The sequence below is a fragment of the Treponema sp. Marseille-Q4132 genome, assembly GCF_014334835.1.
Lineage (GTDB): Bacteria > Spirochaetota > Spirochaetia > Treponematales > Treponemataceae > Treponema_D > Treponema_D paredis.
Map to the genome: position 1 here is coordinate 2,419,719 of NZ_CP060591.1, position 57,671 is coordinate 2,477,389.

Consider the following 57,671-nt stretch of genomic DNA (forward strand, 5'->3'; position numbering starts at 1 on the left):
TACGTTATACATATACCGACAGCTCCTTTGCCGATGAGACCAAGCTAGGGCTTAATCCTGCTGCTTCAACCGCAGACCCCATCGCCTTTAATGCACAGTATTTTTCCAATCCCATCGGTTTTATCGGCTACGACGAAGATAATATCTACATTGCGGACGACGGTTTCAGCAGCGGGTATATCAATGAAAACTGGCATATCAAGGGCAATAAAAACCGAATTGCAGCATTTAACCGCGAAACAAACACGATAACTTTCAACAGTACTGCGGCAACTTGGTATGAGCAAAAACCCGAGTACCCATCCAATACAAAGACGCTGTTGTGGGAAAAAGACCCTAATAACCCTCCTTATATGAGGGGCTATTGGACAAGTACGAACGGAGCAGAAGCATCTTCTGCAGCGAATAAGCTTTTTGAATATAGCGCTGCCGAAAAGCCTACCGATATTTTTTGCTACGACCAGGACGGCAATCTGTACATACTGTGGAAAGATAGTTCTAATTACAACGTTAGACGGTTTGCGCTGAAAGAAGACGGTACGTACGAGAAGCAGGGTGTAGACTCGGTTTTAACATCCAGTACTGTTTCTGCGATTGCGGTAGATATTTCCAATGGGCAGAACAGTCTGTATTATGCGTACGCTAGTGGTTCCTACGGGCAGATACAAAAAAAGAGCTGGCTTTTAGGCTCTTTGTTCAGTAGTGCGGGAGCGGTTTCAGGATATAGTGTGTCGTTTAATCCGAATAGTGCTCCCGTTACCGCTCTTGCCGCAAACAAGGACGGACTGTTTGCCGGTATAAAAGAAACTTATCAAGAAGCCGGTATTGATAAATATCGGCTGAAGGTACAAAAATACAAAAAAAGCGATGGGACTGCGGACGGCGAACTTACCCTTGTCGATAATGCTCCTGAGTATACAGATGCTTCAGGTAATCCGATTGACGACGGAACCTTTACCGGCAGTATCCGCATCCAATATGGGGAAGCAATTAATGACCTGCATGTTTTTGACGGTGTGCTGTACGCTCTTTCATCGAAGTCGCGCGAAATACAGAAGCAAGAAGGGATTCCTTATTACACGGATGCTTTTAAAAGCAGCGGCATACTGTATAAAATCGGTAGCACTAACGGTACTTTGTCCGGAAACGCTGTCGTATTAGCGAAAAAAGATGGGGATGATGTGAACAAAATAGGCTACGGTTTTTACCGCTTTATCGCCGTAAAAAACGACGAAGCCGAACGGATCAAGCTTATCATCGCTTCGGACGGCGCATGGGGTAAAGGCGGATTGCCGCTCGGCAGTTCGCCCGATGTATTGAAGAATACCGACAAGGTATTGGAGTACGATTTGAAAGGCAGCTTGCAAGCTGAAAGGAATTCGGGCGGCAGCTTTTCTAAAACGTTAAAGCTCGGATCCGGCTTTGAGTGGCAGTAAAATAGTAAAATGAGTTTTATTTTTTGTGCCGCGCGCTTCGGGCGAGCGGCACGGCAAAAGCCGCTCGTAAGTCTTTGCGTTCCCGTGTACGGGGCGGAGGGGCTTATCGGGCGGTTTTTTGAAAGCGTGCTGCAGCAGACGGATTCTCCGCCTGTTGAAACGATCGTCGTCAACGACGGAAGCCCCGGTACAAAAGATCTCGGGAGAATTGTTAAAACATACACAAAGCGTTTTAAAGAGCGAGCTCTTCCGCTCGTGTTTTTGGAACACGGAAAAAATCTCGGTACGCTCGAAGCACGCCGTACTGCGGTGATCGCCGCATCGGGCGAATATATCGCTTTTGCCGATCCCGACGACGAACTTCCGTCCTCGGCTCTTCGTATTTTGTACGAAACTTCCTCTGCGTCGTCGGCGGACATCGTGCACGGTGCGGGTACGGTATGCGGCATGGAAGGTGAGCCTGATGCACGTGTTGCAGCCTTTGCTCAAAGGGCGCAGAATGTGTACGATGGTGTTTTAACCGGCGATGAAATCCTCCGTACATATATCGTTGAACACTCATACAGCAGTTTCGTATGGGGCAAGCTTTTTAAAACAGACCTTGTTCAAAAAGCATACGGCGAAATTCCGTTTACCTATTGTACAATGGCAGAAGATATGCTGCTTTATTTTTTTATCGCTTTATATGCCGGTACATACGTCGGTATACGTGATGCCGTGTACAACTACCGCATCAATACCGGTATTTCTTCCCGCCGCAAAATCGCCGACCTTGCCGCCTGGCAAAAAGTGTGTTCGGCTTCTTCGGTATTTACGATCATTCTTTCCTACTTGGACGAGCATCCCGATGTCGGAAGCGATATACGCGAAGCCGTAAAAGCTTTAGGCCGCGCATACTATGCCGATAACCTCAAGCAGTTGGAAGTCTGTGTCGACCCTTCGCTCAAGGCGGAAGCGAAAGCTTTGCTCGGCGAATGGTGGGGTATGGAAATCGTGCCGTAATCGCATACGCTTACTCAAAAAACGATATTCCGGATTATTGGATTATCGTTATCTCATTACTGTATTTTTTTTATGAATAAATACTAAATAAATTAAGTATAATTAAATAAAAATCGTCAAATTTTGCCGAAAATAAAAAAAATATTTGACAAATCGATATTTATGGAGTAACGTTATCTGATGAATGTGACGCTTTCGCAAATCGCAGCACAAACCGGCTTTTCCGTCAATACCGTTTCCCGCGTGCTGCGCGGAGATACGCGCATCAGCGAAAGCACGAGCGAAAAGATAAAGCGCGCCGCATCCGATCTCGGTTATACGCCGAATTACGCCGCGTCGAGTATGAGATCGCATAGGACGAAAGTGCTCGGAGTGGTGTCGGCGGATTCATCGAATCCGTTTTTTGCCGAAGTTATCCTCGGCATTGAAGATACGGCGAAGCGGCACGGCTATCATATTTTGCTGATGAACACGGAAGAAAAGGTCGAAAACGAATGCGCTGCGCTCAGGACGCTGCAGGGCAGGAATGTCGACGGGATCATCAGCGTGCCGCTGTATGACAACGATGCGCTGCGTAAACTCTATACGGAGCTTTCGGTGCCTTTCGTGTTTGCGGGAAGAAAAGTGCGGGGCCTCGAAAATCATTCGATTTTGCACCGCGACAGAGAGAGTACGGAAGAAGTCGTTACGCATTTGCTTGCAAACGGGCACGAGCGCATTCTGTATATCGCAGGCCCGGATACGATCAGCAATTCGCTCGACCGTCTCCGCGGTTATGTGAGCGCTTTCGAGCGCGCAGGCAAAAAAGCGGACAGAGCGCTCATATTGAAGACGGCGGGGCACATCGACGACGGTTATGCGTCCATAAATCACGCGCTGCACTTGCAGACTGATTTTACCGCGGTAGTCTGTTTTAACGATTTGGTTGCGATGGGCGTACTCAAATCGCTGTATGAAAACAACCGGATCGTGCCCGACGACGTCGAAGTGTTCGGCTGCGATAATTTAAACATATCGCAGTATATGCAGCCCCGCTTGAGTACGATCGACGTGCCGAAGTACAAGCTCGGACGGGAAGCGGTGCTCGAATTGCTGCGCCATATTAAAGATCGGGAGCTGCCGTATGAAACGCGGCACCTCGATGCGCGCATCATATTCCGGGAGTCGACGAAAAAAAAGCTTCCGGAGCGGAACGAAAGCGGAACTTGATGCACAGTCCCAAAAAGGGGACAGGCGTGCGCCGTTTTCGTATGACTGATTTTTTTTCGGATGCGTAAGCATTCTGCAAAAGTTTTTATGGAGGTTTTATGAAAAAATTATTTGCCGTTTTTTGTATCGCTGCCGCTGCGGCGTTCAGCGTACCGTCCGTGCACGCCGCGGAAAAACCCGTCGTGCTGACGTTTTGGTCGCTGTTTACCGGAGGTGACGGAGAATTCTTCAACGCGATGATCGCCGAATTCAACCGCACGCACAAGGATATCCAGCTTAAAAGCGATCCCGCTAAGTACACCGATTATTACACGAAGCTGACGACGGCGCTTGCAAGCAAAAAGGCACCCGATATCGTCGTCGTGCACCGCGACAGCATGCTGCCCTTCGTCAAAAGCGGCACGCTCTACGCGCTCGACGATGTGATGAAAAAGATCAACGCTCCGATGAACGATTTCGTTCCCGCTCCGTTGAATGCGTGCCGCTTCAACGGCAAGCTTTATTCGATTCCGCTCGACGTGCATCCGATCATCATGTATTACAACAAAGACCTGCTCGCAAAGGCTGGCATCGAAAAGGTTCCCCAGTCGTATGACGAACTTGTGAGGGCTGCAAAAACGGTGCAGGAAAAAACCGGTGCCGTGGGATTGGGTGTGGACAACACGACCGCCACGTATAAGGCTTATACGCTTGCACGCATATTCGTGTCGGGTATGGGACAAAAAGGCGGAAGCGTTCTTACCGCCGACTGCAAAAAAGCTGCGTTCAACAACAAAGACGGTGCGGAAGTCGTTCAGGGTCTTATCGATTCCGTCAACAGATACGGCATCACGCCGAAAGGATACGATTACGATTCGGCGATGACGGATTTCCGTCTCGGAAAAACGGCGTTCTATATTAACGGCGTGTGGGCGACCGGCGCGCTCGAAAAGCAGGCGGGATTGAACTTCGCCGCAGTGCCGTTTCCCGCATTGATGGGAAAACCCGGCGCATGGGCCGGCTCTCATACGCTTGCGATTCCGGTACAAAGAAAAATGGATCCCAAAAAGGTAGAAGCCGCCGCGAAATTTATCATCTGGATGACGCAGCACGGCGAAATGTGGGCAAAGGCGGGACACATTCCGACGATGCTTTCCGTCCGCGAAAAGCACGAGTTCAAAGCGCTGCCGTACCGCGCGGGATACGTCGCCGCGGCCGAATCGGTTATCGCCGCTCCGAACACGGGCGCATGGCAGGAAATCTACGACAATCTTTCCGATATGCTTGAAGCTGCCGTCGCGCAAAATCAAAACGGCGTGCAGGCCGTCGCCGGCATGGAAAAGAAAGTAAACGAAATACTCGCAAGTTATTGAGTTTGCGGAAAGGGGCTGCCGAAAAAGCGGGAACTTTTGACGCAGCCCCTTGAACCGATTGATAGGCTTGACCGTTTCGCACAGCAGCCCGGCGGGGACTAAAAAAAACATCGCTGCGTCCGTCCTTTGCGTGCGATAATTATTAATTAATAATATTTTTTTGGAAAATTATGATTCCCGGAAATTCTGATTTGAAAGACGGCATTTTGTTTTGCCTTCCGTTTATGATCGTGTTTGCACTTTTTCTCCTCTTCCCGATGCTGTTCGGTCTTTTTATCGGCTTTTTCGATTGGGATATCCTTTCGACTCGCACGTGGACGGGGTTCGGAAATTATGTAAAACTTTTTAAAGACGTAACCTTTTATTCGAGCCTCGGCCACACGCTCGTGTTCGTACTCGTTTCGACGCCGCTCCTGCTGGTAACGGGCTTTCTTATGGCGCTCCTCGTCACTTCCCGCTCTCCGTTAAAAGATGCTGCGGAAAATCTTTTTTTTCTGCCGTACATCCTTTCGATCACCGTCATCGGCACACTGTGGGCGTGGCTGCTGCAAAAAAATTACGGCATTGTCAATCAATTCATCAAGCTGTTCGGCGGAGAACCCATAGGCTGGCTTACCGATACGAAATACGCGATGACTTCAATAATCGCGACGACGGTGTGGTGGACTGCGGGCTTCAATATGATACTTTTTTCCGCAGGCATCAAACAGATTTCATCGGAGATATACGATGCCGTGAAAATCGACGGGGCGAACTATGTGCAGACGGTGTGGCGCATAACGCTGCCGCTTGTCCGTCCGACGACCGCTCTGTGTCTCATTCTTCAGATCATCGCGTCGTTCAATATTTTCGGACAAGTGTACGTGATGACCGGAGGCGGGCCTCACGGTTCGACGCGTGTACTCGTGCAGTATATTTACGAAACGGGATTCAAATATTTTAAAATGGGATATTCGTCCGCGATGGCTTACGTATTGTTTTTCATCATCTTAATAATTTCGCTGTTTCAATATAAAGCGATTTCGGCAGGCGAAGAATGAAAAAATATATTTTAATTTTTTTGACGGTGCTGCTTTTGACGCTGTGGCTTTTTCCGCTTTTTTGGCTCGTCGTTACGTCTCTCAAAACCGAACAGGACGTTATGTCGGACATCATTACCTTGATTCCGCTGCGCCCGACGCTTGTCAATTATCAAAAAGCTTTTTTATCGACCGATATATTCCGCTGGCTTTTGAATTCGTTTATCGTTTCGTTTTCCGTTACTGCGGGTACTCTGGTTTTGGACGTACCGATCGCATACGCGCTCGCCCGCATACGCTTTAAGGGGCGCCGTATCGTCTTTTGGACGGTTATGGCTGCGATGATGATTCCGTTTCAAGTGCTCATCATACCGCTGTATATGCAGTTCAACGCATACGGCATCCTCGACACGCTCGCCGCCGTTTTGCTGCCGCGCCTTGCGCTTCCGATCGGCGTCTTTATCATCAAACAATTTTATGAAGGCATACCCTATGCGCTCGAAGAAGCCGCCTTTATCGACGGGGCGAGCCGCTTTACGACGTTTATGCACGTGATGCTGCCGGTCGGCAAAGCCGCGATGATAACGACGGTCATCATTTCGTTTATCAACGCGTGGAACGATTTTTTATGGCCGCTTATCGCCGTAAGCGAATCGGCGAAGTATACGATCACCGTCGGCATTGCCAATTTTCAAGGAACGCACGGAACCGAATACGCGATGATCATGGCGGGCGCCCTCATCGCTTCGATTCCGCAGTTTGTGTTTTACGCGCTTTTTCGAAGACAGATCGTTGCGGGTCTCGTGATGACGGGCATAAAGGGTTAACGCCGTATGGAAAAAACGGAAATCCTTTCGGCGCTCGGTGCGGCGATGAGCGTTTCCTGCAGCGTCGGCTGCAGCGGAAAGATCCGCGTCGTTTTTCAGGATTCGCGCTTTACAGCCGTCGAAACCGAATGGACGATCACTGAAAGCGGAACCTATGAGCTTGCTTCCCGTATTTCTTTTTCGAAAAAATCCGGAAAGCTCGAGCTTTTTATTCCATCCGTGCTGTACCGAAAAAACAACTGCGGGCAGGGCGCTTTTCCCAAAGGCGGCATAGAGCAGGCGTTTGCATTTCGAGAAGAGCGGACGCCGCTTCCCGGTTGTCTTTTGCTTCGCTCCGGATGCGATTTTACCGCCTTTTGCATTTCTCCTGCGTGCGATCCTTCCGAAGCGGCTCACGTGTGCGCGTATGAGGCGGAAAACGATGTCGTAATCGAAATGCGCCTTCCGCCTTCCGAATATCCGTTTTCCTATTGCGGCAAAACGCGTACGGTGCCTCACACTTCGAAAAACACGCACTTCCGCGCGGACGGCTGTTCGGCCGAAAAACCTCTTGTCATACGGAGAGTACAGTTTATTTTTACGACATCGGTGAGCGAGCTTTGCGAGAATACGCTTTTTTCGGTTTATCGGGAATTTTCATCGCTCGTTTCGAAGCAAAATAAAATTAATAATTTTTGTTGCAGCGAAAACTCTTTTTCGAAAACACAAAAGACGCCGGTGCATACGGATTCTGCGTATGCGGCGGTCGAACGATGCTCCGCGGATTTTGAATCTGCCGTCGGTGCGGTGCCGTCTGCAGTTTCCGCGCACACTTCGCCGCGCGCGGTGTGGAACGAGTGGTTTTCCCGTAAGCTCGCCCATCTCGAATTTCTTACGGATGAGGCGGACGACGGCAGCGCTTTTATCCGCATGGGAAAGGGTAACGGCGATCTGCAGTCTATATACGAATTTACTGCGGCATCCTTTCTCGTAAAAAGCGTCGAAGGCGCCGTCGTGTTTGCAAAGAGCGGCAAAGCGCGGCTTGCCGAAGCGATCGGGCGGTATTTTTTACGCGCGGAACATCCAGAAAAAAGCGGCATCTACCGCGACAATTACAGCATCGCGCGGGACGAGTGGGGCGGCTACCTCGGTGTGTCCGAGCATTCCGATTATGCGAAATTGGTAAATGCCCGCTGTAACGGAGAAGCGATGAGCGCGTACATCGCGCTCTATGAAGCCTTGCTCGAACTGGGAACGCGCGTCGACGAATTTATAGAGCTTCCGAAGAGAGTCGCTCGGTTTTATCTTTCACACTATGTGCGCGATAAACAAAAAGCGGACTCGGGCAATTTCGGCAGGTGGAGGCGCGAAGACGGGGAAGCCGTCAACGGCAGCGGAACGAACGGCGCGTACATTGTCATTTTTTTGATAGCGCTCTATCCGCACGCGGATGAAGAGCTGCAAAAAGAAATCAAAACCGCGCTCGCGCTTTCGGGGGAATACTATCACCGCATGATACAAAATGCCGACTATTACGGGGACACGCTCGACGCCGACGCATTTGACAAAGAGTCCGCCGCCGTCCTTCTCCGCGAAAGTCTCGACCTCTACGCGTTTACCGGCGATACGACTTTTTTGGAAGACGCGAAAGCTGCGGCAGATTTCGCGTATACGTGGATGTGGCAGTACGACGTCCGCTTTCCGAGGGGAACGCCGCTTGACCGTCTGCATTTTAAAACACGCGGCATGACGTCCGTTTCGGTCGCGCATCATCATCTCGATTTTTACGGCATGTATATTGCCCGCGATTTTTTGCGCTTGCATGCATTATGCGGAGATCCGTTCTATCGCGATGCGGCGCTTTGTATGATGCGTGCCTGCCTTGCGCTCGTCGCTTCGGAAAAAGAGGGGCTCGGAAAAGGAGCGGAGTTTGCGGGCTGGCAGCCCGAACAGATCAACCATACCGATTGGGATTATTTCGACAGAAAAGATCACGCACAGGGATATTTCGATATCTGCATCGCGTGGGAAGCGGTTTTGACGCTTCACTCGTATGTACAGATTGCCCGTGAAAATCCGTCGGCGCTCGACGAAGCGACCTGAACTTAATTGCATTCCTATAAATGCGGCATTGCAGAAAATGTCGATTTTCGAAAATGCCCCATTAGTGCGCGAGCTTCGCAATGAGCGCGTAAGGCCTTTTCTTCGAGCGATCTTTGCCGCGCATTTGTTTCTTTTTTGCAAATACGCTATACTCGGTTTCCATGAAGCTTTTTATATTTGACATGGGCAATGTCGTCGCCCATAACGTTGCGGTTGAAGGCGCCGCCGCAAAGGCCGCCGGTATGAGCGAACGGGAATTCTTTGAAGCCTGTAAATACGACAGGGCCGCTCGCGGAAAAATTATTAACAAAAAAATCGATATTCGCGACGCGGATATTATGACGATGCTTTCGAACGGAGAAGTGACGACCGATGAGTTTTGGAGCGAGTTTGAGAAGCGGACGGGAGTGCGCGTTTCGACGGATTATCTCGGTCTCTTTTTTAATCCTGTCCTCGACGGCGCCGTGGTCGATATCGTCAAAGCACTCCGCAAAAAATACCGCGTCGTGTGCGGAACGAACACGATTCAAAGTCATTACGATATCCACCTTGCCCGCGGCGATTATGCGCTCTTCGATAAAACTTATGCGTCGAATATGATCGGTGCGTCGAAGCCCGACGTCGAATTTTGGAAGCGCATCATGCTCGGAGAAGGAGTCGCACCTGAAGACATCTTTTTTACCGACGACAACGAAGCGAACTGCGCGGCATCTTCTTCACTCGGTATCCGTACGTTTCATTTTACGAACGCGGACGATCTGCGAAACGAAGTGCGCCCTTGGCTCTGATACATCCTCACGGGAGCGGAAATTTTTCGAATTGACGGCAGGCGCATCAGGGATTATGCATGAAAAATATATACACAGAAAAATATAAAATAAAAAAGGCGGAACGCGAGGCAGCGGCAATGCCGCCGAGCCGCTCTGACCGATGGCAAGCAAAATTTCGAAGAAATTTTGCGCAGTCCGATTCCAATCACGGTCTGCCGCGGCACTTGCAACGAGCGCGAAGCGCGAAGTTCCCCGCGCAAACGGCAGGGCTGCTGCCGGGAGTGCAGCCGATTTTTTACGGTAACTGTTATTTTCTTGGAATATAGATTCTTATGCGTAAGTCCTGGCAGGCGTATATCGGGTCATTTACAAAAATCGGCATTCGCACTAGTATGCTTTTGTTATGAATGACGCGCCTCGCATATTTTTAAAACCGAAAGAAGAAAGGGAAGTCGTACAGGGCTTTCCGTGGGTATTCGACAACGAAATCTCTCATGTAAAATATATTGCATCCGACGGTAGCGGCCGGAAAGATGTGCCGCTTTCCGAATGCGAATGTGCCGACGGAAGCGCGTGCGAAGTGTTTACGGCTGCAGGCGGATTTATCGGTACGGGCATTATCAACCGGAAATCGAAAATATGCGTGCGTATGCTCTCTTCGGCTCATGCGGATAAAGTTTTTGAAAATACGAAATCGTTTATCGATGCGCGCATCCGCGATGCGGCGAATATGCGGCGCATCCGTTACGGCGAGCTCGATTCCTATCGTCTCGTTTTTGCCGAAGCCGATTTGCTCCCCGGTCTCATCGTCGAACGCTTTGCATCCGTCGACGGTTCCGTGTATCTCGTTGTGCAGTTCCTTGCGCTCGCGTGCGAAGTTTTCCGTGAAGAAATTACGGCAGCTCTTATTAAAACGTGCAATCCTCAGGGTATATACGAGAGGAGCGATGCCGCCGTCCGCGAAAAGGAAGGGCTCGAAGAAAGGACGGGCTGGATATACGGAAGCGGCGGCGATGTGATTACGATAAATGAAAACGGCATCCTCTTTTATGTCGATATCGCAAAAGGACAAAAGACCGGTTTTTTTCTCGATCAAAAGGATAACCGTAAAGCGATTATGCCGTTTTGTCACGGAAAGCGTGTACTCGACGCGTTTTCGCATACGGGCGCTTTTGCACTTGCGGCAGCTTTTGCCGGTGCGCGTGAAGCAGTCGCTGCGGAAATCTCGGAAGACGCCGTTTCGATGATCGAAAAAAATATCGCGCTCAATAAAAAAAATGATAAGGTTAAAACCGTCCTCGCCGACGTTTTCGATTTATTAAAAAAATATGAAGAATCGGGAGAAACTTTCGATGTGATCATCCTCGATCCTCCGGCCTTTACGAAGAGCGCGAAAACCATTCAAAAGGCGTACGGCGGTTATAAAGAAATCAACTTGCGCGCGATGCGCCTGCTCCGCGAAGGCGGCATTTTAATAAGCTGTTCCTGCTCCGCATTTTTCGATGCGAACACCTTTTACGATATGCTCATGCACGCAGCTGCCTCAAGCGGGCGCCGAGTGCAGATATTGGAAAAGCGGGGAGCGGGACAGGATCATCCGATTCTCCTCGGCTATGAGCGATCGGAATATTTGAAATGCGCGATTGCGCGGGTGCTTTGAGTGGAAGAAAGCGGAAAGAACTGCAACTGCGTCATCCTTTTGGGACCGACTGCCTGCGGCAAAACGGCGATAGGAGTTGCGATTGCGCGCGAGCGCAACGGTGAAATCGTTTCGGCGGATTCGCGGCAAGTGTACAAGGGTCTCGACATCGGTTCGGGAAAAGACTTGGACGAATACGCTTCGGGCGGAAGTCCCGTTCCGTATCACCTCATCGACATAACCGACCTCAAAAGCGAATACAGCGTATTTCAATATCAAAAGGATTTTTACCGCGTCTTTCCGGATATCGTCGCTCGAAAAAAATTACCCGTCGTCGTCGGCGGCACCGGCATGTACCTCGACTCGATTATCAGAAATTACGATTTGATTGAAGTGCCTGAAAATGAAAAGAGGCGTGCCGAACTCGAAGCGAAACCCCTCGAAGAGCTTTCCCGTCTTTTGCTTTCTCTGAAACCGGATCTTCACACGCGCGAATATCTCCGCGACAAAGTGCGCTGCATACGCGCGATAGAGATAGAGGAGTATCGGATGCACCCTGAAGCGGACATCATGCGAAAGACGATGACGAGCCGTCCCGACATCCGTCCTCTTGTCATCGGTACGACGCTTTCGAGGGAAGAGCTGCGGGAGCGCATTGCAAAACGTCTCAAATCCCGCCTCGACTCGGGCATGATAGAAGAAGTGGAAAATTTGCATAAAAGCGGCGCATCGTGGGAGCGGCTTGAAACGCTCGGTCTCGAATACGGATTCGTCGCCGAATATTTACAGGGGAAAATCGCATCTCGCGACGAACTGTACGAAAAACTCGTTACGGCCATAAGGCGATTTGCAAAGCGGCAGGAAACATGGTTTCGCGGAATGGAGCGTAAAATGAAAACGCAGGGAAGCTCGATTCATTGGCTTCCCTGCATTTCCGACACGGATGTGCGCGTGAATGCCGCGCTTTCGTTGGTCGATGAGTACCTTGTTGTGCGTTAAGTTTACATTGCCGGATGCGTTCTGTTACGCGTTGACGGCGATTTTTACCGGTTCCGCGATTTCGACGAGGTATCCCGTGCGGATACAGGTTTCAAAGAGTTCTTTGCCGATGTAATCGGTTTTCACTTCGTCATATCCGTCTTTGTCGCGTACGATGCGCACGACGTATCCGTCTTCCATTTCTCGTACAATCGTCATATAGTCCGATGAGTTTCCGATGCTTTTTAAAGTATAGCTTTTCAATTCCAACCTCCCGATGTTTGCATTGCTTTTTTATTTTCGGTACAATGCAATGCGGATGTTAGCATTTTCTGTGTTGACCGATGCTCATTTTCACCTCGCCTGCTGCGCCGAAAATTCGCTTGAAGATTCGTTTCGCGGACTTGAATCCTTATCCTATTACGGCGTTTCCTGCGCACACGACCGGGACGAGTTTATAAAGCAGGAAGCGCTTTCGGCAAAGCTGAACGAAAACGAAAACACACACGTATTTTGCGCCTTCGGTATGCATCCGCAGCTTCCGCTCGTTGAAAACGCAGGCTTTATGGAGACGCTTCTCAAAGAGCGGCGCATCGGCGCGATCGGAGAGGCGGGATTCGATTTATTTACAAAGGAATTCAAAGCCGATATCGCGCGGCAGGAAGAGGCGTGGCGCATTTCGTGCGAACTCGCATCTGTGTATGGCGTTCCGCTCGTCGTCCACTGCCGCAAAGCGCTCGATAAAATGTTCCGCGACTCGAAAGCGCTTTCGAAAATTCCTGCCGTCGTGTTTCATTCGTTTACGGGAAGCGTACAGGATGCCTCTTCTCTTTTAAAACGCGGTGTAAACGCATATTTCAGTTTTGGAAATCCGCTCACCTTCGGCGATAAAAGTGCGATCGGCTGCGTGCAAAAACTCGACGTCGGGCACATCCTCATGGAAACCGATGCACCCTATCAAACGATGCGGGGAGAGGCCGAAACGAAAATGAGCGCGATCGCTCGCGTCTATGAAACGGCATTTGCGATCCGATACGAAGAGCAAACGGATGACGGATTTGCGTCAGAAAAAAAGCGTGCGTTTTCCGATACGATTTTTAATAATTTTAAATCCGCTTACGGTATTGCTTAAGGGCGGAAAGCGTTTCGTCGTATATTTTAAAAAATACCCGTGTCAGTGCCGCCTCGTTTCCCGCTTCTTTTCCGCGCAGTACGTTTTCGAGTGAGAGGGCGGCGTCATAAAGCGCTTCGCATCCGATTTGTCCGGCCGATCCCTTCGTCTTGTGTACGAATGAAACGAAGCCTTTGTCTTGAGCTGCGTTTTCCGCAAGAGAGGCAAAATGTGCTTTGTCGTTTACATTTTCTTCTAAAAAAGAATCGACGAGCGTTTCGTACAGTTCCGTATCGCCCGAAACCATATCGAGACCGGAAACCGTATTTAAAATCGAACGCGGCATGACGTTACCTACCTACTTTCCTTTTTTTTGTTGGACAAGACAAGGGTGCCGGAAATGTGTACTTAGTGAAAATAACACATGGATAATGAAAAGGGCTGAACGCGAGGTGACGGTACTGCCGCCGAGCCGCTCAGACCGATAGCAAGCAATCTTTTTGAAAAAAAAGATTGCGCAGTCCGATTCCGATCACGGTTTGCCGCGGCGAACGGCAGGCCGGTGCCGGGAGTTCAGCCGGTTTTTATGATACAAAATATTTCCATAAAGAATATATTTCCGGCACCCTTATACTGCGAGTATACACGAAGGAATGTATTTTTGCTATACTGGCGTTATGACAGAATCAAAAACCGAAACATTATTTATTTTGCTGTTCACCTCTATTGCATCTTCTTTTCTCTTTGCGTTTTTTTGCATACCCCTTTCCGCCGACATATCGATTTTGGCTTTTCCGATTTCGTTCGCGTTTACGGCGATCGTCTTTTATAAATCGATACTGCTCAAGAGAGGGGATGCTTCCGCTATTCCCGTCGTGCGGAAAATGATGCAGTATCTCCCGTATGCGCTTCTCGCATCCTTTGTGCTTCGAAGGGCGGGCAAAAACGGAACGCCGTTTTGGTACGATATCGCGACGGTCTCTCTGTGGTGCATCATCTTCGTTTCGTCTCTCGCGGCGCTGTACTATCTGAACGAAAAGCGCGTCTATGATTTGTCTCCCGAATGGAAAAAATACCGCGAAAAAAAACCTTCCGTAAAACCGCACGGCTTTGCACGTGCCGCTTTCGAAGCCCTCGATTGGGCGGATGCGCTCGTGCAGGCTATCTTTATGGTTTTGCTTATTCAAATTTTTATCGTACAGTTGTATATGATCCCGTCGGAATCGATGGTGCCCGAATTTCTCGTCGGTGACCGTGTCGTCGTTTTAAAAACGGCGAGCGGTCCGAAGTTCCCTCTTTCCGATGTCGGCATTCCTTCGCTTAAAACCTACGAACGTGGAGATATCGTCGTGTTCCGAAATCCGCATTACAGCATGGACAGAAAATCGGAAGTGAAAACCGTTACGAGTCAGCTCGTCTACCTTCTCACCTTTATGGCGGTAAATCTCAATAAAGATGCCAACGGTATGCCGAAACCTGATCCGCTTGTAAAGCGCGTTGCGGGCGTGCCGGGAGAGCAGCTGGTGATGCAGGACGGAGTCCTCTATGCGCGTACAAAAGATGGGGACGATTTCAAACCGGTCGAAAAAGATGCGAGCTTTGCCGCATGGAATTTAAACGACGTCGCCCCAAAAGCGAAGCGCGGCATACGGGACTTTCCGCTTTCGCAAAGCGAATACGATCTCATGATCGAGTGTGAAAAAAGGCGGCGCGAATACGATATCGATGCGGCCTCCCTTTCGTGCCGCGCTCTCGCCGAACGCTTCAGACGTGCAGTCCCCGACCGCAGCGGAACCTTTACGATGGATGCCTCTTCGATGCACGAATACAATCTCTTTGTCAATTTCGATGCCCTCACGCAGCGTCTCATGAGTGCGGACGGAGGGACTGCATGGTTTTCGTCCTTTATGACCGATTGGATCGCGTCGAAGCCGGAAGCGGGAAGCTATGCAGGAGGCGACATCTACAGCGATGCGAATTACCGGCTCAATATCATGATAAAGGAATGCGTCGGAAGCCTCGTCGTACGGAACGCCGAATTGATAAAGGCGGCCTCTTCCTCCGATGCGCGCAGAAGCGACGGTGAAATCCGCTCGCTTATGGAAAGGGCTGAAATGCTCAACCTGTACGTGATGCTCCTCGATCAGCGCAATATGCCGCTCTTTCCCGAAAACAAAAACGGACGGCCACAGTATATCCCCGACGGCTGCTATTTTATGATGGGAGACAACCGCTTCAATTCCGCCGATATGCGCCATTCGTATAAAAAGACGCTCGTGAAACTTTCAAAGCTCGACGCATACTCTGTAACTTATGAATCGAATATGAGCCCGCAGTATGTCGGAAAAAAATACATACTCGGCACGACGCTCTTCCGCTTTTGGCCGCTTACTCGAATCGGCGCGATCGGAAAACGCGGATAGAACGGCGCTGCCTCAAAAGTCGGTTACTTTCTCGACACTCAGTCGAGTTTAAAAGTAAGTTGTTGCATTGTAATGACTTATCGGCGCGTTATTGATTTATGCGATCGGTTTTTACGTCAGAGTCCCGCGTACAATGCGGCGCGGCGGATGCCTGAGAGCGTAAGCTCTTTATCCGCTTCGTCGAAAACGTCGGTGATCGGCTTTATCATGCTGTTGAGACCGCCCGTTGCGATCGTTTTTATATCGGCCTGTCCGACACCCGTCGATTTTTCCAAATCGCGCTTCATCCTTTCGATGAGTCCTTCGGTAAGGCTTTTGTAGCCGAGCATGATGCCCGACTGAATCGCGACCGTCGTATTCGTGCCGAGGCTCGTCGCAGGAATTTCGAGGGGTACCGACGGGAGCTGCGCGGTATTCGTAAAGAGCGATTTGAACGCGGTACCGATGCCCGGCGCTATCGCCACTCCCGCGATATTCGCGTCGGAGTCCACGACGACGAAAGAAAGAGCGGTGCCGAAATCCGCAACGATGCACGCGCACTTGTTGCGCTCCCACGCTTCGAGCGCATCGCACAAGAGATCCGTGCCGATTTCGTGGACGGCGCTTTCGGGAATTTTTACGGGGAGAGATGCGTACATGTCGGGCCCGATGATGAGAGGCTTTTTACCGATGATGTGCTGCGTGACGTTTACGAAGGGGCCGGTTAAATTCGGTACGACGGAACTTATGACTGCCGAACTGATGTCGGAAAGGGAAACGGAAGCGTCTCGGATGAGCGTCCGTATCGTCGAAAAATATTCGTCGCCGGTACGTTTTACGTCGGAACTGATCCGCCACACGTGGACGAGTTTTTCTCCGTCGAAGAGCGCGGTTTTGCAGTTCGTGTTGCCGATATCGAAACAGAGCATCATTGTAATTTTCCCCCGTTTCAGTTAGTATAGCGCTATGGAATCGATCATTCAACCGCGCGTGCTCAAAGGTTTCCGCGATTTTTTGCCCGCTTCGGAAATCGCCCGAGCGGATTTAATTGAAAAAATAACTGCAGTGTATCGATCGTTCGGATTCGTTCCGATCGACACGCCGGTGCTCGAATATACCGAAATCCTGCTTCGTAAAAGCAACGGCGAAACGGAAAAACAAGTGTTCCGCTTTGAAGACAAGGGCGGGCGCGATGTCGCGATGCGTTTCGATTTAACCGTTCCGTTTGCGCGCTTTACGGCGGAACACAAAAGCGAACTGTATTTTCCGTTTAAGCGTTACCACATAGCAAAAGTGTGGCGCGGCGAAAAACCGCAGGCGGGCCGCTACCGCGAATTCGTTCAGTGCGATGTCGATAGTGTCGGAAGCGACAGCGCGGCATCCGATTTTGAAATATTGCTTGTCATACAAAAAGCTTTTGCCTCGATCGGTGTGCCGGGAATCACCGTACGTGTCAATCACCGCGGCATCTTCAACCGCTTTTTGACAAAGCTCGGCGTAAATGAAAAAAGCGACGATATTTTGCGCACGGTAGACAAGCTTGCAAAAATCGGCAGAGACGAAACGGAAAAAGAGCTTTCGGAAATTACCGGAAGTAAAGATCGTGCGGCGGAAATCCTTTCTTACACCGAGGGGACGGGGGACTTCGACGCGACATTAAAAAAAATCGAAGCGATGGCGGGCGGAAAAGAGGCCGACAGCGAGCGTATGCGCGACATATACGAAATGCTCGAAGCGGCCGGTATCGAAAAAAATTATACTCTCGATCCGAGCATTACGCGCGGACTGGATTATTATACGGGCGTCGTCTACGAAACGTTTTTAAACGATTTGCCCGAGATAGGCTCCGTGTGTTCCGGCGGCCGCTACGATAACCTTGCGGGCTTATATATGAAAGAAAAGCTTCCCGGAGTAGGGACTTCGATAGGACTCGACCGCCTCATTGCGGCCATGTCCGAACTCGGCATCGTTTCAAGCCGCGCAAGCTACGTCGACGCGGAAATTTTCTGCCTCGATGCAAAGGATGCGCTCCTCTATCAAAAAGCCGCCGCATCTTTGCGCGCGCAAGGTCTTGCCGTCGAAGTATTTCCCGATGCGAAAAAAATCGGTCAGCAGTACGCGCTCGCCGATGCGAAAAAAATACAGTGGGGAATCTTTGTCGGAAAAAATTACGAAAAAGACGGTACGTTCGATCTGAAAAATCTTTCGACGAGGGAGACGAGCGCGGGCATTACGGTGAGCGAAGCGGTAAAATTCATTTTAAATAAAAAATAAAAAATTTGATAAAAAAGCTATTGACAAATCCATATCCTTGAGTTAGCATTGGATAATTAATATTAGCTTATGCTAACCAATAAAAACGGTTTTTCGGGGCTTCAGTATCGGATTTTCCGATACGCTCGCAAATCAGAAAGCCGAATGCTTTATGTCCTGGAAAAAGACGGAGGTTTTATGAAAAAGTTATATACTTTGTGTGTGTGCGCGCTGTTGGCGGGCGCTGTATTTTTAAGCTGCAATAATTCGGTAAGCCCCGAGACGCCGCAGCAGGCCGATAATAAAGAAAAGCTCTACGGTTCGTACTGGGGTCATCTCTTTGTCGGTTCTATAAAGGCCGATATGTGCCTTGTCGTTCAAGCCGACAAAATCGATTTGAACAGTACGTTTATGAGCTTTTCTTATCCCCTTATTTCGTACAAAGATGTCGGCGACGGAAAATGGCTCGTGAACTGTTACAGCGAAGGCGAAGAAAAAGAGATGCAAAATAACGAGCTTTCGAAGCACGTACGGCTTTTATTCGATACGACACGCACTCCCTTTACCTGCGAACCGAATATCATCCCGATGGCAGGCATTGCGGATTTTTTGCCTGTAGTGAAAGGGAGACCTTATGAAGGCGAATATTCAAAAGACGACGACATTACCGATCTTCCGAGCAAAACCTATACGGTCGGAAGCGTAGAGTTTGACATGAGGCAGATCCCCGCCGTAAAAGGCGCACAGTTGGGATACAAAGATGTAACCGGCTTTATGGATTTTTCGGACAATATGCCCTATACCGCAAATCTTTCGGCTTATTCCATAGGAGAAACCGAAGTGACGCAGGAGCTGTGGAAGGAAGTTATGGGAAGCAATCCGAGCTTTTTCGACAATAGCGGAAACAAACAGCTTCCGGGCCTGGATGGTGAGTATCTGGTTAATACGAAGGTCGCATTAGGGGAAGTGCAGGAAAAGCGCCCCGTCGAAAATGTAAGTTTTTTCCAGATGATCGCTTTTTGCAATAAGCTGAGTCATAAACTCGGTCTTCAGCCCTGTTATACGGTAAAGGACAAAGACAACGGCGACCAACCTATCGATTTTGCAACTTTCGACGTGAGCAAAATTCCTACTGATAAGGATGAACGCTGGCTGGGAGTCGAAGTGGATATGAGTAAAAACGGCTTCCGCCTCCCGACGGAAGCGGAATGGGAATGGGCCGCCAAGGGAGGAAAAGGCAATATCGCATGGGCGGGTACGAATAAACAGTCGGCGCTCAAATATTACGCATGGTATAACGACAAAACCGGAGGAGATTCGGGAGAAAGAACACATGAAGTGAAAAAGAAAAAACCGAACGGCTACGGCTTGTACGATATGAGCGGAAACGTCGACGAAGTATGCTGGGACGTTTATGAAAATACAACTCCGCCGGACGGTCTTACCGATCCTACGGGAGCGGAAAAGCCTGTCGATGACAGGGATAATCGTTCCATGCGCGGCGGCGACTGGTTTTTTAATACGAAATCCTGCCGTATCGCCATGCGTTCGCCCAGTCCGAATGTCGAGGAACCGCTTGTATACACAGGGCTTCGCTTAGTAAAGCGCGGCGACTGAAATACGTTTAATACGATTCGGCTTTACTTTTCGGGGCAAAGCCGAATGATTCTTTAATCGGAAAAATACGGACAAAGGGGCTGTCCAAAAACTTCAGTTTTTGGACAGCTTCCTTGATTTTATGTGCGACGTTTAAAATTAAGTCATGATAATATAAAGACTTAATTTGAAACTCGACAGGCTGTCGAGAAAGTAACCGACTTTTGAGACAGCCCCTTTTTGTATATTCTGCGCGGTCTTTCCCTTTTTTGCGATCGGGCGGTTTATTCGCTCAGCTCTTTTAAGCCTCTCATTTCACGCTCGAGGAAAACCGATAAAATCGTCCGTAAGAGTACAATACCGCCGAGCGTCAAAAGTTCGATGAGCGCGGGATTTAAAATCGTCTTTATGATGTCGGCGGCGATGAGGAGTTCGAGACCGAGCAAAAGATAAACGCCCAAATCCGAGCGGATGATCATAATCGTACGCATCTTTTCTTTGCCGCTGAAATGCAGCATTTCTCCTTTAATAAATTGCACGACGGCGATGAGCGCGCCGTAGATGACGACGGCGATGCTTATAATGCTTATGACAAATTCGATATGTTCGAGAATCGGATACAAAATTTCTTTCATTGCTTTTTACCTTCCTTCATTATAAAAATTTATTAATTTTTTTACCACCGCCGCTTCGACCTCAGGTCAGCTGTTCGAGCGAATAGCGCGTCAAATTGATAAACTGCATCCGTAAAATCGGATTGTACGAAACGTCTTTTGCCGCTTCGTCGAACTGTAAAGCGGCCGTGTCGGTAAAGAGCGCGATGTCTTTAGCTGCAAGCGGCAAGCGCGTTCCGATAAGCCGGTTTTCAAGTTCGATACAGCGGAACGTAACGATACCTGAAAACGCGAGTTTGATATTCGTTATCATGTTTTTTTCGTTGTCCGCAAGAAACGTAAACGAAGCGCTCGACTCGGTGATTTTACTGTCGGCTCCGAGGCGGCGAAACACCGTTATGTCCCAGTCTCCGAGCGGTATGCGGATATTCGATAAAATAGAACCGCGGGGTATGCCGGTAAAATTGAGCAGGGGCACGTATGCGGTGTCGAGCGCGCTTTTCAATTCGAGCCTTGTGTCGAGCGCAAGGAGCGGGGCGTAAAGGGTCCGCCGTATTCCGCCTGCGCATATATTGCCGCCTATCGTTGCGATATTCCGCACAAAAGGATTTGCTATGCTTTTAACCGATTCGGTAAGCGCTTCGGGGATGCGCGCGCTCGCAAGCGATAGAATATCGGAAAGTACGACAGCCGGTCCGCAATCGAGATAGCGTTCGTGCATCGTTATGGAAGCGAGCTCCGGGATGCCGTGAACGGAAATCGCTTTTTGGGGCATGCGCTCAAGGGATGTACAGCCGCCGACGACTTCGAGACCCGATACCGATGTGAGCTGATAGAACAATTCGGCTATCGTCTTCGCAAAGAAAAACGTGTGATCGCTATTTTGCATTTTTTTGCGCTCCCATGCGCTGCACTTTAAAATCGAAGGCGTAGAGAATGCCGTCGACGAGCATGTCGGTATTCGTGCAGCACGGCGAAAGATGCGAAACCTGTTCCGCGATCATCTTTCTCGCAGGCTTTACGGCGGTATTCAAAACGGCCCGCGCTGCAAATATTTTTCCCGCATTGCAATAGCCGCAGAGTCTTATGCCGGCTTTATTGAATCCTTTCGCGATATCGCCGTAATCTTCGGTTTTTGTAAAAGCGTCGAGCGTTACGATATCGGCATCCCGTGCAAGAGCTGCGGGGACGAGGCAGCTCGGAACGGCTTTTCCGTTGAGACAGACGGTACATGCGCCGCATACGCCTTCGCCGCAGCCGCACTTTGCCGAAAGACGTCCGTTTCTCCTCAGTACGTTTATTAATTTTTCGTACGGAAAAGCTTCGAGTACGGTTTTTTTGCCGTCGAGCGTCACTGGTATTTTCATGCGTTTTCTCCGGAAAGATTTTGGGTTTTAGGATGCATGGTTTCGGCGTTATACGGCAGTTCGCGTATGCAAAAGCCGAGCGCCTGTGAAAGAGCTGCCGAAAAGGCAGCCGGTATAATGCTGTGCACGAGGTTTCCGATTTGAGACGGGGGAGAGTCCGACTGCACGAACGAAATGTGTACGCCGTCGCACAAGATCGTCTCTCCTTTGACGAGCTGCGCAAGTTCCTGTTGAATCGCGATGCGGATCGTGTTTTCGGCGGCGCGCAGTTCGAGTACTTGTCCGCAATCGATCGTTATCCAGATTCCTTTGATGCGTTCTTTATACGTGTAGGGATCCAGTTCGATTTCGACTACGGCGCATCCGAACGAACTCGTATAGAAGGGTACGCCTGAAAAATTTTCTTTGTTCCACAGCTTTTTGATTGCGGGCGGAAGACCTTTTTTTACGGTGATCGGGAGAGTCTGCTTTGCCGCTTTCTTTTTTTCGAGTTCCGTGCAGCATTGATGCAAAAGCTGCGTCGTAATGCTCAAGTTGCCGTAGATACTGCTCGGCGTCGGCAAATCGTTTCCGCCCTGTTCTTCAGGCGATATCGATACGGCTGAAGACGGCACTTTGAGCAGAGAGGATACGAGCTTTGTCCAAATGTCCGAAATCGTCGCGGACGGGACGGGTGAGTGGATCGTCACCGTTCCGTCTTCTTCGAGCGTTACCGATACTTTTTGTTTTTCCGTAACGAGATCGTTGTTCAGATAACCCGAACCGCCGAAGGCGCAGGCACTTCCGATACCGCGGATAGGGAGGGCGAAAAACGTATCGAGCGAATCGGATTTTTCGGCCGCGTCGATTTTAAATGCGGCGTATTTGCGGTTGTAATCGCTCATTTTGACGGCATTCGCGATTGCCCCGAGCGCTTTTCCCGTGCGGAACGTAAAGGGCATCGCACGCTCTTTGGAAGACGAGCGCATATTTTTTATGCGGAGTTCGGGCGGCAGCATGTTGATGTGCTCGGCTATTTGCTGTAGGTGATTTTCGATCGCAAAAAAAGCCTGTGCGTCGATAATATCGGCGAACACGGATGTCGGAGAAGAAGGTGATGTCCGGGCTTTTGCGCTTATTAAAATATTCGGGATATCGTATACGCCGCACGAAGCGATCGCGAGGCGGTCGACGATTTCCTGAGCGAAGGGATTGCAGTATCCGACGTCGGCTTCGATCGAAATCTTCGTCGCAAGTATATCTCCTTCTTTTGAAACGGCGCTTTCGCACGCGATGGAAACGGCGACGCCGGGCTTCATAAAAGTTTTGTGTTCTTCACGGGAGAGAGAAAGCTTTACCGGTTTTCCCGTCAAATATGAAGCGAGAGATGCTTGGATGACGAGCGTCGCGTTCCGCCACATGCCGTTCGCATCGTGTCCCGACGTGTTCGTTCCCTTTATGACGATACGGTCTTCTGCGATTTTGAGCGATGCGGAAAGAGCGCTTTTGAGATAGAGCGGCCACTGCGTCGGCGCAAAAACCGTGAGTATGCCGTTTTCCGTAAAACAAAACGCGCCGTTCGTTTCGGGCCACGACGGCTGTACGGTGTTTTGCACCCAAGTACCCGATACGGTGTGATCGGCATTTTTGAACAATGCTTTCACTTTGCCTTCCGAGAGAAAGCAGCCCGTCTTTACCGTACGCTCGGCAACGACTTCTCGCGCTTTTACCGTATGTTCGGCAAGAGCTTCGCTTTCTTTTTCAAGTACGTCATCGCTTTCTTTTGCAAGCGGAACGGAGGTATCCGCCGGATCGTCGATGTGCATCGCGTGGGCGATTTTTAAAAGCTTTTTCGATTCGCTTTTTTCTTTCGGCAGCGTCACCGCAGGCAGCGCATAGCCCTTTGCGACCGAGCGCAGCGCCGACTCGACCGTTGCGCTGTCGAACTCTATTTCGATTTTGCTCGTGAGCTCGTACACGGCTTCTTCATCGGGACCGACGATGATGCCGACGGGTTCTCCGAAATACGAAACGCGCTCGGTACAGAATATCGGCGTTTCGGATGCGAGCGTGCGCATCGCGTTTTTTCCGGGAATATCGCGCGCGGTAAAAAACGCATAACCTTCGGGGAGTTCGGGAACGGATATGCCGACGATCGTGCCGGACGACACGGGGCCTCTCACGAGTGCGCCGTAAAGCATGTCGGGTTTCGTGCAGTCGGTGTAGTATTCGTGGACGACGAGCGGCTCTCTCTTTCCCTTTTTGTCGTTTTTCTTTTTCGCTTTGTCAGGCATGGTGTGCCGCTCCTATGGATCCGACCGCTTCGATTACGCTGTCCGTCATATCGCTTGTCATACCGGGCCACAGCGGAAGCGAAATCGTCGACGCGAAACGTTTTTGTGCATTCGGAAAATGTTCTGCACGGAATTCGGGATATAATTTTTTCCAGTACGTAAAATAAAAGAGGGGTATAAAGTGCACCGAAATGCCGATGCCGCGCGATTGCAGTTCTTTTGCAAAGTCGTCGCGGGTTATCGTAAGCGCATCCGGTTTTATGCGCATGAGGTAGAGGTGCCATGCGTTTCCCTCTCCGTCGGGCGGGACTTCGATAAAGTCGAGTTTTGAAAACGCATCGTCGTATTTTTTTGCAACAGCTTTTCGCGCTTCCGAAAACGCGCGGGCTTTTTTCAACTGTTCGATGCCGAGCGCGGCAAGGATGTCGGGCAAATTGAATTTATAGCCGCATTCGGCGATGTCGTATTCCCACGAAGCGCGAGAGGATGTATAGCGATCCCATGCGGCTCTGTCCATGCCGTGCATACGCATGAGGGCGATGCGCTTTGCAAGCTCTTCATCGCGCACGCATACCATACCGCCTTCACCCGTCGTTATGGTCTTTGTCGCATAAAACGAAAATACGCCCGCGTCTCCGATCGTTCCCGCGTAACCGAGCTTTGTCGGAGAAGGGAAGGAGTGAGCCGCATCTTCTATGACGCGCATCCCGTACGCTTTTGCAAGTGCGCATATTTTTTCCATGCGGCATACGTTTCCGGCGATGTGTACCGGCACGATCGCTTTTACACGCTTTCCGTTTTCGCTTTGCAATATGGCTTCGATGTTTTGCACGTCGATATTGTAGGAGTCTTTTTCGATGTCGGCAAAAAACACGTCCGCTCCCAAATGCCGCGCGCACGCAGCGGTCGATACGAAAGTGTAGGGCGTCGTGATCACGGCGCTTCCCTTTGTAACGCCGCACGCGTCCATCGCGAGGATCATACCGCTCGTATTGCTGTTTACGGCAAAGCTTTGCACGTTTTGCACATCGAGCGAAAGCGCTTCTCTTGCGTCCCGGACATCGCTTCCTACAGCGTTCATCATGTCGGAAAAATCGCTTTCAAAGGCGAGGGCGTATTTTCCCGTCGTAAGCCAGCCGCTTTTGATCACTTCGAGCACCGCCCGCTCTTCTTCGATGCCTATAGCGGGTCGGGAAAAGGGTACTTGTATGTCAGACACGGTTTGCCTCCGCGTAAAAGGCTTTGAGAGAAGGCACGTCCTCGCAAAGGACGGACAGGAGATATTGTTTGTTGCGGTATTTTTCTTCTTTGCCTGAAGTGCGGAAGCACACGGGATAAAGCTTTTCAAGGAGAGAGTGCAAGTGGGCTTCTGCGTACGGCGTATTTTTCAAACGCATGATTTTTTTGTACGAAGTTTTTTGCGCTTCTTCTTCGGGAAGCCGTAAGGGTTCGATCGTCCGCTCTCCTTTTCTCGCTCCGGTAAATACAATGTCGATGTCTTTGTACGGTTCGAAACCGCTGAAGCGGATGATCTGTTCGGCAAGCTCCGTTATCTTTACGGGCTGCCCCATATCGAGGAGGTAGGACGAACCGTTTTCGCCGACGCCGCCCGTGCGCAGGACGAGGGAGCACGCTTCGGGTATCGTCATAAAATAGCGCTCCATCGCTTTGTCGGTGACGGTAACGGGACCTCCGTTTTTGATCTGTTCCATAAAAAGAGGCAAAATGGAACCGCGCGAGCCGAGTACGTTGCCGAAACGGACGAACATAAACGAATTACCGTCACGCGCTTTGTCCGCATAGGATAGCACGAGTTTTTCGCACAGCATTTTCGATACGCCGTAGACGGAAACGGGACTGACCGCTTTGTCGGTCGAAATGAGTACGAAGCGGCGAACGCCGTGAGCGATGCACGCGTCGAGAAGATTTTTCGTACCGAATACGTTGTTTTCGATTGCGGCGACGGGATTTTCTTCCATGAGCGGAACGTGTTTATAAGCTGCGCAGTGAAAGACGACGTCGCATTTCGTGTGCGAAACGATGTAGTCGAGATGATCTTTATCTTTCATGTCGCCGATGATAGGCACGACCGTCGCTTTTTCGCCGACGCCTTCTTTTTGCAAAAGGTGCAATTCGCGGTCTATTTGATAGATGGAATTTTCACCGTGACCGAAAAGGTACAAACGCTCGGCTCCTCCCGACAAAAGCTGCCGCGAAAGCTCCGAGCCGATGGAACCTCCCGCCCCCGTGATGCACACGCGCTTTCCGCGCAAGTACGAAAGACTTTCTTTCAGCGAAATCGTTACGGGCGTGCGTCCGAGTATGTCCAGCGGATCGATGTCGCGCGCCTGCACCAAATGCGCCGTACCGTTTACGATTTGGCTCACGCTCGGAAGAATTTTGATATGCTTGAAGCCGCCCGACTTCAGCGTTTCGTAAATCTCTTTTATCCGTTCGACGCTTGCGCTCGGAATCGCGATGATCGCTTCGTCGCTGTCGGTACATCGCAGAATTTTTGCGATGTCGGCGACCGGACCGAATACCGGAATGCCGTCGAACTCCTGCCCGATGAGCGATTTGTCGTCGTCGAGAAAGGCTGCGACTTTGCCGAATATTTTTTTGCGCTTGATGTCCGAAGCGATGGAAATGCCTGCAAATCCCGCGCCGATTATGTACAAATGCTTGTCGGATCTGTTCACGGTTTTTTATTATAGCACAGCCGTCCGCGTTTTACAATTCGATAATGCAGGCAGGGTACGCGGACGTTTCCGTATGAACGGCCGTGCGTGCGCTTCAGGGTTCGTTTCGGAGAGCAAGATCGCTCGGAGCGCAAAGGACGCGGCAATAGGGCTGTCTCAAAAGCACATCCTTTCGACAGCCCGTATCGCATTACGGCCTGCACACTACGCGTAAGCCTATATGGTCTTCCACATTTACAGGATAGCCGCCTGACCGAAAGGCACGAAGGGCGTTATTTTTGTTGTGCTTATAAGCGCCGCCGCGATAGACACGCATAGTACCCGTAGTAGCGCCGGGATAGTTCAGCGGCAGCGGATTGGACAAATTACCGTGCCAATCCCAGCACCATTCCCATACGTTTCCGGTCATGTCGTATAAGCCGTAGTCGTTCGGCTGTTTTTTCTTTACTTCGTGGGTTTTGTTGTTGCTGTTTTCAGAGTACCACGCATAGTTTTTAAGTTCGCTTTCGGTATCGGTTCCCGCCCATTTGTAATCTATACCGCCTTTGGCAGCCCATTCCCATTCTGCTTCGGTGGGCAGGCGGAAGCCGAATGCATTCCACTTTACGTGCGGCACCGTCTTATTTTCGGCATCGGTTTTCGTGTATACGGTGTTAAAAGCGGCGTCGCTGTAATACACGCATTCGCTACCATCGCCGCCGTTTACTGTTTCGGTAAGCTCATTGCAAAATGCAATACATTCAAACCAGTTTACATTTTCGACCGGACGTTTTCTCTGTTTTTCGCCGCTTTCAGGTTTATTTTGAAAACTGCTCGGATTACCGCCCATCACCGCTTGCCACAGCTCCTGCGTTACTTCGGTTTCTCCGATGTAATAAGCGGAAAGGCTTACCGTGTGCGGTTTGTTCAGGTTTTCTTCATCACGGCCGAGAGTGCCGTTCGTTACAGCGGCAATGCTCTTCATCGTAAAGCTTACGCCGTCTACCGTGTAGGTTTTGTCTGAAGTACCGCCTCCGCCGTCCGAACAGCTTGCAAAAATAAGCGCGCCTGCAATCAGTACGGTTGTGGCGAGCGCCGCGGCTCCTCTAAAGACGTGTGCCTTTTTGTTCCTTGTTTTCATAAACAACTCCTCTATGCTTTTTTAAGGGGAAAGTCCCCCTTAGACCCCGTTTTTATAAGGGCAGGACGACACCCCCGTTCAGGGCAGTTTCTTCCCGACCCCATCCTTCTTCCTGCACTGCTTAGGGCGCTGCTCTAAGAACCCGGCGGATAAAGGCAGGCAAGTATATGCGGAATGCTCGGTTTCCGAATCTTGCAATGGAAAAATCTGCGTGTATTTTCTCTATAAAAAAAGTTTTCCAGCCGGCGATTTTTATCGTAACTTTTTGATAAAAAAATAAAAAAACGCACGGAGACGGGATGTCCTTCGTGCGTACGGTGCGGTGTGTATATTGTGTGCCCATTATGTGCGGGCGGTCGATGTGCGGCGGATGAGCGGAAAAGGCCATTAGCGGAGAAGCGGAGAAGCGGAGAAGCGGAGAAGCGGAGAAGCGGAGAAGCGGAGAAGCGGAGAAGCGGAGAAGCGGAGAATTTTGCCGCACCCGCGAAGACCTGTCAAGCATTCTGTTGCAAGATTTTTGCAGACGGACACCTGCACATACGCGGAAAGCGGAGGAAAGATGTGTTATGCGCTCTCTCATAAGTTCAGTATACGGCATATAATAATGATTGACAAGGGTAAGTTTGCGCTGCATCCGAATACAGCGAGCGAATCGTTTTGCAAAATCCGACACTGCATCCGTGTCGTGCATCGATTGTTATGGTTTACAGATGATTTTCAAATGGAGTATTCCGTTTTGCCCTGCTGAAGGAGATAGCGGACGAGTGCATGAACGGAGCGAGCGGAAAACGACGGTTTTGCGTTCGGAAGAGGGGGTAGCAAAAAAGACCGGAGCGCTCGGCGCGAGGACTTTGGAGCGAGGGGGAGACTTCCCCCTCCTGTAAAAAAATCTAAACAAGCCCTTCTTTTATTCCGATTATAGTAGTGTGAATATGTATAGGTAAGGGAGGAATCCGTGAAAAAAATATCGCTCGTTTTGTGCGCCGCGATTTTCGGCACAGTTTGCTCTTGGGCAACGGAGCTTTCGTTTCAAGTCATTCAGCACAATGATGCCCTCGATACGGTGAGTGAACAAACGCTTGTCATCGAAGACCAGATTCTCGATTATTTTTTTAATTTAGGCGATATCGTTACGAACGAACCGGCTCTTGCGGCTGTCGTCGAAGATGCCGAGGGCTTGCGGAAGACGGCGTACGCGATTGCGGCTTCGGGCGGCGCCGAATATTTTATACAGCTCAGGCTTTTTTACGGCGGAAAAGGATCGAAGGATCCTGCAAACATATCGCTTAAAAATCTTGTGCATGTGCAGTGGACGATTACCGATGCGGCAAGCGGCGAAAAAATCGCCGACGTAAAAACGAAAGTCCGGAAACCTGCGTCGGGCAGAACCGATGCCGAAGGCGTAAAAGAATACGCCGCTTCCGTCGCCGATGAGATGAGAAAAGAATTGCGTAAGGAAATCGATAAAAAATCGAAACGCTGACAAGAGACGAGGATATGCCATGTCGAAAAAAATCAATTTATTTTTCTTATTGATAAGCTGTCTGCTCTTTACTTCGTTCAGCCCTTCGCTTGACGGCAGAGCCGTCGTCGCCGATTCCGGTGTGCTGCCCGAGGGTTATTTTGCAAAGACCGTCGGCTATCTTCCCGGCGACAGCATTATCGTGTCGAATTTCGCCGCGGGAAAAACGCTTGATATTCTCGTGGTCGGCTCTCTCGATCAATCCGAAGGAGTTGCGATCCTTTTATCGCCCGAAGCCGCCGCGGAACTCGGTATCGTAAAAAATTCGAACGTGATCGTAAAGCTCACAAAGCGGAGCGGTGAACTCGATGAAGCGGTATCGGGAACTGCCGTCATCGCCCAAGGTGAGACGCTTTTTTCCTCGGAAGAAAATACGGAAAGTACCGCTGCAGACAGCGGATTTGACGGAAGCGTCGCGGCTGAAAGTGAAGATAAAAGCGGAGACGAATCGCCTCTTGTTTCGGGAGATGAAACTTTGATTGCAGAAAGCACGGATGATGCCGAACAAGCCGAAACCGACGTTCAAAACGACGAAGGTGATAAGGCGGAAAGCGATGCTGAAGAATCGATTTCCGATGAACGAGTTACGGATGAACCTGCCGTTACGGAAGAGAATGGCGAAACAGGTGAATACATCGCAGAGGAAACGGACGCCGACGCCGAAAGTGCCGAAAGTGCCGAAAGTGTAAACGATAGCCTTATTGCAGAAGAGGAGGAAAGAGCGGCTGACGACGGCAGCGAAGTTTTTTCCGAAGCGATAAGTGAAATCGAAGAAAAAGAGCCGTCCGATGAAAAGATAATTGCGGAAGATGTTCCCGAAGAGACGGAGGAAAGATCCGAAGCGGTAACGGATGACATACCGGCGGAAGCCGCGACGATTTCCGATGAGCGCGTGACGGACGAACCGGTCGTTACGGAAGCCGATGATGAAAGCGTCGAACGCTCGCCTGAACAAACGGATATGCCCGATGAAAGCGAAGCCGTCGCCGAAACGGTCATTGAAGCGGAAGAAAAAGTTTCGGAGGATGAAAAAATTATCGCCGAAGATATACCCGAAGACGAGGGGGAAAGTACCGAAACGGTATCTGAAGCCGTCCAAGCCGAAACTGAAGAGGAAAGCGGCGTGACGGACGAATCCCTTGTGACGGAAGCCGAAACCGATGAAACGCTTACGCCGACGGAAGAAAAGGCGCTTGCCGAAAGCGTGCCTCTTGCCGAAGAAGCGCCTGCCGATGAAAAAATAGCAGCCGAAGTTCCGCCTGAAGAAGAGCGGGATATTGTAAGCGAGACAATTGAAGATCGCGCTCAAGTTCCTGTAGAAGAAAAAACGGAAACGCTTGCCGCTGAAACGATCGAAAGCGATAAACCCGCCGACGATAAAGCGTATAGTGCGATCGTACTTTCGAATACGGACGATACGGAAAGCGTAACGGAAAGCAGTGTGCAAACTTCAGATGAAGTGCGCACGGCCGAAAGTGTGCAAACGTCGGATGAAGTGCGCACGGCCGAAAGCGTACAAGTCGAATCCGTCAGCGAGGTGAGCGCCGTACAAAGCACCGTTTCCCCGTCGCGCGATTTGGGAACCGCCGCATCGATAGCTCGCGAATACGGCGCACGTACGGCGGAAAATCTTTCGTCGCTCGACAAAGGAACGTATTACGTGCAGATAGCTTCTTTTACGAATCCGTCCAATATCCGCGAAACGCTCGCCAAATACGGCCGCGATTATCCGGTAACGCTCGTACCTCTCGCATCGAAAGCGGCGACGCAGGTTATGATCGGTCCGCTTTCCGTAGACGAATATGCGGTCGTTTTGGAGCGTTTTAAGTTGTACGGTTATAAAGATGCCTTTGTCCGGAAAGTCCGCTGATTTCGTGCGGATTTTACATTGATTAATAATTATTAAAAAGCCGCCTCATCCGAGGCGGTCTTTTTTTCGATAGCAATTATTTTACTTCGTATATCCAGCCTTTCGGCGCCGGGATGTGTCCCATTTGTATGCCCGTGAGCGTGTCGAACAATTTTTTGAGTACGGGGCCCATACCGTTTTCGCAGGCGGAAAAGCGTATATCCCTGCCGTGATCGTATACGCTGCACACGGGGGAGATGACCGCCGCCGTTCCGCACAAGCCGCATTCGGCGAACGATGAAAGTTCCTTTTTGTCGACTTTCCGCTCTTCGACGGGAATGTACAAGATGTTTTCGGCTATGTAGACGAGCGACCTCCTCGTAACGGAAGGAAGGATCGTATCCGATTTCGGCGTGACGATTTTTCCGTCCTGCGTGATAAAGAGGATATTGGCGCCTCCCGTTTCTTCGATAAACGTATGAGTAGCGGGATCGAGATAGATGTTTTCGGCGAATCCGTTTTTATGCGCGTCGACGATATTGTGCAGGCTCATCGCGTAATTGATGCCCGCTTTGATGTCGCCCGTTCCGTGAGGGGCTGCGCGATCGGAGTCGGAAACGCGCACTGCGATCGGTTTGACGCCGCCTTTAAAATAGGGGCCTACGGGAGTGACGAAAATGCGGAACTGGTATTCGTCGGCGGGCTTTACGCCGATGACGGGATTCGCACCGAACATATAGGGGCGAACGTAAAGCGTCGCGCCGCTTCCGTAGGGCGGCACATAAGCTTTATTTGCTTTTACGACGGCGAGAACGGCTTCGACGAATTTTTCTTTCGGAAATACGGGCATTTCAAGACGTTCGCACGAACGCTCCATGCGCTCGGCGTTTAAATTCGGTCGGAACGTAACGATGCGGCCGTCTTCCGTCCTGTATGCTTTGAGACCTTCGAAACAGGTTTGCGCGTATTGCAGGACGCCTGCGCATTCGGAAAGGGAAACCGTATCGTCGGAAACGAGTTTGCCGGCGTTCCATTTGCCGTTTTTGAATTCGGCGACGAAGCGCTTGTCCGTTTTCATATAGCCGAAGGGGAGATTTGCCCAGTCGATTTTTTTGATCGATTTTTTCGCCGCGGTTTTTACCGCCGGCTTTTTAACGTTCTTTTTTACCGCTGCGGATTTTTTTGCCGTTTTCTTTTCGGAACTTTTTTTCGGGGCGGTCTTCGCCGTCGTCCGTTTTTTTGATACGGAGGATTTTTTTATCGCCGTCTTTTTCGTATCGGGTTTTGCCGCCTTTGCCGATTTTTTTACCGCTTTTACCGTCGCCATATTCACGCTCCAAAAATGTGCCCCCGCCGTTTTGCCGCCGCGGACGTATTAATAAAAATTAATATATTTTAGCGCGCATACCCGTTTTTTTCAATATGTATATTATAATCCTTACAACGACAAGCGGACCGGAAATGTATACACACTGTTTTTGGAAAATATAGTTTTCGCTATGCTTGCCCCGTGTACGTATTTTTCCTGCGCGACATTTTTTTTGAAATGTGATAGAGTATGCCGTCATGGTACGTTTTACGTGGGAAGAGATCGAAAGCATTGCTGCGGGAAAAACTGCGCTTCCCGATGTATTTGCGAGAGGTACGGCGCTCACGGTCGGAAACTTCGACGGCCCGCATATAGGGCACGATTCGCTGTTTGCCCGCGTCCTGAGCGAAGGTGAAAAATGCGCTCTTACTCCCGGCGTCGTCGCGTTTAAGCAATCGCTCGGCGCTTTTAAATCAAAGGGATTTTACGAAGGCGATCTTTCGACGCTCGCACAGCGGCTTTCGGTCATCGAAGCGCGGGGCATGGCGTTCGCGATACTGATTGACTTTTCCGATAAATTCGGTAAAATAGAGGGACACAGTTTTTTATCGATGCTCGCGCGCGGCTGCGGCATGAAATTCATTGCGGAAGGCTGGGATTTCCGCTGCGGTTACCGCGGTGCCTACGGTATGAAAGAAATCCGCGCATTTTCCCGTGAAAGCGGCATCGTTTCGGAGTTTCCGGAACCGACGCTGTACGAGGGAGAGCGTGTAAGCTCTTCGCTTATCCGTATGCGCATTTTCGAAGGCGATATCCGTTCGGCCGAAGCCATGCTCGGCAGAAAATACGCGCTCGACTGTTCCGCTTCCGTTTGGAAAAAGGACGGAGACGCGCTTACGGCGGAACGAAGCGCTTTTATGCAAGTGCTGCCCGAACACGGTACTTACGGCGTTCGCGTCATAGCCGACGGATACGTTTCGGAAGCCCGCTTTACGGCAGAATCTCATATCCTTTGCCTTGAGAATTTGCAAAAAGACGTGCGGCATATAAAGGCTGTAGAATTTATAAGAACGATAAAAGAATAGGAGTATACGAATGGCACTCTCGAAAGAAGCGGCATCCGCCGTTATTGCAAAATACGGTGTAAACGAACACGACACCGGCAACACAAAAGTGCAGGTCGCCCTGCTTACCGAACGCATCCAGCAGCTCACTGAGCATGAACGCGCTTTTCCGAAAGATAAAAGCGCAAAGCGCGCGCTGCTGAAAATCGTCGGCGCGAGGAGAAAGCTCTTGAAATATTTCGAGCGGACGAACCTCGAAGCGTACCGCTCTCTTATCAAAGAGCTCGGTATCCGTAAATAACGCAAGCAAAAAAAGCCTGCATGACCGCTTGCTCTGGCGGCGCAGGCTTTTTTTATAGCATCGATCGGTTATTGATTTCAATCTCGCTCATTTTATGCGTCGATTGAATTTTGAAAATAAGCCGAATTGTGCGGTTGCGGAATTCCGACCGTATGCCGTCCATTATGAATTTTATTAATTATTAATTTCGGAAAAGAACGACAAAGAATTGAGAAGGACAAGATGGTACAAAGAGTAACTGCGAGAGTCGGAGATGCCGACTTGATTTTGGAGACGGGAAGGATAGGCAAACAGGCAAACGGCTGCGTATTCGCTCAGTGGGGCGGAGCTGCCGTCATTGCGACGGTGTGCGCATCGCATGATGCGGTTGAGGGCATGGATTATGTTCCGGTCACCGTCGATTACAACGAAAAATTTTACGCTGCGGGAAAAATACCCGGCGGCTTTGTAAAGCGGGAAGGGCGGCCGAAAGATAAAGAGATCCTCGTCTCGCGTCTTATCGACCGGCCGATGCGGCCTCTGTTCGAAATGGCATTCGGACGCGAAATTCAAATCGTGCCGACCTGCGTTTCCGCCGACGGCGTTCATACGCAGGATATCATTGCGGTTATCGCGGCGAGCGCTGCGGTGACGATTTCGGACATTCCGTTTCACGGACCCGTTGCCGCCTGCCGCGTCGCGTATTTGAACGGCGAATACGTCGTCAATCCGACATTCGCTCAAATCGAAAAGGCCGATTTGGAAATCGTTGTCGCCGGTACCGCCGAAGGCTTTACGATGGTCGAAGGCGGCGCGAACGAAGCGTCGGAAGACGTGATGCTCGGCGCGCTCGAAAAAGCGCAGGGCTTTATCACGGAGATGTGCCGGCTGCAGGAAGAGCTGCAAAAATTGTGCGGCAAAGAAAAGCTCCCGCTCGCGCCTCTTTCGGTGACGCTTGCAAATGCGGAAGCAATCGAAGCCGAAGCGACGCCGCTTATGAAAGAAGCGTGTTTCCGCGACGGCAAAGCGGAGCGGAGCGCCGCAGTCAAAGCGGTCAAAAATAAAATCGCCGAAAAATACGCCGAACAGCTTTCGGACGAAGTGCAGAAAAAACTTTTCGGTGCGCTCATGGAAGATATCCAGTATAAACTGCTTCGAAAAGCGATCCTCGATGAAGGCGTGCGCATCGACGGGCGCAAGTGCGACGAAATCCGACCGATCACGTGCGAAATCAACGTGCTGTCGCACCCGCACGGTTCTGCGCTTTTTACGCGCGGCGAAACGCAGTCGCTTGCGGTAACGACGCTCGGTACGACGCTCGACGAACAGGCGTACGACGATATCGACGGAAACAGAAGCGAACACTTTATCCTGCACTACAATTTCCCGCCGTATTCGGTCGGAGAAGTCGGCAGGCTTGTGACTGGCCGCCGAGAAATCGGACACGGAAACCTCGCCCGCCGCTCGCTCGCTCCTATGGTGCCGGGCAGAGACGAATTTCCGTATACGATCCGCGTCGTTTCTGAAATCATGGAATCGAACGGTTCGTCGTCGCAGGCCTCTACTTGCGGCGGTTGTCTTTCGCTGCTTGCCGCGGGCGTGCCGATGAAAAAGATGGTCGCGGGTGTCGCGATGGGTCTCATCACCGACGGACCGAAATACGAAAAGTATAAAATCCTTTCCGATATTCTCGGCGAAGAAGATCACTTGGGCGATATGGATTTTAAAATTGCGGGAACGAAAGACGGCATTACCGGTTTCCAGATGGACATAAAGATCGCGGGCGTTACGACCGAAATCATGCGTGAAGCACTCGCACAGGCAAAAGCCGGACGGCTTCATATTTTGTCGATCATGGAAAAGACGATCGATAAGCCGCAGCCGATCAGCCGCTATGCGCCAAAAATCATTTCCATGAAAATTCCCGTCGATAAAATCGGTGCGCTCATCGGACCGGGCGGAAAAAATATCAAAGCGCTCTGTGCCGACTACGACGTTACGATCAACACGGATGACGACGGAACGGTTACGATTTACGGAAAGACGGGAAATGCCGCCGAAGAAGCGAAAAAAGCCGTCAAAGGCATCACCGAAGATCCGGAACCGGGAACGATCTACAACGGAACCGTCAAGCGCATTATGGACTTCGGCGCTTTCGTCGAAATCCTCCCGGGAAAAGAAGGTCTTTGCCATATTTCAAAGCTTTCTCATTCCCGCGTCGAAAAAGTTACCGATGTGCTTAAAGAAGGCCAACAGATTCCCGTAAAGCTGCTCGAAGTCGATAAGATGGGACGGCTGAATCTTTCGTATATCGACGCGCTCGACGAACAGGCGAAATAACGAACGAGGAAAGAACCGTGACAAAACAGGTCGCTATTGCGTGTACCGCGCTTCCGGGCGCTCTTCTTCCCGAATACAAAACGGAAGGAGCCGCGGGCGCGGATATATCCGCGTTTCTTCCGTCTCCCGTAACGATCGAAAGCGGCGCATTTGCGCTCATTCCGACGGGCTTGTGCTTTGCAATTCCCGAAGGTTTTGAAGCGCAAGTGAGGCCGCGTTCGGGGCTTGCGGCGAAATCGGGCGTCACGGTTTTAAATGCGCCCGGTACGATCGACAGCGACTACCGCGGTGAAGTGAAAGTCGTCCTCGTCAATTTCGGAAAAGAACCCTTTGTCGTGCAAAACGGCGACCGCATCGCGCAAATCGTTATTGCACCCGTTACGCAGGCGAATTTCATCAAAGAGGATTTTCTCGATGAAACCGTACGCGGGGAGGGCGGCTTCGGTTCTACCGGAGTGAACGTATGAAGCGCCGAAGCGCCGATTCGGACGGCCCGTATTTTTCCGCGTTTCAAAGGTATCTTTCCGCATTAAAAAATCGTTTTACCGCTTTTATGGCGGATGTGCGGACAAAATTTTTCGCCGATTCTCTCCGCTCCCACGTTCTTACCCGCTATCTCGTGCGCGAGCTTTTACTGTATTTTTCCGTCGCATTTTTATTTTTCTTTACGATTTTTTTTGTCAATCAGATTTTGCTCATCGCGGAACATATTTTGCGGCAGGGCGCTCCCGTGTGGGACGTCGTCAAGCTTATGACCTACAGTCTTCCGTTTATCGTCGCACAGTCTTCACCCTTTGCCACTCTCGTCGGCTTTCTCATGTGTTTGGGGCGATTTATGAGCGACAACGAAATTATTATTTTCAGGGCGTCGGGTTTCAGCTATGTTCACATTTTGTGCCCGGTACTCGTTTTGGGTCTCACCATTTCGATCGCATCCTTTTTCGTAAACGATTATCTTTTGCCTCTCGGCACGATCCGCTACAATCGTCTGCGCCGCATGATTTTATCGTCGAACCCCGCCGTCGCTCTCGACTCTCATTCGGTAAAGCGGCTCAACACGGCGACGCTCGTTACCGGAGATGTGGCCGACACGAAAGTTTCCGATCTCGTCATCATCGATATGGGAAGCGACGGAAAAATGCGAATCATCTCTGCCGGAGAGTCGGAACTCAAATCCGTGCGCAAAGAAGGCGTGCTCATGCAGCTTACGATGACGGATGCCCTCGCGCTTTTTTTTAACACGACTTCGTTTTCCGATTACGATTTGCTTTCATCCGACAGGGTGACGTTCAATCTTTTTGAAAGCGCTTTTTTCAACGACAGCGGAAGTACGAGTCCGCGTGAAATGACGTCTTACGATTTGGGAAGGGCGCTGCGCGATATGCGCAAAGACGCTTCTTCCGACAAGCGCACGCTCAACAACTATACGCTCGAATACAATAAAAAATTTTCGCTGCCGTTCGGCTCTCTCTTTTTCGCACTCCTCGCGCTGCCGCTCGCGTTTTTGTTCGGCAGGCAAAACGGACAGACGATCGGCATGATCGTCGGAATCATTATCAGTTTTTTATATTGGACGATGATGATACTCGGACAATATGCGTCGAGCAGAAACGGCTTTAACGGATTTTGGAGCATGTGGATTCCGAATATCGTTACGGGCGCGGCGGGGGCGGCGTTTTATATCGCGCTGAAAAGGCGATGACGCTCGTAAAATATTTATTTAAACGGTTTTTACCCGTCTTTTTAGGCGCCGTATTTTTTTCGGCTATCGTTTTAAATCTCGTCGATCTTTTGATAAACTTGTGGCGCTATATTCAAAATCAAGTACCGGCTTCCGTCGTGTTTAAAATCATGGCGCTCTATACGCCGAAGACGATTTGGTACGCCGTTCCCATGGGCATCCTCTTTGCCTCATCGTATACGCTGAGCGCCCTCTATGCGAACAACGAGCTTACGGCAATTTTTGCATCGGGCGTCTCTCTTTTCCGTTTTACGGCTCCGCTTTTGCTTTTGTCGCTCGCTTTGAGTTTCGGTTTGTTTTTTCTCGACGACGCGCTCGCCGTCACCACCTATGCACAAAAACAAAATCTGCAAAGTACGGCTCTGAATCAGGAAAAAACGCTCGACAACGACGCGATCGTCATACTCGCAGAGCGGGGGAACCTCATCTATAAGGCGGCCGTCTACGACGATGAGCAAAAGAGGCTCTACGATTTGTATTGTATTTTTCGAGACGGCGATAAAAAACTCGAAGCCGTCATCCATGCCGATTCCGCGCTGTGGGATACGGACTGCTGGAGATTGCAAAACGCGGTACAGTTTTCGCTTTCGGGAAAAACGGTTATAAAAGGTACGCCCGACGCCGCTTTTACTTCCCGCCTTGCAGAACCTTTCGAAACGTTTCGGAACAACGTCGTTTCGGTCGAAGAGGTTACGGTGCGCGAAGCGAAAGAATATATCGAACACTTGATGCGGACGGGGCTGCCGTTCGGAGAGGCGCTTTCGCTGTACTACAAAAAGTTTGCGTTTCCCTTTATCGTGTTTATCGTCGTCTTTCTTTCAATCGGTCTTTCCGGGCGATCGAGAAAAAACGTCATGCTCATAAGTCTCGCGCTTTCGATAGGAGCTGCGGTTTTGTTTTACGTCACGCAGATGATTACGATGCTCCTTGCAAAGTTCGGCTATATTACAGCCTTTTCCGGAGCGTGGTTTCCGGTTATCCTGTTTATCATAATGAGCGCCCTCCTTTTGCGCTTTACGAGGACATAAAAGTGAATATTTTTGAAGTGCGCCATACGAGCTCCGACGGCTCGGCGCGAACGGGGCTGTTGTCGCTGCCGCACGGTACTGTCCGAACTCCCGTATTTATGCCGGTCGGAACGAACGCGACGGTAAAAGCGGTGTCGAAAGAATCGCTCGAAGAGATCGGATTTGAAATCATCCTTGCCAATACCTACCACCTCTTTTTGCGTCCCGGTCCCGATTTGATAAAAGAAGCAGGGGGGCTCCACGGCTTTTCGAAGTGGCAAAAAAATTTTCTCACCGATTCCGGCGGTTTTCAAGTGTTTTCGCTCGCAAAGCTTCGGAAGATCAGCTCCGAAGGGGTCGCCTTTCAAAGTCACATCGACGGTTCGCGGCACTTTTTTACCCCCGAAAACGTCGTTGAAACGCAGGCGAAATTCAACAGCGATATCCAAATGCAGCTCGACGTGTGTACAGGCTGGAATGAAGGCAGAAAAGAAGCCGAGCGCGCTTTGGCGATTACGACGGATTGGGCGAAGCGGGCGCTTTCCGCGTGGAAGCGGGAGACCGAGCGCGGCTATCGCGGTTTTCTCTTTCCGATCGTTCAGGGTAATTTTTTTGAAGACCTCCGTAAAGAAAGCGCTCTCTTCGTTTCCTCGCTCGATACGGCGGGCATCGCGATAGGCGGTCTTTCCGTCGGAGAACCCGCTGAAGACTTCGTGCGCTTTTTGCGCTATACGGTGCAATACTTACCCGAATCGAAACCGAAATACGTTATGGGAATCGGTACTCCCGAATACATACTCGAAGCGGTCGCTTCCGGCATCGATATGTTCGACTGCGTGCTTCCGACACGCAACGCGCGCAACGGTTCGTACTTTACGCACGACGGCATGCTGTCGATAAAACAGGAACGCTTTGCGCGCGATTTTTCTCCGATAGATGCCGAGTGCACGTGCAAAGTGTGCCGCACCTATTCCCGCTCCTATCTCCGCCACCTTTTCAAAGAGCAGGAAATACTCGGCTCGATGTTTTCATCGTATCACAATCTTTATTTTCTTCACGCGATGATGGACGAAATCCGTAACGCGATCGAAGAGAACAGGTTTTTAGAGTATAAGCGCGATTTTCTTGCGCGATTCGGCGCCGGAAATATCCGATAGGTCGAATGTCGAGTTTGGAAAGTATCAGCTAATAGCGCTGTGTTTAGGGCGAGAACCCGTCCGCTTAGCCGCGGTCGAGCTTTTAGGGTGGGCTTTCATGAGTCTAACGCTCGAAACGGCACGCAGCCGGAACCTCGCCGTAAACATAATTTTATTTATTTTCCAAACTCGCCATTTTGTTGGTGAACGAAACGGATGGAAAAGGGGCTGTCTCAAAAGTCGGTTACTTTTTCGACAGCCCGTCGAGTTTAAAATTAAGTCTTTATATTGCAAGGACTTAATTTTAAACATCGCATATAAAATCAAGGAAGCTGTCCAAAAACTGAAGTTTTTGGACAGCCCCTTGAACCAAATAATATGATCGACGGATCGAGGATTGTCTATGAAGATACACTATGCCGCAGTTGCCCTGTCCTTTTTTGTGCTGCAGCCCTTTTGCCGCGCTCCCGCCGGTATGAACGCTTCGGCTTTTGCCCAAAGCGCTTCGACTTCTTCGGCGCAAAGCGCGGTACCGGCCGGAACTTCGAACGAAGGGATTCCCCGAAACAAAAAAATCGTCAGGATACCCGAAGCAAAACGCCCTGCAGCTCCCGACAGGGAAAAGAGCGAAAAAGCCGCTCTTTCCGATAAAAGCTCCGACACCGTAAAAGAATACCGCGATACGTTCCGCTACGGCGTGTCGCCCGAGATCACGTCGCTTTTGCAAAAGTGCATCGACAACGACGATCCCCGCTTTTCGGACGACGCGTACGATTTATTTCAGACGACGCGCTCTTCGCAAGTGCGCGAAAAAATTCTCGAATACTTTACGCATCTGAAAGATCCGTGTTTGGAAGATTATGCCGTCGGTGTTTTGGATGATCCCTATGACACGAAAAACAGCACGGTCGAAGCGGTATTCCGCTATGTTTCCGCAGTAAAGAGCAAAGAAGCTCTTCCCGCGGTCCTCGCCCTTTTGGATACGGACAGCGACGCGTATTTTCAAGCCGCGCTTACGACGATCGGAGAAATCGGCGGGCCGGAAGAAGCGCAGTACCTTGCCGGCTATATCGACCGCGACGATTTGACCGTGGTACAAAAACAAGCGCTCGCTCGTGTGCTCGGAAAACTGCATGCGACTGAAACGTGGGCAAAGCTCGTTTCGATTGCGCAAAATGAAGACGAAAACGCTTTTGTGCGGATGTATGCAGCGGAAGCGATCGGCGCGATGCAAAAAAGCGAATCGATTCCGATCCTCGCCGAACTCTACGAATCATCCGATCCGAATTTCCGCCAATACGTCATCAAAGGCTTGTCTCACTATCCCGGAAGCGGTGAAGCGAAAGAAGTCATCATGCAGGGCATCCGCGACGAACACTACAAAGTGCGCCTCGAAGCGATAGCTGCAGTAAAAAAACTCAAATTTACCGAAGCGTCTCCGTACCTCGTCTACCGCGCAAAAAACGATAAAGAAAAAGTCGTCAAAAATGCGTGTTACGATGCCCTCGCATCCCTCGGTACAAAAGACGGAAACGCCTATCTCGTTGAGATCGTCTCCGATCCGAAGTCAGGCGATACGGCAAAGGTGGATGCGGCGAAAGCGCTCGCTTCTCAAGGATCGGTCGGAGAAAAAGAGATGCTTGCCCTCGCCGGAGAAACGCTCAAAGACGATAGACGGAAGCAGCTGCGCTACGCGCTCGGAAAACTTTTTGCCCAATACGCGAGAGCGGGCTATGCGGATATCTGCCGCGATTTTTTGCTTTCAAAAGATGCGGCGACGGTGAGTCTCGGGCTCGATATGTACGCTAAAGCGAAATACACTTCGGCATATTCTGCCGTCGCCTCTCTTGCGAACGATAAAAAATCGGGGGCGAACGGCGCGCGAGCTCGGAAGATTCTCGGTATGAGTGAAGAGTAGGCGGAGATTGACTCAGTCGAGTTTGCTGCGGGCGACACTCCGCGATCGCTGTAAGTTGCGCGGGGAACTTCGCACTTCGTGCTCGTTGCAAGTTGCGCGGGGAACTTCGCACTTCGTGCTCGTTGCAAGTTGCGCGGGGAACTTCGCACTTCGTGCTCGTTGCAAGTTGCGCGGGGAACTTCGCGCTCCGCGCTCGTTGCAAGTTGCGCGGGGAACTTCGCGCTCCGCGCTCGTTGCAATTTCCGCACGGATCGGAATTTATATGATAAGTCGAAAGGCGAAAAACGACCGGGCCGTTTTTCTTTTATCCGCGCGGAGGCTTTCATACCTCATCCTTTCGGATGCCATAAAAGGTATGAAAGCCGACTGCAATTCTTTATGAGGACGCAAAGCGCGGCGTTTACGGCGCGCTGTGTGATAGGAGACGCACATAAATTCCTGCGCGGGGAACTTCGCGCTCCGCGCTCGTTGCAAGTTGCGCACTGCTCGGAATTTATGTGATAAGTCGAGAGGCGAAAAACGACCGAGTCGGTTTTCTTTTATAGGAGACGCACATAAATTCCTGCGCGGGGAACTTCGCACTTCGTGCTCGTTGCAAGTTCCGCACTGCTCGGAATTTATATGCCTTAACTTTCATACAGCGAGTGGAGGGCGCGGTATACGCGGTTCGCTTTTTCTTTTTGCGCTTCGGTAAAGTCGGCGTTTACGTCGTCGCTTAAGAGTTCGAGCGATGAAAGGCTTTCGTTGAGCGCCGTAGTAAAGCCGCGCGATACTTTAAACCAATAGGTGCCGTTTCCGTCGGTAAAGAGGCACACGAAGCCGTACTCTTTGCTCTTTTGTTTTGCGACCGCCACTCCCAGCACGATGTCGAGAGCATCGGAAAGGCGGGCGGATGCGCCTTCATCGGCAAGGCTGATGTTGAGCTTTTTGTCGAATTTATTTTCCGGCATCGGAGAGAGCGAAATCGATTTTGCAAGCTTTAAAGCAAGTTCGAGCTTTTCGCCGTCGAGCAGCGTATAGCCGTTTTCAAAGAGTATTTTGCAGCGGAGTCCTCCGACCTGTTTTACAAGGCTTTCGTCGGTTTCGTTTTTCGCCGCCTTGATAAAAGCTTTGTAGGGTAAAAATACGGTTTTTTTGCCTTTTATCTTTTTAAGGGCGAACGTTTCTCCGCCGAACGAAACGCACTCTTCGCCTTTTATCTCTTTAATAATTTTTTTCGCTTTTCCGTTTTCATCTTTCGTTTTTTGTTTCGGTAAAACCGTATCCGCTTCGCGCGCTTTGGTTTTCCGCGTGCATTTTTTTTCAAGTTTTTCGCGCAGCGAGGGATCGATCGCGTCAAGCAGCGTCCTCGTCAAAGGAGAGACGCTCATGGCGAACATGCGCGACGTGCGCACGATTTCCCCAGCGACGATGTACAGCGGATCGGTTCGGAACATGCTGCTTCCCGGATGGATGCAGATGTGTTCGGTCGTCAGCGTTTTGTAATTGTCTTTCCCCTCGCGCACGCACACGAACTGCATCATGCCCGCGGCTATGCAGCACAGATAATCGCTCATCGTCCCGCCTCCGGTGATCGGGATCCGCATATCGGCGACGATCTGCGAAAGCTGTATGTCGATGTTTTCGATTTCCGCCATAACGCGCTCATCGAAAAAACTGTTTTTGCAAAAGCGCGCTTTATTCGAAGCGCCCCGGTACGCGCGGAAGATATGCAGGTAGGAAACGAAGTCGCCCTGCACATCGCGGAATGCGTGATGCGCACGGCGCGCTTCAAGCTCTTCTCCGGGCGGAAGCACGAAGGGTGAATTGGCCGAAAGAAAAGAGGCTGCGACGAGCGCTTCTTCGAGAACGGAGGGATATTTCATAATCGCTTCTACGATGATGCGGCTTATCCTGGGTTCGAGCGGAAATTCGACCATGAGTTTTCCGATCGACGAGAGCGTATTGTCTTTCGTTATCGCTTTGAGCATGACGAGCGTATCGACCGCGCCTGCGATTCCTTCGCGGGAAGGCGGGGAGAGAAAGTTGAAGTCGTAAAAATTCGTAATGCCGAGTTCGGCCATGCGTAAAACGACTTCACTCAAATCGGTTCGGTAGATCTCTTCGATCGTGTACATTTCTCGCGTTTCGTAATCTTTGCGCGGATAGAGGCGGTAACAGCTGCCGGGGCACGTGCGTCCCGCTCTTCCTTTTCGCTGATTGCACGACGCTTTTGAAACGGCCGTTTCGACGAGACTCGACGTGTACGTGTGCGGATTGTAAAAATTGAGCTTTGCCAGTCCCGAATCGATGACGGTCGTAATGTCGCTTATCGTGACGGACGTTTCCGCGATGTTCGTGGAAATTATTATTTTCTTTTTTCCGAACGGGGGAGGGGCGAAAACGCGCTCCTGTTCTTCTTTCGGAAGCCTGCCGTAGAGCGGCAGCGTGTGGATTTTCCGTGCAAAGGGCGAACGGTCGAGGCGGAAAAGGCAGTCTTTAATAATTTTTTCTCCCGGCAAAAAAATCAAAATGCCGCCGTCGATTCTGTTGTCGAGGACGCGCTCGACCGTGTTTTCGATTTTCGTTAAAAGCGCGTCGCATGCGGCGTCCGATACGGTGCTTGCGGAGACGGCCGGCGGATCGTAGACGAGGGTTACGGGAAAGGTAACCGTGTCGATCGTAACGATGGGGCATCCGTCGAAGTAGGATGAAAAGGCTTCGGCGTTCATCGTCGCCGACGAAACGATGACTTTGAAATCTTTGCGTTCGGCCAAAACGCGTTTTAACAATCCGAGTACAAAGTCGATATTCAAACTCCGCTCGTGCGCTTCGTCCACCATAATGACCGAGTACTTCGACATCCACGGGTCGAGCTTCATTTCCTGCAGCAAAATGCCGTCGGTCATTATTTTAATCCTCGTCGTCGCATCCGTTTTATCTTCGAAGCGCATTTTATATCCGACCAGTCCGGGGTAGGTCGTGCCGAGCTGCTTTGAAATGAATTCGCTTACGGAAAGGGCTGCGATCCGTCTCGGCTGCGTCACCGCGACGACGCCTGTTTCGGCATAGCCCGCTTCGTAGAGGATGACCGGAATCTGAGTCGTTTTGCCGCTGCCGGTCGGGCTCTGCACGACGATCACTTGGTTGTGCGCGAGCGTGTCTAAAATACGCTGCTTTTGTTCGTATACAGGAAGCGATTTGTAATCTATAGCCATGTTTTCCGTACCCGTGTGTTTTCCATGATGATTTTCCGCGCGGCGATGTAGCGCATCCACTCCCGCCGTCCCGCGTTTCCCAAATATACGATAAAATCGTCGTCGAGATATTTTATGACGAATTGATATGCCGTCGTGATGTACGTCGTTATGTAGTGCGCTTTCGTTTCGTGCAGAATCGCGATGCCGCCCTTTTCTTTTTTATAATAGATCACTTTGTATAAAAGTCCGTCGCCCGTATATTCGTGCGGATCATCGGGTACGTTAAAAGCGGGCTTATGCCGCTGAGCGCTTATCGTATTACCGTTCGCGTAGAGTATGAGTTTCGAAAAACGCCGCTCGGATTTTTTTCCGATAAACTCGCGTTCCTGTACTACGTGCGGGTGATTCGCCCAAATGATGTCGGCTCCGCAGTCGAGCAGTTTATAATAATACGAGCGCTGCGCCTGAGATATGCTTCGGATGTATTCCGGAACGTTCGCATGAATCGAAAGGATAAAAATATCGCACGGATTTTCCGCTCTGATGTGCCGTATACGGTTTCCGAACGCTTCCCTCGCTGCCGGCGCGGGCGGGACGTAGTCCATATATTCGATATGATCTTTTTCGTTCAGCACTTCCGTTACCGCGCAGAAAATGATCGTCCATCCGTTTTTTTTAATAATTTTATATCCGATCGCATCTCCGCCCGATTTTTTCAATCCCGAAAAAAAGACTTCGCGCTCCGTGCCTTTGTGTGCGCTCTCCGTTTTTTCCGCCCACTCGCGCGTATGCTTCATACCCGAAAGTCCCTGATCGTTCGAGTGATTGTTTACGAGAGAAAAAACGTTGAAGCCGGCGCGGATCGCAGCTTCCGGATATTCGGAGTGCATATTGAAGCGCGGATAAGTTGCATAGGGGATACTGTCGTCGACCGGAGCTTCGATGTTCGCAAACGAAAAATCGCACGAGAGGGCGAGCGGGGCGATATCTTTCCAGATGAGTGAATAATCGCTCATAGAATAGTTCGGCTTATGCGCCATGATATCGCCCGTGAACAAAAGCGTGAGGTTGTGCCGTATCTCTTCGCGATCGGTTTTTTCACTTCCGAAAGCAGGTGCGGAATCTTCTTCGGCCGAAACGGAAAGGTTTTGCCCGTTCGGCGTTTCGGGCGCTTCCGATACGGGCTTTTGCTTCGGAACAGTTTTACACGAGGCGAGGACGATGATGCAAAAAAGCAGGTAAAGGCTGTTCCTGATTTTCATTTATACGGCGCTTCCCGCCTGAACGAGCGTGATTGCCGCCGTTATGACGATATCGTCGACCGAACAGCCGCGGGAGAGATCGCTTATCGGTTTGGCAAATCCCTGCAGGATCGGACCGTAGGCATCCGCACGGGCGAGTCGCTGCACGAGTTTATAGCCGATGTTTCCCGCCGAGAGATTCGGGAATACGATCGTGTTCACTTTGCCTTTTACCGGAGAGCCGGGAGCTTTTTTGTCGGTGACGGACGGGATAAGCGCCGCGTCCGCCTGCAGCTCGCCGTCGAGCAAAAGTGAGGGCGCTTTTGCGTGCGCTTTTTGTACCGCTTCCTGTACCGTGAGAACCGAAGGTTGAGCACCGCCCGAGCCCTTTGTCGAAAAGGAAAGAAGTGCGATGCACGGATCGCAGCCCAAAAGCGCTTTGCACGATTTTCCGGCCGCGACTGCTATGTCGGAAAGCTGTTCGGCATCCGGTTCGGGAACGACCGCGCAGTCGGAAAAAATCATCAAGCCCTTATGACCCCACGACGAATCGTGCATGTCCATGACAAAGCACGAAGATGCCGTTTTGCTTTCGGTGCCGATAACTTTTAATCCCGCGCGGAGGAGGGCTGCCGTCGAAGAACGTGCGCCGCTTACCATGGCGTCGGCATAACCTTTTCTCACCATCATGGCGCCGAAGCTCAAATAATCGGAAAGCATAAACGCTTTGCCCGCCGCAGCATCGCCCACTTCGGGCAGGTTCGTTTTTTTATTGATTTTTCCCTGTCTGAGTTCAAAATAAGCTTGACCGAACTCGTCGAGCCACGGAGAGGATACGGGGTCGATGATGTCGATGCCTGCAAGCGAAACTTTAAGAGTGCGCGCAAGGCTTTCGATTTTTTCACGGGAGCCGAGAAGCGTCACTTTTTTTGCGATTTTTTTTGAGACGATCTTTGCTGCGGCGCATATCGTGCGCTCTTCATCGCCTTCGGGCAGCACGAGCGACTTTTGATACGCTTTCGCTTTTTGGATCATTTCCGCGGTAAAATCGATTCCGCTCTTTGCAGTCTTTTTCGCTGCAGGTTTTGCGGCGGCTTTTGCCTTTGCCTGAGTCTTTTTTGCGGCAACTTTTTTTACCGTTTTTTTCACGGACGCTTTTTTTTCAGCCGTCTTTTTTGCCGTTTTCGCAGCAGCTTTTTTAGCAGCCGGTTTTTTTACCGTTTTTCCGGTATCGGTCTTTTTTACCGTCGTCTTTTTTACAGCGGATTTTTTTACAACAGCCATATTTCCTCCTGGTACGCCCTTCCAGCAAAGAGCGCCGCTTCGGTATTGCAATCGATACGCAATCGATATAATAGAATATACGATGCGTACGCGTTTATAATAAACCCTCGTAGATAAAATAGCAAGGGATAGACAATTTTATTAATAAAAAGAAGAAAAAAAATCCCGGCAATAAGGGTACCGCAAGGTAAAAAATATATACCTGCCCGCCGTATTGACCGAGCAATTTTTTCACGTTAAAGTGTAGCCATGTTCGATGTAAAAGATATAGATTTGTTCGATCTCGAAGAAGAAGCGTTCGATACCGTCATCGAAAGCGATATCACGTTTACGGGAAGCATCCGCTTTACAAAGCCGTTTATGATCCGCGGCAGGGTAAAAGGCAGCATCGATGCGACGAGCGATCTGGTTATAGACAGCGGCGCATCCGTCGAAGCGGACATAAAAGCACTCCGCGTACTCGTCAAAGGAAAAGTGAAGGGCAATGTCGCTGCAAAAAAAATGGTATTCGTCACGGCTTCGGGCTCGATCGACGGAGATATCACGGCCGAGCAGGTGGTGCTTGAACCGGGCAGCACCTTTACCGGCAAATGTACGATGGTAAAATAATATGCAGCGATTTTTACGACAGTCGATTATTTGGGCATTGGCGATTGCTTTTGCCTTTCCGCTTTTTTCTCAAACGTCTGGTGAAGGGGGGCAGTCTTCTTCTCCTCAAACGGCTCCCGCTCCGCAATCGTCTTCTCCTCAAGCCGTACCCGGAGACGTTCTTGTTCCCGCACCTCAAGTGCAAAACGAAACGCCTGCTCCGCAATCGACTCCGCCGCAGACTTCCTCTGTGCAAGCCGCTCCGTCTCAGACGCCTTCCGTGCAATCGGTGCCTCCCGCACAGGCGCAACGCAGGCAAAGTGCGCAAAAGCGTGACGCGCTTGTACTTTATCAAAACGGCGACTATGCGGCGGCGATTCAAATTTGTGAAACGGAAATCGCGCGCAATCCGTCGCGTATCGAATCTTACGTGGTTTTGTGCTGGTCTCTCGTTCGAAACCGGCAATACGCGGAAGCGGAGCAGCGTGCTGCGGACGGACTGGCCGTCAGTCCCTACGATCTGCGTCTCATTGAAATATTGGGCGAAGCGAAATATTATCTCGGAAAAAATAACGGCGCGCTTGAACAGTTTCAGCGCTATGTCGCAAACGCTCCCGAAAGCGGTTCCCGCGTCGGAGCGGCATATTATTTTATGGGTGAAATCTATATCCGCCAAGCGCGCTATCAGCACGCGGATATCGCTCTTTCCGCCGCGGTAAAAAAGGAACCGCTGCTCGACCGCTGGTGGACGCGGCTGGGTTATGCGCGTGAAATGGCGGGCAATTATTACGAAGCGGCTGAAGCTTACGACGAAGCGCTCCTGCTCAATGCTGCTTCTTCCGACGCGCAAAGCGGCAAAGCCCGCATCGCATCCCGTCTGCAATAATCGTCAAGGTGTACGTTGCCGCAAATCATCTTTGAAACTTTGGGCTGCCGCCTCAATCAAATCGAAAGCGAGTCGGCAGCGCGTTTTTTTGTCGACGCCCGTTTTTCCGTTTCCATGATACCTCCGACGGCTGCAAGCGAAGTCCTTCGCGACGTGCTTGTATGCGTCGTAAACACGTGCGCGGTAACGCAAAAGGCGGAGCAAAAAGCACGGCGCGAAATTCGATTGCTTTTGCAAAAGTGTCCGGCTTCTTCCGTCATCGTTACGGGCTGCTATGCCCAGCTCGCTGCGGATAAAATCGCCGAACTCGCTCCCCGCGTCGCAGTCCTTCCGGGACTCTGCAAAGACAAGCTCGCAGACGTTCCTCCGATCCTTTCGGATTTTATAGAAGCGCACGAGATGTTTTCTGCGGAAGATTTTTCGAATCTCCTTGAGTCGACGCTTTTTTCCGATACGAAATCACATTCGGGAAAATCCGAAGCGTCTTTCCGTTTGGCGACCGATACCTTTCTTGCACATTCGCGTTCGTCTCTTAAAATACAGGACGGCTGCGACAGCGCCTGCTCCTACTGTGCGATCCGGATCGCTCGGGGAAAATCGGTTTCGCTTCCGGTGCGTGACGTGCTTTCCAGAATCGCTTCCCTCAAAGCGGAGGGACAAAACGAAATCGTTTTTACGGCGGTCAATATCGCGCAGTACCGCGGAGAATACGACGGCGCGTATTATACCTTCGCCAACCTCCTCGAAAAAGCGCTCGATGAAACGAGCGGCGTTGCATTTCGCATATCGAGTATGTATCCCGAACTCGTCGACGACCGTTTTTGCAGCATCGTCAAAGACGAGCGCGTACGCCCTCATTTTCACCTTTCGGTACAGAGCGGAAGCGATGCGGTTCTTGCCGCCATGAACAGAAGTTATCGCGCGGACGATATTCTCCGATCTGTTTCAATGTTGAGACGGGCAAAAGGCAACGCATTTTTTGCATGCGACATCATCGCAGGTTTTCCCGGCGAAACGGATGAAGATTTTTCGAAAACGCTCGAACTCTGTCGCGCGTGCGGCTTTGCATACGTTCACGTCTTTCCGTTTTCCCCGCGCCCGGGGACCCGCGCTTTTTCGATGAAGCCGAAAGTTCCTTCGGCAACCGTGCGCGAGAGGGTGCGTTTGCTTTCCGATTTCGCCCTGCAAAGTAAAACGGCTTATATCGAATCGATTTGCGGCACGACAATGCGCGCGATCGCAGAAAACGCAAAAGAAGGCGACGGATCTTTTCATATCCGAGCGGTAACCGAAAATTTCATTCACTGCAAAGTCCGCTTTTCGGGACTTACCGCACCTCGTCCGGGAAGCGATATCCGCGTGCGCATCCTGAACCCTTGTACCGATGCGATACGGCGGGGCGACGAACTCGAAGCGGAAGCCGAGCTTGTAATTTAGCGCCGAGCGGTGTGATGAGATGCCGAATACTCGGAAAACGTCAGCCGTGCACATATCCTGTTCGTTTTTATGCATGCTTGCGATGATGCGGGAAATTGTTATATACTGCCGGTATGGGTGGCATTCAAAAAAAAGGCGGGCTGCTTGCGGCGGCCGCAAAAAAGACCGATACGAAGGGCGGTGCGAAAGCGTCCGCGACGAAAAAAACTCAAGCGAAAGAAAAGCGCGCCGAATCCGCAAAACCGAAGAGTGCAAAGCCGAAAACTCAAGCGAAAAAAACGGCTTCCGCCGCCGGTAAAAAAAGCGCGGTAAAAGAGACGAAAACGACTCGGAGCTCTGCGAAAAAAAATACCGCAAAAACTTCAGCCGGAACTTCGCGGGAAGTAGCAAAAACCGCTTCCGGCGGAACGCGTTCGGCGGCTGCGAAAAAACTTTCCGATATCGCCAAGAGGCCGACTCCGAAACACGGCGTGTACGACGAAGACAGCATTTTACACCTCGAAGGACTCGAACACATACGGCTCAGACCCGGCATGTATATCGGCAGTCTCGGCGACGGATCGAATGAAAACGACGGCATCTATATTTTATTAAAAGAAGGTATCGACAATGCGGTCGACGAATTTTCTCAAGGCTTCGGAAAGCGAATCGATATCGATATCACCGACGGGCGCGTAAAAATCCGCGATTACGGGCGCGGCATTCCGCTCGGCAAACTCGACGATTGTGTGTCGAACGTAAACACCGGCGCAAAGTACAACAATACGGTGTTCAAGCAGGCGATCGGCATGAACGGCGTCGGCATCAAAGCGACGAACGCGCTCTCTTCGTATTTCCGCGCAGCGTCGGTGCGTGACGGAAAAATGGCCGTCGTCGAATACGCGCACGGCGAAAAGACGGACGAAAAACTCGGCAAAGCGAAAGACGGCGTCAAAAACGGCACCTATCTCGAATTCGTTCCCGACGAAGATATTTTCGGCCCGTACACGTTCAATATGGACATGGTCGAAAAGCGTTTGTGGAATTACGCTTACCTCAATCCGGGGCTGCTCATCAGCTGCAACGGCAAAGAATATAAAAGCGAAAAGGGATTGGAAGATCTGCTTTTAAACGAAATGGGAAAGAGTAAACCGCTCTATCCGATGTTTTCGTATAACGGCAAAGCGATTCAATTCGTCCTCACGCATACGAACAGCCTCGATAAATTCGTCTATTCGTTCGTAAACGGACAGAGCACCGAAGACGGCGGCACCCACGTAACGTCTTTTCTCGACGGCTTTACAAAAGGGATCAGCGCCTTTTATAAAAAAGAATACGACATGCGCGATGCGGCCGGCGGACTTTTCGTCGCGCTCAAAATCGGCATCGACAATCCCATGTTTACGAGTCAGACGAAAAACAAACTCGGCAACGTCGAAGTGCGCTCGCCGATCATGAAAGAAACGCAGTTCGCGATCGACGATTGGCTGCGTCACAATCCCGACATCGCAGGCGCGATCGAAGAAAAAATTATTAAAAATCAAAAAGCGCACGCCGAAATCAACAACGTTACCGACAAGCAGATCCGCGAAGCGGCGAAAAGCGTTACGCTCAAAATCCCCAAACTCAAAGACTGCCGCTATCACGTACAGGACGGAGAAGAAGGCGCGGAGTCGATGATCTTTATAACGGAAGGCGATTCGGCAACAGGTTCGATGGTCGGCTGCCGCGACGTTGCGACGCAGGCGATTTTTTCACTCCGCGGAAAGCCCGAAAATATGTACGGCAGGCGGAAGTCGGCGCTCTATGAAAACGAAGAACTGAAAAACCTCACCTTTTCGCTCGGCATTCAAAAGGATATCGAAGATCTCCGCTACGATAAAATCGTCATTGCAACCGATGCCGATAACGACGGCTTTCATATCCGAAACCTCGTGCTCACGTATTTTTTGCTGTATTTCGAAGAGATAGTTTTGCGCGGTCACGTGTACATACTTGAAACGCCATTGTTCCGCGTGAGAAATAAAACGACGACTCGTTACTGCTACAGCGAAGCGTCCCGCGATAAAGAATTGAAAGCGCTCGGAACGGGTGCGGAAGTAACGCGATTTAAAGGCTTGGGCGAAATCAGCCCGAACGAATTCGGTCAGTTTATCCGTCCGCGAAAAGAAGGCGACGGTGAAGACCGCGGCATGCGTTTGACACCGGTGTCGATCGAATCGCTGAAAAACGTGCCGAAAGTGCTGCAGTTTTACATGGGAAAAAATACGCCCGAGCGTAGAAACTTTATCGTACATCACCTCGCTTCCGAAATCGACGCGTAGGCGGAGGATTTTATGGATAAGGCGGAACGGATCAGAAACGAAAAACTCGGGGCAAGCCTCATAAAAGCGCTCTCGCTTCGGCACTTCGACGCTTATTACTGCGCGTCATGCGCGGAAGCGGCTGAAAAAATTCTCTCGCTCATTCCGAAGACGGACGTCGTGTCGTGGGGCGGCTCCATGACGATGGAAGCGCTCGGCGTCATAGATCGCGTAAAAAAAGGCGGATGGCGCGTCATCGACCGCAGTACGGCGCAGTCGCAGGAAGAAAAAATCGAAATCATGAGGCGCGCTCTTTTGTGCGATACGTATTTGACGGGCGCGAACGCGATTTCCGAAGACGGCGAAATCGTCAACGTCGACGGAAACGGCAACCGAGTTGCAGCGATGACGTTCGGTCCAAAAAGCGTCATCGTCGTGTGCGGCATGAACAAAGTCGTAAAGACCGCCGAAGACGCTGTCTCCCGCGCACGCAATACGGCAGCTCCCGTCAACGCGCAGCGCTTTGACATACGCACGCCCTGCAAAACGACGGGAACCTGCGCCGACTGCAAAAGCACCGACAGCATCTGCTCGTACATCGTGCGCACGCGCTTGTGTAAACCCGCGGGAAGGATCAAAGTCGTCCTCGTCGGAGAAGCACTCGGGTTTTAGCCGATTATTATGATGAAGTTTCGATGTAATAATTGGCCGTGATTTTACTTAGTAGTACGCGCAATTCGGAATCCGACGCTGTTATGAAAAAGCTCTGGAAATGCGCCGTTCTCACGAACGGTAACACTGCAATCCTTAGCGATTATATCATACGCACCGCCCCTTAAAGAACGAAAAGGACTATACGCGGCACCTGTCGGATTTGTTTGAGCTCCCGATCGATAAAACCCGTATAGATCCCAACACCATTCCCATACATTTCCGCTCATATCGTAGATGCCCAACTCGTTCGGCAATTTAGACATTACCTGATGTGTTTCACCGTTCTCATCATCTTTGTTCTTGCTATACCAAGCTACCTTGTTAATACTATTGCTTCCGCTGTAGATGTAGCCTTTACTATTGAGTCCGCCGCGCGCGGCATACTCCCATTCAGCTTCAGTGGGAAGCCGATAGCCGTTTGCACCGAAATTACAAGTATAACCGTCACCTTTATTTCCCGTATAGCATGGAGTAAGTCCTTCAATTACACTTCTTTTGTTGCAGTATTCTACCGCATCATACCAAGTAACACATTCCACCGGGCGAGTATCGTCTTTAAACTGACTGGGATTTTTGCCCATGACAGCTTGGTATTCCGCTTGTGTAACTTCGTGTGTGCAGATATAAAAACTGTCGACAGTAACTTCATGCTCGGGATGTTCATTCGAATGAGCACTTACATCGCTTCCCATACGGAATGTTCCTCCTTCTACAAATACGAAGTCATGCTGAGAAATTTGAGCAGGAGCCATTCCTAAGAGTATGAGCGATAGTACTAAGATACTGACAATTTTTTTCATCTTCTGTGATCCTTAAAACAACAGCGACGCAATGCGCCGTCAACTTAACATTCGCTTAACCTGCGTTTGCGGCTTGTCCGCAATGTCAGGTTGAAGCGGGTGTTAGGTGATTTTCATATCACTAATTTCTCGTAATTTACTTACATCATTTGAGGTAAGTATCTCGAGATTTGTCGTTATTTTTTCTATTGGCCAATCCCATCATTTTATACTTTCTAAAAGATCAATAATTTCATTATCAAATCTTTTTCGTATTAATTTTGCAGGATTTCCTCCAACGATTGAATATGGTTCTACATCTCTTACTACAACGGAATTTGATGCAATTATTGAACCATTACCTATCTTTATTCCGGGCATTATTAAAGAATTATAACCAATCCATACATCATTCTGAATTACCGTATCCCCTTTAATCGGTAACTCTTCCATTTCCGGTGTTACTTTTTCCCATCCATTTCTAAATATTGAAAATGGATATGTTGTGAAACAATTCATTTTATGATTTGCACCATTCATTATGAACTTAACATTTCGGGCAATGGCACAAAACTTTCCAATAATTAATTTGTCTCCAATGAATGGATAATGATACAGAACATTATTTTCAAAGTTTTCCGAATTTACCGGATCATCGTAATACGAATAATCACCAACGATTATATTTTGATTAGTAATTATATTCTTAATAAAACATACTTGATCAAACCCCTTCATGGGGTGTATTTCATTGGGTTGAGGACCGTACATATAAAACTCCTATAATTATTATGGTGAAGATAATTTATATAAATCTTATATGTTCATTTCCGGCCTTTTCTCCTCTCGATTATTAGAGATATATATTTACTACATTTATCTTTAATGTGTAAATAATCTTCTTTCTTGCCCGCCGAAGGCGTGCACCTAACATATGTTTTCCGTATCCGCCGTAAATCTTTTTATACGGCAAAATCGCCGTATAAAATTCATCACGGCTTCAATACGTTTTATTATAATAACACGATTTCATACATAAATATAGCATCGTATACACGGATGTACACGGAAATTAAGTTTTATCTAAAACGAGCAAGAAGTCATAGGTAAAGGTGCGCTTACAGGACGGCACGGAAGGCCGGTGCTTTGCTCCATGCCTCGCACCGGCGGTCTGCGTCGTGTTCCGCGCTTTAACTTGCGGAATGAGTATTATTTTCGGCGTTTTACCTCGCATTTTCATGCAGCCGCCGCGCGAGGAGGCAGGCGCCTTCGACTATCGCGTCGTGTTCGACCGGCGCTATCCGCGCGTACAATGTGTCTGCCGTATCGCCGGGCATGACGCTCACTTTTTTTTGCACGAGGATCGCCCCCGTGTCGCAGCCCGAATCCACAAAATGCACGGTGCAGCCGCTTTCCTTTTCGCCTTCGGCTATGACCGCTTCGTGTACGCGCCGTCCCCACATACCCACTCCTCCGAATTTCGGAAGCAGGGCGGGATGCAGATTGATGATCTTTCCGCCGTACTCGCCGATTATGGGGCCGCATAAAACCGTGAGCCAGCCCGCAAGTACGATCGCGTCCGCTTTGTGCTTTTTGCATGCGGCGAGAGCCGCGTTCGAAACGGCAAGGCGCTTTTCGTCGCGTGATGCGACCTCCGCTTTTTCTTTTCCGAGTACCGCGTACGCGCTTACGAGCTCCGTCGCGATTCCCGCCTTTTTTGCGCGTTCGAGCGCATAAGCGTCTTTTCTGTCGCTTACGACAAGACGGATGCGGTACGGACACAAAGTGTGGGATTTTTCATAATCGATGAGCGCCTGCAAATTCGTGCCGCTTCCCGAAACGAAAACTGCGATCGAAAGCATTTTATCCTTCAAAGAGCGTCATCGCTTTATTGCCTTTGACGTTTCCGCGGATTTCTTTTTCGGATGCTGCGACGCGCCCTATCGTATACGCTTTCATATCGGGGATGCCTTTGACCGAAAAGCGTTTTGCGTGTTTGTTGAACCGATCGACGATCGCGCAGGCGTCGCTTTTTTTTACCGCGAGCACAAAGCCGATCCCCATATTGAACGTTTCGAACATGCGCTTTTCGTCGGCCCCTCGCCTTACGAGCTCCGCAAAAATAGGAGGCACATCCCAGCTTCCGTTTTTAATAATCGATATGAGCTGTTTTTGATTTTCCTTCGCACGGGGATACATACGCGGAAGATTTTCATAAAAGCCGCCGCCCGTGATGTGCACCATGCCGTGTACCGAACTCCGGTACGTTTTGAGTACGTCCATAACCGGCCGCACGTAGATGCGCGTCGGCGTCAAAAGCACGTCTCCGATCGTTTTTCGCTCCCGCTTTCCGTCCGGACAAAAAGGTTCGCTGAAATCGGTAACGAGTTTTCGCACGAGCGAATAGCCGTTCGAATGAACGCCTGTTGACGAAAGACCGATGAGTACGTCTCCCGCTCGTATTTTACTGCCGGTTATAAGCTCTTTTTTTTCACCGATGCCGACGCCGAAACCCGCGACGTCGTATTTACCCTTGTCGTAAAATCCCGGCATTTCAGCGGTTTCGCCTCCGAGCAGCGCGCAACCCGCATCTTTACAGCCTGCGGCGATTCCTTCTACGATTTTGCCCGCAATCTTCGCATCGAGCGAACCGCAGGCGATATAGTCGAGAAAAAAAAGCGTCGGCACGCCCGAGCAGAGGATATCGTTGACGCTCATCGCAACGCAGTCGATACCGACGGTATCGTATTTTTTCATCTTAAAGGCGATGTCGAGTTTTGTGCCGACGCCGTCCGTACCGCTTACCATGACGGGTTCTTTGATGTGTTTCGGCACGGCGAACATGCCGTTGAAGCTTCCGATACCCGTCAAAAGTCCCGGGATCGCGGTTTTTGCCGCGGATTTTTTGTATTCGTCGACCGCTTTATATCCTTCGTCGACGTCGACGCCGCTTTTTTTGTAATCGATGGTTTTCGCCATATCGCCCCCATAAAAACGTCAGTCCGATATTATTAATTAATAATTTTAATTAACACCGCAGCTGTGCGCTTCGGATCTCTCCTGGTACCGCTACGGGATATTCGCCGGTAAAGCAGCCCTTGCAGTAACCGTATTGTTCGGGATTGCACGAGCGAAGCGCTTCGAGCATACCGTCCATACTCAAAAACGCGAGCGAATCGGCGCCGATCTCTTTGCGTATCGTTTCGACGTCATGAATCGATGAAATGAGTTCCGCTCTGCGCGGCGTATCGATGCCGAAATAGCACGGAAATTTTACAGGCGGGCTTGAGACGCGGAAGTGCACTTCTTTTGCGCCCGCTTTGCGCAGTATTTGAATGAGACGCCTGCTCGTCGTACCCCGCACGA

At 50.5% G+C, this 57,671-nt stretch carries 47 protein-coding genes and 1 pseudogene (2 of these 48 cut by a window edge); 29 read left to right on the forward strand and 19 right to left on the reverse strand.

All coding sequences use genetic code 11. The features are described 5' to 3' along the window. The 10 genes from H9I35_RS11010 to miaA all read left to right on the forward strand — a co-directional run. On the forward strand, positions 1-1,436 hold the 3' portion of the coding sequence (locus H9I35_RS11010) for a hypothetical protein (RefSeq protein ID WP_187419416.1). It extends 1,120 nt beyond the left edge of the window; the window shows 1,436 of its 2,556 coding nt (coding positions 1,121-2,556); its start codon lies beyond the left edge, outside the window; it ends in the stop codon at positions 1,434-1,436. A 9-nt stretch (positions 1,437-1,445) separates the two neighbouring features. After that, the gene (locus H9I35_RS11015) at positions 1,446-2,438 is read left to right on the forward strand and encodes a glycosyltransferase family 2 protein (RefSeq protein ID WP_187419417.1); all 993 of its coding nucleotides are present in this window, start codon (positions 1,446-1,448) and stop codon (positions 2,436-2,438) included. A 180-nt stretch (positions 2,439-2,618) separates the two neighbouring features. After that, positions 2,619-3,647, forward strand: a complete 1,029-nt coding sequence (locus H9I35_RS11020) for a LacI family DNA-binding transcriptional regulator (protein WP_187419418.1) — start codon at positions 2,619-2,621, stop codon at positions 3,645-3,647. A 98-nt stretch (positions 3,648-3,745) separates the two neighbouring features. Further along, positions 3,746-4,999 (forward strand): ABC transporter substrate-binding protein, encoded by a 1,254-nt coding sequence (locus H9I35_RS11025; RefSeq protein ID WP_187419419.1) that lies wholly within the window; start codon positions 3,746-3,748, stop codon positions 4,997-4,999. A 170-nt stretch (positions 5,000-5,169) separates the two neighbouring features. Further along, positions 5,170-6,039 (forward strand): carbohydrate ABC transporter permease, encoded by an 870-nt coding sequence (locus H9I35_RS11030; protein WP_187419420.1) that lies wholly within the window; start codon positions 5,170-5,172, stop codon positions 6,037-6,039. Then, entirely contained in the window at positions 6,036-6,845 is an 810-nt protein-coding gene (locus tag H9I35_RS11035; protein WP_187419421.1) for a carbohydrate ABC transporter permease, read from the forward strand. Before H9I35_RS11030 ends, H9I35_RS11035 begins: the two co-directional genes overlap by 4 nt. A 6-nt stretch (positions 6,846-6,851) precedes the next feature. Continuing rightward, complete coding sequence (locus H9I35_RS11040; protein ID WP_187419422.1) at positions 6,852-8,927, forward strand: hypothetical protein; 2,076 nt, start codon at positions 6,852-6,854, stop codon at positions 8,925-8,927. 161 nt (positions 8,928-9,088) lie between these two features. Beyond that, positions 9,089-9,715 (forward strand): HAD-IA family hydrolase, encoded by a 627-nt coding sequence (locus H9I35_RS11045; protein WP_187419423.1) that lies wholly within the window; start codon positions 9,089-9,091, stop codon positions 9,713-9,715. Positions 9,716-10,100: 385 nt separating this feature from the next. Then, positions 10,101-11,357, forward strand: coding sequence for a class I SAM-dependent rRNA methyltransferase (locus tag H9I35_RS11050; protein WP_187419424.1), 1,257 nt, complete (start codon positions 10,101-10,103; stop codon positions 11,355-11,357). Next, entirely contained in the window at positions 11,358-12,335 is a 978-nt protein-coding gene (miaA, locus tag H9I35_RS11055; protein ID WP_187419425.1) for a tRNA (adenosine(37)-N6)-dimethylallyltransferase MiaA, read from the forward strand. Between the two features lie 24 nt (positions 12,336-12,359). Here the strand turns inward: miaA and H9I35_RS11060 are convergent, their stop codons facing one another. Then, entirely contained in the window at positions 12,360-12,578 is a 219-nt protein-coding gene (locus tag H9I35_RS11060) for a hypothetical protein (protein ID WP_016520502.1), read from the reverse strand. A gap of 55 nt (positions 12,579-12,633) precedes the next feature. Between H9I35_RS11060 and H9I35_RS11065 the strand changes: the two genes are divergently transcribed. Further along, positions 12,634-13,446 (forward strand): TatD family hydrolase, encoded by an 813-nt coding sequence (locus H9I35_RS11065; RefSeq protein WP_187419426.1) that lies wholly within the window; start codon positions 12,634-12,636, stop codon positions 13,444-13,446. Here the strand turns inward: H9I35_RS11065 and H9I35_RS11070 are convergent. Further along, positions 13,421-13,771, reverse strand: coding sequence for an Hpt domain-containing protein (locus tag H9I35_RS11070; protein WP_187419427.1), 351 nt, complete (start codon positions 13,769-13,771; stop codon positions 13,421-13,423). The genes H9I35_RS11065 and H9I35_RS11070 overlap by 26 nt on opposite strands. A 331-nt stretch (positions 13,772-14,102) precedes the next feature. Between H9I35_RS11070 and lepB the strand changes: the two genes are divergently transcribed. Beyond that, positions 14,103-15,848: a signal peptidase I gene (gene lepB / locus H9I35_RS11075; protein WP_187419428.1), complete on the forward strand. Its 1,746-nt coding sequence runs from the start codon at positions 14,103-14,105 to the stop codon at positions 15,846-15,848. Between the two features lie 116 nt (positions 15,849-15,964). On the opposite strand, the gene H9I35_RS11080 is transcribed toward lepB, so the two are convergent. Then, a complete protein-coding gene (locus H9I35_RS11080) occupies positions 15,965-16,759 on the reverse strand; it encodes a type III pantothenate kinase (RefSeq protein WP_187419429.1) in 795 nt (264 codons plus the stop codon). A gap of 34 nt (positions 16,760-16,793) precedes the next feature. On the opposite strand from H9I35_RS11080, the gene hisS reads away from it, so the two are divergent. Both hisS and H9I35_RS11090 read left to right on the forward strand, forming a co-directional pair. Next, on the forward strand, positions 16,794-18,101 hold the full coding sequence (gene hisS / locus H9I35_RS11085) for a histidine--tRNA ligase (protein ID WP_187419430.1): 1,308 nt from the start codon (positions 16,794-16,796) through the stop codon (positions 18,099-18,101). A gap of 177 nt (positions 18,102-18,278) precedes the next feature. Continuing rightward, the gene (locus H9I35_RS11090) at positions 18,279-19,697 is read left to right on the forward strand and encodes a formylglycine-generating enzyme family protein (RefSeq protein ID WP_252722657.1); all 1,419 of its coding nucleotides are present in this window, start codon (positions 18,279-18,281) and stop codon (positions 19,695-19,697) included. A 263-nt stretch (positions 19,698-19,960) separates the two neighbouring features. Here H9I35_RS11090 and H9I35_RS11095 read toward each other — a convergent pair whose 3' ends face one another. The 7 genes from H9I35_RS11095 to H9I35_RS11125 form a co-directional block, all read right to left on the reverse strand. After that, complete coding sequence (locus tag H9I35_RS11095; protein ID WP_187419431.1) at positions 19,961-20,311, reverse strand: DUF1622 domain-containing protein; 351 nt, start codon at positions 20,309-20,311, stop codon at positions 19,961-19,963. Positions 20,312-20,372: 61 nt separating this feature from the next. Then, entirely contained in the window at positions 20,373-21,179 is an 807-nt protein-coding gene (locus H9I35_RS11100; protein WP_187419432.1) for an FAD binding domain-containing protein, read from the reverse strand. Beyond that, a complete protein-coding gene (locus H9I35_RS11105) occupies positions 21,169-21,657 on the reverse strand; it encodes a (2Fe-2S)-binding protein (RefSeq protein ID WP_187419433.1) in 489 nt (162 codons plus the stop codon). Before H9I35_RS11105 ends, H9I35_RS11100 begins: the two co-directional genes overlap by 11 nt. After that, complete coding sequence (locus tag H9I35_RS11110; RefSeq protein ID WP_187419434.1) at positions 21,654-23,930, reverse strand: xanthine dehydrogenase family protein molybdopterin-binding subunit; 2,277 nt, start codon at positions 23,928-23,930, stop codon at positions 21,654-21,656. Before H9I35_RS11110 ends, H9I35_RS11105 begins: the two co-directional genes overlap by 4 nt. Then, positions 23,923-25,149 (reverse strand): DegT/DnrJ/EryC1/StrS family aminotransferase, encoded by a 1,227-nt coding sequence (locus tag H9I35_RS11115; protein WP_187419435.1) that lies wholly within the window; start codon positions 25,147-25,149, stop codon positions 23,923-23,925. The genes H9I35_RS11110 and H9I35_RS11115 overlap by 8 nt, the downstream gene beginning before the upstream one ends. Then, entirely contained in the window at positions 25,142-26,629 is a 1,488-nt protein-coding gene (locus H9I35_RS11120; protein ID WP_187419436.1) for a polysaccharide biosynthesis protein, read from the reverse strand. The genes H9I35_RS11115 and H9I35_RS11120 overlap by 8 nt, the downstream gene beginning before the upstream one ends. Positions 26,630-26,819: 190 nt before the next feature. Beyond that, positions 26,820-27,749: a formylglycine-generating enzyme family protein gene (locus H9I35_RS11125; protein ID WP_187419437.1), complete on the reverse strand. Its 930-nt coding sequence runs from the start codon at positions 27,747-27,749 to the stop codon at positions 26,820-26,822. Between the two features lie 955 nt (positions 27,750-28,704). Here H9I35_RS11125 and H9I35_RS11130 point away from each other — a divergent pair. Together H9I35_RS11130 and H9I35_RS11135 are read left to right on the forward strand one after the other, a co-directional pair. Then, positions 28,705-29,232 carry a hypothetical protein gene (locus H9I35_RS11130; protein ID WP_187419438.1) on the forward strand — a complete coding sequence of 176 codons (528 nt, stop codon included), beginning with the start codon at positions 28,705-28,707 and terminating at the stop codon, positions 29,230-29,232. Positions 29,233-29,251: 19 nt separating this feature from the next. Further along, positions 29,252-31,141 carry an SPOR domain-containing protein gene (locus H9I35_RS11135; protein WP_187419439.1) on the forward strand — a complete coding sequence of 630 codons (1,890 nt, stop codon included), beginning with the start codon at positions 29,252-29,254 and terminating at the stop codon, positions 31,139-31,141. 76 nt (positions 31,142-31,217) lie between these two features. Here the strand turns inward: H9I35_RS11135 and H9I35_RS11140 are convergent, their stop codons facing one another. Continuing rightward, entirely contained in the window at positions 31,218-32,447 is a 1,230-nt protein-coding gene (locus tag H9I35_RS11140; RefSeq protein ID WP_187419440.1) for a branched-chain amino acid aminotransferase, read from the reverse strand. A gap of 239 nt (positions 32,448-32,686) precedes the next feature. Between H9I35_RS11140 and H9I35_RS11145 the strand changes: the two genes are divergently transcribed. The 8 genes from H9I35_RS11145 to H9I35_RS11180 all read left to right on the forward strand — a co-directional run bounded on the left by H9I35_RS11145 (position 32,687) and on the right by H9I35_RS11180 (position 41,915). Continuing rightward, positions 32,687-33,514: an FAD synthetase family protein gene (locus H9I35_RS11145; protein WP_187419441.1), complete on the forward strand. Its 828-nt coding sequence runs from the start codon at positions 32,687-32,689 to the stop codon at positions 33,512-33,514. Between the two features lie 10 nt (positions 33,515-33,524). Further along, positions 33,525-33,794, forward strand: a complete 270-nt coding sequence (rpsO, locus tag H9I35_RS11150) for a 30S ribosomal protein S15 (RefSeq protein WP_016520482.1) — start codon at positions 33,525-33,527, stop codon at positions 33,792-33,794. A 222-nt stretch (positions 33,795-34,016) separates the two neighbouring features. Beyond that, a complete protein-coding gene (gene pnp, locus H9I35_RS11155; RefSeq protein WP_187419442.1) occupies positions 34,017-36,113 on the forward strand; it encodes a polyribonucleotide nucleotidyltransferase in 2,097 nt (698 codons plus the stop codon). Positions 36,114-36,130: 17 nt separating this feature from the next. Continuing rightward, positions 36,131-36,580 (forward strand): dUTP diphosphatase, encoded by a 450-nt coding sequence (dut, locus tag H9I35_RS11160; protein ID WP_187419443.1) that lies wholly within the window; start codon positions 36,131-36,133, stop codon positions 36,578-36,580. Next, positions 36,577-37,815 carry an LptF/LptG family permease gene (locus tag H9I35_RS11165; RefSeq protein ID WP_187419444.1) on the forward strand — a complete coding sequence of 413 codons (1,239 nt, stop codon included), beginning with the start codon at positions 36,577-36,579 and terminating at the stop codon, positions 37,813-37,815. The genes dut and H9I35_RS11165 overlap by 4 nt, the downstream gene beginning before the upstream one ends. Then, positions 37,812-38,882 (forward strand): LptF/LptG family permease, encoded by a 1,071-nt coding sequence (locus tag H9I35_RS11170; protein ID WP_187419445.1) that lies wholly within the window; start codon positions 37,812-37,814, stop codon positions 38,880-38,882. The genes H9I35_RS11165 and H9I35_RS11170 overlap by 4 nt, the downstream gene beginning before the upstream one ends. Before the next feature lie 2 nt (positions 38,883-38,884). Continuing rightward, positions 38,885-40,018, forward strand: a complete 1,134-nt coding sequence (tgt, locus tag H9I35_RS11175) for a tRNA guanosine(34) transglycosylase Tgt (protein ID WP_252722658.1) — start codon at positions 38,885-38,887, stop codon at positions 40,016-40,018. Positions 40,019-40,400: 382 nt separating this feature from the next. Continuing rightward, positions 40,401-41,915, forward strand: a complete 1,515-nt coding sequence (locus tag H9I35_RS11180) for a HEAT repeat domain-containing protein (RefSeq protein ID WP_187419446.1) — start codon at positions 40,401-40,403, stop codon at positions 41,913-41,915. Between the two features lie 626 nt (positions 41,916-42,541). Here H9I35_RS11180 and H9I35_RS11185 read toward each other — a convergent pair. Genes H9I35_RS11185 through pta form a run of 3 tightly spaced genes read right to left on the reverse strand, consistent with a single transcriptional unit; the run spans position 42,542 to position 47,388 of the window. Beyond that, on the reverse strand, positions 42,542-45,112 hold the full coding sequence (locus H9I35_RS11185) for a helicase-related protein (protein ID WP_187419447.1): 2,571 nt from the start codon (positions 45,110-45,112) through the stop codon (positions 42,542-42,544). Next, entirely contained in the window at positions 45,103-46,356 is a 1,254-nt protein-coding gene (locus H9I35_RS11190) for a CapA family protein (protein WP_187419448.1), read from the reverse strand. Before H9I35_RS11190 ends, H9I35_RS11185 begins: the two co-directional genes overlap by 10 nt. Then, positions 46,357-47,388: a phosphate acetyltransferase gene (gene pta / locus H9I35_RS11195; protein ID WP_187420783.1), complete on the reverse strand. Its 1,032-nt coding sequence runs from the start codon at positions 47,386-47,388 to the stop codon at positions 46,357-46,359. It abuts the gene before it with no gap. 480 nt (positions 47,389-47,868) lie between these two features. Between pta and H9I35_RS11200 the strand changes: the two genes are divergently transcribed. From H9I35_RS11200 to H9I35_RS11220, 5 genes are all read left to right on the forward strand, one after another. After that, positions 47,869-48,228 (forward strand): bactofilin family protein, encoded by a 360-nt coding sequence (locus H9I35_RS11200; protein WP_187419449.1) that lies wholly within the window; start codon positions 47,869-47,871, stop codon positions 48,226-48,228. A 1-nt stretch (position 48,229) separates the two neighbouring features. Then, positions 48,230-49,093, forward strand: a complete 864-nt coding sequence (locus tag H9I35_RS11205; protein WP_187419450.1) for a tetratricopeptide repeat protein — start codon at positions 48,230-48,232, stop codon at positions 49,091-49,093. 15 nt (positions 49,094-49,108) lie between these two features. Continuing rightward, positions 49,109-50,530 (forward strand): tRNA (N(6)-L-threonylcarbamoyladenosine(37)-C(2))-methylthiotransferase MtaB, encoded by a 1,422-nt coding sequence (gene mtaB / locus H9I35_RS11210; RefSeq protein ID WP_187419451.1) that lies wholly within the window; start codon positions 49,109-49,111, stop codon positions 50,528-50,530. 113 nt (positions 50,531-50,643) lie between these two features. Beyond that, on the forward strand, positions 50,644-52,833 hold the full coding sequence (locus tag H9I35_RS11215) for a toprim domain-containing protein (protein ID WP_252722659.1): 2,190 nt from the start codon (positions 50,644-50,646) through the stop codon (positions 52,831-52,833). A gap of 12 nt (positions 52,834-52,845) precedes the next feature. After that, the gene (locus tag H9I35_RS11220) at positions 52,846-53,484 is read left to right on the forward strand and encodes a lactate utilization protein (RefSeq protein ID WP_187419452.1); all 639 of its coding nucleotides are present in this window, start codon (positions 52,846-52,848) and stop codon (positions 53,482-53,484) included. Positions 53,485-53,528: 44 nt separating this feature from the next. On the opposite strand, the gene H9I35_RS11225 is transcribed toward H9I35_RS11220, so the two are convergent. The 5 genes and pseudogenes from H9I35_RS11225 to purF all read right to left on the reverse strand — a co-directional run. Then, positions 53,529-54,326 (reverse strand): formylglycine-generating enzyme family protein, encoded by a 798-nt coding sequence (locus H9I35_RS11225; protein WP_187419453.1) that lies wholly within the window; start codon positions 54,324-54,326, stop codon positions 53,529-53,531. Between the two features lie 102 nt (positions 54,327-54,428). Further along, a pseudogene (locus H9I35_RS11230) lies at positions 54,429-55,076 on the reverse strand (Vat family streptogramin A O-acetyltransferase). Positions 55,077-55,528: 452 nt separating this feature from the next. Continuing rightward, the gene (gene purN, locus H9I35_RS11235) at positions 55,529-56,167 is read right to left on the reverse strand and encodes a phosphoribosylglycinamide formyltransferase (RefSeq protein ID WP_187419454.1); all 639 of its coding nucleotides are present in this window, start codon (positions 56,165-56,167) and stop codon (positions 55,529-55,531) included. A 1-nt stretch (position 56,168) separates the two neighbouring features. After that, a complete protein-coding gene (gene purM, locus H9I35_RS11240; RefSeq protein ID WP_187419455.1) occupies positions 56,169-57,284 on the reverse strand; it encodes a phosphoribosylformylglycinamidine cyclo-ligase in 1,116 nt (371 codons plus the stop codon). A gap of 49 nt (positions 57,285-57,333) precedes the next feature. Further along, positions 57,334-57,671 carry the final stretch of an amidophosphoribosyltransferase gene (gene purF / locus H9I35_RS11245; protein ID WP_187419456.1) on the reverse strand. Its footprint extends 1,105 nt past the window's final position, so only the last 338 of its 1,443 coding nucleotides appear in the window; the start codon falls outside the window, past its right edge; the stop codon is at positions 57,334-57,336.

What these genes read in the sequence shown, in the direction of transcription:
- H9I35_RS11030 (WP_187419420.1), top strand. Translation starts at nt 5,170, where the DNA reads ATGATTCCCGGAAATTCTGATTTGAAAGACGGCATTTTGTTTTGCCTT.
- H9I35_RS11190 (WP_187419448.1), bottom strand. Translation starts at nt 46,356, where the DNA reads ATGAAAATCAGGAACAGCCTTTACCTGCTTTTTTGCATCATCGTCCTC.
- purM (WP_187419455.1), bottom strand. Translation starts at nt 57,284, where the DNA reads ATGGCGAAAACCATCGATTACAAAAAAAGCGGCGTCGACGTCGACGAA.
- lepB (WP_187419428.1), top strand. Translation starts at nt 14,103, where the DNA reads ATGACAGAATCAAAAACCGAAACATTATTTATTTTGCTGTTCACCTCT.
- H9I35_RS11090 (WP_252722657.1), top strand. Translation starts at nt 18,279, where the DNA reads ATGAAAAAGTTATATACTTTGTGTGTGTGCGCGCTGTTGGCGGGCGCT.
- H9I35_RS11065 (WP_187419426.1), top strand. Translation starts at nt 12,634, where the DNA reads ATGTTAGCATTTTCTGTGTTGACCGATGCTCATTTTCACCTCGCCTGC.
- H9I35_RS11025 (WP_187419419.1), top strand. Translation starts at nt 3,746, where the DNA reads ATGAAAAAATTATTTGCCGTTTTTTGTATCGCTGCCGCTGCGGCGTTC.
- H9I35_RS11165 (WP_187419444.1), top strand. Translation starts at nt 36,577, where the DNA reads ATGAAGCGCCGAAGCGCCGATTCGGACGGCCCGTATTTTTCCGCGTTT.
- H9I35_RS11100 (WP_187419432.1), bottom strand. Translation starts at nt 21,179, where the DNA reads ATGCAAAATAGCGATCACACGTTTTTCTTTGCGAAGACGATAGCCGAA.
- H9I35_RS11110 (WP_187419434.1), bottom strand. Translation starts at nt 23,930, where the DNA reads ATGCCTGACAAAGCGAAAAAGAAAAACGACAAAAAGGGAAAGAGAGAG.
- H9I35_RS11095 (WP_187419431.1), bottom strand. Translation starts at nt 20,311, where the DNA reads ATGAAAGAAATTTTGTATCCGATTCTCGAACATATCGAATTTGTCATA.
- H9I35_RS11070 (WP_187419427.1), bottom strand. Translation starts at nt 13,771, where the DNA reads ATGCCGCGTTCGATTTTAAATACGGTTTCCGGTCTCGATATGGTTTCG.
- H9I35_RS11140 (WP_187419440.1), bottom strand. Translation starts at nt 32,447, where the DNA reads ATGGCGACGGTAAAAGCGGTAAAAAAATCGGCAAAGGCGGCAAAACCC.
- hisS (WP_187419430.1), top strand. Translation starts at nt 16,794, where the DNA reads ATGGAATCGATCATTCAACCGCGCGTGCTCAAAGGTTTCCGCGATTTT.
- H9I35_RS11200 (WP_187419449.1), top strand. Translation starts at nt 47,869, where the DNA reads ATGTTCGATGTAAAAGATATAGATTTGTTCGATCTCGAAGAAGAAGCG.
- H9I35_RS11080 (WP_187419429.1), bottom strand. Translation starts at nt 16,759, where the DNA reads ATGATGCTCTGTTTCGATATCGGCAACACGAACTGCAAAACCGCGCTC.
- H9I35_RS11125 (WP_187419437.1), bottom strand. Translation starts at nt 27,749, where the DNA reads ATGAAAACAAGGAACAAAAAGGCACACGTCTTTAGAGGAGCCGCGGCG.
- H9I35_RS11035 (WP_187419421.1), top strand. Translation starts at nt 6,036, where the DNA reads ATGAAAAAATATATTTTAATTTTTTTGACGGTGCTGCTTTTGACGCTG.
- H9I35_RS11170 (WP_187419445.1), top strand. Translation starts at nt 37,812, where the DNA reads ATGACGCTCGTAAAATATTTATTTAAACGGTTTTTACCCGTCTTTTTA.
- H9I35_RS11135 (WP_187419439.1), top strand. Translation starts at nt 29,252, where the DNA reads ATGTCGAAAAAAATCAATTTATTTTTCTTATTGATAAGCTGTCTGCTC.
- pnp (WP_187419442.1), top strand. Translation starts at nt 34,017, where the DNA reads ATGGTACAAAGAGTAACTGCGAGAGTCGGAGATGCCGACTTGATTTTG.
- H9I35_RS11020 (WP_187419418.1), top strand. Translation starts at nt 2,619, where the DNA reads ATGAATGTGACGCTTTCGCAAATCGCAGCACAAACCGGCTTTTCCGTC.
- H9I35_RS11220 (WP_187419452.1), top strand. Translation starts at nt 52,846, where the DNA reads ATGGATAAGGCGGAACGGATCAGAAACGAAAAACTCGGGGCAAGCCTC.
- H9I35_RS11105 (WP_187419433.1), bottom strand. Translation starts at nt 21,657, where the DNA reads ATGAAAATACCAGTGACGCTCGACGGCAAAAAAACCGTACTCGAAGCT.
- purN (WP_187419454.1), bottom strand. Translation starts at nt 56,167, where the DNA reads ATGCTTTCGATCGCAGTTTTCGTTTCGGGAAGCGGCACGAATTTGCAG.
- rpsO (WP_016520482.1), top strand. Translation starts at nt 33,525, where the DNA reads ATGGCACTCTCGAAAGAAGCGGCATCCGCCGTTATTGCAAAATACGGT.
- H9I35_RS11015 (WP_187419417.1), top strand. Translation starts at nt 1,446, where the DNA reads ATGAGTTTTATTTTTTGTGCCGCGCGCTTCGGGCGAGCGGCACGGCAA.
- H9I35_RS11050 (WP_187419424.1), top strand. Translation starts at nt 10,101, where the DNA reads ATGAATGACGCGCCTCGCATATTTTTAAAACCGAAAGAAGAAAGGGAA.
- H9I35_RS11215 (WP_252722659.1), top strand. Translation starts at nt 50,644, where the DNA reads ATGGGTGGCATTCAAAAAAAAGGCGGGCTGCTTGCGGCGGCCGCAAAA.
- H9I35_RS11145 (WP_187419441.1), top strand. Translation starts at nt 32,687, where the DNA reads ATGGTACGTTTTACGTGGGAAGAGATCGAAAGCATTGCTGCGGGAAAA.
- H9I35_RS11045 (WP_187419423.1), top strand. Translation starts at nt 9,089, where the DNA reads ATGAAGCTTTTTATATTTGACATGGGCAATGTCGTCGCCCATAACGTT.
- H9I35_RS11205 (WP_187419450.1), top strand. Translation starts at nt 48,230, where the DNA reads ATGCAGCGATTTTTACGACAGTCGATTATTTGGGCATTGGCGATTGCT.
- H9I35_RS11185 (WP_187419447.1), bottom strand. Translation starts at nt 45,112, where the DNA reads ATGGCTATAGATTACAAATCGCTTCCTGTATACGAACAAAAGCAGCGT.
- H9I35_RS11225 (WP_187419453.1), bottom strand. Translation starts at nt 54,326, where the DNA reads ATGAAAAAAATTGTCAGTATCTTAGTACTATCGCTCATACTCTTAGGA.
- H9I35_RS11180 (WP_187419446.1), top strand. Translation starts at nt 40,401, where the DNA reads ATGAAGATACACTATGCCGCAGTTGCCCTGTCCTTTTTTGTGCTGCAG.
- H9I35_RS11040 (WP_187419422.1), top strand. Translation starts at nt 6,852, where the DNA reads ATGGAAAAAACGGAAATCCTTTCGGCGCTCGGTGCGGCGATGAGCGTT.